The organism is Thermus thermamylovorans, assembly GCF_004307015.1.
GTDB classification, from domain to species: domain Bacteria; phylum Deinococcota; class Deinococci; order Deinococcales; family Thermaceae; genus Thermus; species Thermus thermamylovorans.
This window is the reverse complement of the sequence record NZ_SIJL01000002.1, coordinates 217944-272091: the sequence shown is the minus strand read 5'-3', so window position 1 is coordinate 272091 and position 54148 is coordinate 217944. Positions and strand designations below refer to the sequence as shown.

Annotated in this window: 55 protein-coding genes, 1 other RNA gene, 1 pseudogene and 1 riboswitch (1 of these 58 running past the window's edge); of the genes and pseudogenes, 46 read left to right on the top strand and 11 right to left on the bottom strand. The window is 71.6% G+C overall.

The genetic code is table 11. The features are described 5' to 3' along the window. The 12 genes from ETP66_RS02910 to ETP66_RS02855 all read left to right on the top strand — a co-directional run. Positions 1–1215 carry the 3' portion of a UDP-N-acetylmuramate--L-alanine ligase gene (locus ETP66_RS02910; RefSeq protein ID WP_130840439.1) on the top strand. Its footprint begins 126 nt before the window's first position, so the window shows 1215 of its 1341 coding nt (coding positions 127–1341); its start codon lies beyond the left edge, outside the window; its stop codon occupies positions 1213–1215. Then, a complete protein-coding gene (locus tag ETP66_RS02905) occupies positions 1205–2002 on the top strand; it encodes a UDP-N-acetylmuramate dehydrogenase (protein WP_130840437.1) in 798 nt (265 codons plus the stop codon). Before ETP66_RS02910 ends, ETP66_RS02905 begins: the two co-directional genes overlap by 11 nt. Positions 2003–2034: 32 nt before the next feature. Then, positions 2035–2616: an FtsQ-type POTRA domain-containing protein gene (locus ETP66_RS02900; protein WP_130840435.1), complete on the top strand. Its 582-nt coding sequence runs from the start codon at positions 2035–2037 to the stop codon at positions 2614–2616. Further along, a complete protein-coding gene (gene ftsA / locus ETP66_RS02895) occupies positions 2613–3854 on the top strand; it encodes a cell division protein FtsA (RefSeq protein ID WP_130840433.1) in 1242 nt (413 codons plus the stop codon). Before ETP66_RS02900 ends, ftsA begins: the two co-directional genes overlap by 4 nt. Positions 3855–3873: 19 nt before the next feature. Beyond that, positions 3874–4929 carry a cell division protein FtsZ gene (gene ftsZ, locus ETP66_RS02890; RefSeq protein ID WP_130840432.1) on the top strand — a complete coding sequence of 352 codons (1056 nt, stop codon included), beginning with the start codon at positions 3874–3876 and terminating at the stop codon, positions 4927–4929. A 13-nt stretch (positions 4930–4942) separates the two neighbouring features. Further along, positions 4943–5443, top strand: a complete 501-nt coding sequence (locus ETP66_RS02885; RefSeq protein WP_130840430.1) for a crossover junction endodeoxyribonuclease RuvC — start codon at positions 4943–4945, stop codon at positions 5441–5443. Between the two features lie 64 nt (positions 5444–5507). Then, positions 5508–6044 carry a hypothetical protein gene (locus ETP66_RS11895; RefSeq protein WP_161569061.1) on the top strand — a complete coding sequence of 179 codons (537 nt, stop codon included), beginning with the start codon at positions 5508–5510 and terminating at the stop codon, positions 6042–6044. Further along, complete coding sequence (locus ETP66_RS12105) at positions 6041–6397, top strand: DUF6992 family protein (RefSeq protein ID WP_130840428.1); 357 nt, start codon at positions 6041–6043, stop codon at positions 6395–6397. The genes ETP66_RS11895 and ETP66_RS12105 overlap by 4 nt, the downstream gene beginning before the upstream one ends. A 102-nt stretch (positions 6398–6499) precedes the next feature. Further along, positions 6500–7165, top strand: coding sequence for a DUF4397 domain-containing protein (locus ETP66_RS02870; RefSeq protein WP_130840426.1), 666 nt, complete (start codon positions 6500–6502; stop codon positions 7163–7165). Positions 7166–7217: 52 nt separating this feature from the next. Further along, positions 7218–7934: a class I SAM-dependent methyltransferase gene (locus ETP66_RS02865; RefSeq protein ID WP_130840424.1), complete on the top strand. Its 717-nt coding sequence runs from the start codon at positions 7218–7220 to the stop codon at positions 7932–7934. Between the two features lie 17 nt (positions 7935–7951). Next, positions 7952–8827 carry a R2-like ligand-binding oxidase gene (locus ETP66_RS02860; protein ID WP_130840422.1) on the top strand — a complete coding sequence of 292 codons (876 nt, stop codon included), beginning with the start codon at positions 7952–7954 and terminating at the stop codon, positions 8825–8827. 44 nt (positions 8828–8871) lie between these two features. Beyond that, positions 8872–10131 (top strand): alpha/beta hydrolase, encoded by a 1260-nt coding sequence (locus ETP66_RS02855; protein ID WP_130840420.1) that lies wholly within the window; start codon positions 8872–8874, stop codon positions 10129–10131. A gap of 154 nt (positions 10132–10285) precedes the next feature. Here ETP66_RS02855 and ETP66_RS02850 read toward each other — a convergent pair whose 3' ends face one another. Beyond that, positions 10286–11692 (bottom strand): phytoene desaturase family protein, encoded by a 1407-nt coding sequence (locus ETP66_RS02850; RefSeq protein ID WP_130840419.1) that lies wholly within the window; start codon positions 11690–11692, stop codon positions 10286–10288. 60 nt (positions 11693–11752) lie between these two features. On the opposite strand from ETP66_RS02850, the gene ETP66_RS02845 reads away from it, so the two are divergent. The 8 genes and pseudogenes from ETP66_RS02845 (at position 11753) to ETP66_RS02815 (ending at position 17138) form a co-directional block, all read left to right on the top strand. Beyond that, complete coding sequence (locus ETP66_RS02845; RefSeq protein WP_130840418.1) at positions 11753–12124, top strand: HEPN domain-containing protein; 372 nt, start codon at positions 11753–11755, stop codon at positions 12122–12124. Between the two features lie 8 nt (positions 12125–12132). Further along, positions 12133–12198, top strand: a pseudogene (locus tag ETP66_RS12370) (nucleotidyltransferase domain-containing protein); the annotation flags it as partial. A 24-nt stretch (positions 12199–12222) separates the two neighbouring features. Beyond that, on the top strand, positions 12223–12423 hold the full coding sequence (locus tag ETP66_RS02840) for a hypothetical protein (RefSeq protein WP_236630079.1): 201 nt from the start codon (positions 12223–12225) through the stop codon (positions 12421–12423). Between the two features lie 4 nt (positions 12424–12427). Then, on the top strand, positions 12428–13873 hold the full coding sequence (locus ETP66_RS02835; protein ID WP_130840417.1) for an SDR family oxidoreductase: 1446 nt from the start codon (positions 12428–12430) through the stop codon (positions 13871–13873). A gap of 122 nt (positions 13874–13995) precedes the next feature. Beyond that, complete coding sequence (locus ETP66_RS02830; protein ID WP_130840415.1) at positions 13996–14517, top strand: flavin reductase family protein; 522 nt, start codon at positions 13996–13998, stop codon at positions 14515–14517. After that, positions 14514–15023, top strand: a complete 510-nt coding sequence (locus ETP66_RS02825) for a YceI family protein (RefSeq protein WP_130840413.1) — start codon at positions 14514–14516, stop codon at positions 15021–15023. Before ETP66_RS02830 ends, ETP66_RS02825 begins: the two co-directional genes overlap by 4 nt. Next, on the top strand, positions 15020–15883 hold the full coding sequence (gene uvsE, locus ETP66_RS02820) for a UV DNA damage repair endonuclease UvsE (RefSeq protein WP_130840411.1): 864 nt from the start codon (positions 15020–15022) through the stop codon (positions 15881–15883). Before ETP66_RS02825 ends, uvsE begins: the two co-directional genes overlap by 4 nt. Before the next feature lie 49 nt (positions 15884–15932). Then, the gene (locus ETP66_RS02815) at positions 15933–17138 is read left to right on the top strand and encodes a YeeE/YedE family protein (protein WP_130840410.1); all 1206 of its coding nucleotides are present in this window, start codon (positions 15933–15935) and stop codon (positions 17136–17138) included. On the opposite strand, the gene ETP66_RS02810 is transcribed toward ETP66_RS02815, so the two are convergent. From ETP66_RS02810 to carH, 3 genes are read right to left on the bottom strand one after another with little or no spacing between them, the layout of a single operon-like run. After that, a complete protein-coding gene (locus ETP66_RS02810; RefSeq protein ID WP_130840408.1) occupies positions 17128–17991 on the bottom strand; it encodes a complex I NDUFA9 subunit family protein in 864 nt (287 codons plus the stop codon). The genes ETP66_RS02815 and ETP66_RS02810 overlap by 11 nt on opposite strands. 52 nt (positions 17992–18043) lie before the next feature. Then, complete coding sequence (gene ldrP / locus ETP66_RS02805) at positions 18044–18631, bottom strand: transcriptional regulator LdrP (RefSeq protein WP_130840406.1); 588 nt, start codon at positions 18629–18631, stop codon at positions 18044–18046. Beyond that, the gene (gene carH / locus ETP66_RS02800) at positions 18628–19464 is read right to left on the bottom strand and encodes an HTH-type transcriptional repressor CarH (RefSeq protein WP_130840404.1); all 837 of its coding nucleotides are present in this window, start codon (positions 19462–19464) and stop codon (positions 18628–18630) included. Before carH ends, ldrP begins: the two co-directional genes overlap by 4 nt. 109 nt (positions 19465–19573) lie before the next feature. On the opposite strand from carH, the gene ETP66_RS02795 reads away from it, so the two are divergent. From ETP66_RS02795 to fni, 9 genes are all read left to right on the top strand, one after another. Next, on the top strand, positions 19574–20422 hold the full coding sequence (locus ETP66_RS02795) for a phytoene/squalene synthase family protein (protein ID WP_130840402.1): 849 nt from the start codon (positions 19574–19576) through the stop codon (positions 20420–20422). Between the two features lie 25 nt (positions 20423–20447). Then, complete coding sequence (gene phr / locus ETP66_RS02790; protein ID WP_130840400.1) at positions 20448–21707, top strand: deoxyribodipyrimidine photo-lyase; 1260 nt, start codon at positions 20448–20450, stop codon at positions 21705–21707. Positions 21708–21752: 45 nt separating this feature from the next. Next, positions 21753–21932 carry a hypothetical protein gene (locus ETP66_RS02785; protein WP_130840398.1) on the top strand — a complete coding sequence of 60 codons (180 nt, stop codon included), beginning with the start codon at positions 21753–21755 and terminating at the stop codon, positions 21930–21932. A 9-nt stretch (positions 21933–21941) separates the two neighbouring features. Beyond that, positions 21942–23105, top strand: a complete 1164-nt coding sequence (locus ETP66_RS02780; RefSeq protein WP_130840396.1) for a cytochrome P450 — start codon at positions 21942–21944, stop codon at positions 23103–23105. Beyond that, on the top strand, positions 23102–23803 hold the full coding sequence (locus tag ETP66_RS02775; protein ID WP_130840394.1) for a lycopene cyclase domain-containing protein: 702 nt from the start codon (positions 23102–23104) through the stop codon (positions 23801–23803). Before ETP66_RS02780 ends, ETP66_RS02775 begins: the two co-directional genes overlap by 4 nt. Beyond that, positions 23800–24468: a lysophospholipid acyltransferase family protein gene (locus tag ETP66_RS02770; RefSeq protein ID WP_130840392.1), complete on the top strand. Its 669-nt coding sequence runs from the start codon at positions 23800–23802 to the stop codon at positions 24466–24468. The genes ETP66_RS02775 and ETP66_RS02770 overlap by 4 nt, the downstream gene beginning before the upstream one ends. Next, the gene (locus tag ETP66_RS02765; RefSeq protein WP_130840390.1) at positions 24465–25502 is read left to right on the top strand and encodes a glycosyltransferase family 2 protein; all 1038 of its coding nucleotides are present in this window, start codon (positions 24465–24467) and stop codon (positions 25500–25502) included. Before ETP66_RS02770 ends, ETP66_RS02765 begins: the two co-directional genes overlap by 4 nt. Positions 25503–25788: 286 nt before the next feature. Next, positions 25789–27357, top strand: coding sequence for a phytoene desaturase family protein (gene crtI, locus ETP66_RS02760; protein ID WP_130840388.1), 1569 nt, complete (start codon positions 25789–25791; stop codon positions 27355–27357). Further along, positions 27354–28358: a type 2 isopentenyl-diphosphate Delta-isomerase gene (gene fni / locus ETP66_RS02755; RefSeq protein WP_130840386.1), complete on the top strand. Its 1005-nt coding sequence runs from the start codon at positions 27354–27356 to the stop codon at positions 28356–28358. The genes crtI and fni overlap by 4 nt, the downstream gene beginning before the upstream one ends. A 3-nt stretch (positions 28359–28361) precedes the next feature. Here the strand turns inward: fni and ETP66_RS02750 are convergent, their stop codons facing one another. The 5 genes from ETP66_RS02750 to ssrA form a co-directional block, all read right to left on the bottom strand. Next, positions 28362–30485 (bottom strand): vWA domain-containing protein, encoded by a 2124-nt coding sequence (locus tag ETP66_RS02750; RefSeq protein WP_130840384.1) that lies wholly within the window; start codon positions 30483–30485, stop codon positions 28362–28364. An 85-nt stretch (positions 30486–30570) separates the two neighbouring features. Next, positions 30571–31770 (bottom strand): bifunctional 3,4-dihydroxy-2-butanone-4-phosphate synthase/GTP cyclohydrolase II, encoded by a 1200-nt coding sequence (locus ETP66_RS02745; RefSeq protein WP_130840382.1) that lies wholly within the window; start codon positions 31768–31770, stop codon positions 30571–30573. Beyond that, positions 31771–32355, bottom strand: coding sequence for a riboflavin synthase (locus ETP66_RS02740; protein ID WP_130840380.1), 585 nt, complete (start codon positions 32353–32355; stop codon positions 31771–31773). After that, positions 32356–33489 carry a bifunctional diaminohydroxyphosphoribosylaminopyrimidine deaminase/5-amino-6-(5-phosphoribosylamino)uracil reductase RibD gene (ribD, locus tag ETP66_RS02735; RefSeq protein WP_130840378.1) on the bottom strand — a complete coding sequence of 378 codons (1134 nt, stop codon included), beginning with the start codon at positions 33487–33489 and terminating at the stop codon, positions 32356–32358. Positions 33490–33491: 2 nt separating this feature from the next. Further along, a riboswitch (FMN riboswitch) is annotated at positions 33492–33613 on the bottom strand. Between the two features lie 180 nt (positions 33614–33793). Further along, positions 33794–34143: a transfer-messenger RNA gene (gene ssrA / locus ETP66_RS02730) on the bottom strand. Positions 34144–34303: 160 nt separating this feature from the next. On the opposite strand from ssrA, the gene rimP reads away from it, so the two are divergent. The 7 genes from rimP to ETP66_RS12365 all read left to right on the top strand — a co-directional run bounded on the left by rimP (position 34304) and on the right by ETP66_RS12365 (position 41581). After that, entirely contained in the window at positions 34304–34729 is a 426-nt protein-coding gene (rimP, locus tag ETP66_RS02725; protein WP_130840377.1) for a ribosome maturation factor RimP, read from the top strand. 14 nt (positions 34730–34743) lie between these two features. Next, positions 34744–35904 (top strand): transcription termination factor NusA, encoded by a 1161-nt coding sequence (nusA, locus tag ETP66_RS02720; RefSeq protein ID WP_130840375.1) that lies wholly within the window; start codon positions 34744–34746, stop codon positions 35902–35904. Next, positions 35904–36179, top strand: a complete 276-nt coding sequence (locus ETP66_RS02715) for a YlxR family protein (RefSeq protein ID WP_130840373.1) — start codon at positions 35904–35906, stop codon at positions 36177–36179. The genes nusA and ETP66_RS02715 overlap by 1 nt, the downstream gene beginning before the upstream one ends. Next, positions 36148–37863, top strand: coding sequence for a translation initiation factor IF-2 (gene infB / locus ETP66_RS02710; RefSeq protein WP_130840371.1), 1716 nt, complete (start codon positions 36148–36150; stop codon positions 37861–37863). The genes ETP66_RS02715 and infB overlap by 32 nt, the downstream gene beginning before the upstream one ends. A gap of 6 nt (positions 37864–37869) precedes the next feature. Beyond that, a complete protein-coding gene (locus ETP66_RS02705) occupies positions 37870–38169 on the top strand; it encodes a hypothetical protein (RefSeq protein ID WP_130840369.1) in 300 nt (99 codons plus the stop codon). A gap of 93 nt (positions 38170–38262) precedes the next feature. Next, complete coding sequence (secD, locus tag ETP66_RS02700) at positions 38263–40473, top strand: protein translocase subunit SecD (protein ID WP_130840367.1); 2211 nt, start codon at positions 38263–38265, stop codon at positions 40471–40473. A 172-nt stretch (positions 40474–40645) separates the two neighbouring features. Next, on the top strand, positions 40646–41581 hold the full coding sequence (locus tag ETP66_RS12365; RefSeq protein WP_130840365.1) for a hypothetical protein: 936 nt from the start codon (positions 40646–40648) through the stop codon (positions 41579–41581). Between the two features lie 18 nt (positions 41582–41599). On the opposite strand, the gene ETP66_RS02690 is transcribed toward ETP66_RS12365, so the two are convergent. Further along, the gene (locus ETP66_RS02690; RefSeq protein WP_130840363.1) at positions 41600–44182 is read right to left on the bottom strand and encodes a MalT transcriptional regulator family protein; all 2583 of its coding nucleotides are present in this window, start codon (positions 44180–44182) and stop codon (positions 41600–41602) included. Positions 44183–44262: 80 nt separating this feature from the next. Between ETP66_RS02690 and ETP66_RS02685 the strand changes: the two genes are divergently transcribed. The 10 genes from ETP66_RS02685 to ETP66_RS02640 are packed head-to-tail and all read left to right on the top strand — an operon-like array spanning position 44263 to position 53044. Continuing rightward, positions 44263–45270 carry a 3-oxoacyl-ACP synthase gene (locus ETP66_RS02685; RefSeq protein WP_130840361.1) on the top strand — a complete coding sequence of 336 codons (1008 nt, stop codon included), beginning with the start codon at positions 44263–44265 and terminating at the stop codon, positions 45268–45270. Beyond that, positions 45263–46741, top strand: coding sequence for a class I adenylate-forming enzyme family protein (locus tag ETP66_RS02680; RefSeq protein ID WP_130840359.1), 1479 nt, complete (start codon positions 45263–45265; stop codon positions 46739–46741). Before ETP66_RS02685 ends, ETP66_RS02680 begins: the two co-directional genes overlap by 8 nt. Next, positions 46728–47501, top strand: coding sequence for an alpha/beta fold hydrolase (locus tag ETP66_RS02675; protein ID WP_130840357.1), 774 nt, complete (start codon positions 46728–46730; stop codon positions 47499–47501). Before ETP66_RS02680 ends, ETP66_RS02675 begins: the two co-directional genes overlap by 14 nt. Beyond that, positions 47494–48231 carry an alpha/beta fold hydrolase gene (locus tag ETP66_RS02670; protein ID WP_130840355.1) on the top strand — a complete coding sequence of 246 codons (738 nt, stop codon included), beginning with the start codon at positions 47494–47496 and terminating at the stop codon, positions 48229–48231. Before ETP66_RS02675 ends, ETP66_RS02670 begins: the two co-directional genes overlap by 8 nt. Next, entirely contained in the window at positions 48221–48646 is a 426-nt protein-coding gene (locus ETP66_RS02665) for a MaoC family dehydratase (protein WP_130840353.1), read from the top strand. Before ETP66_RS02670 ends, ETP66_RS02665 begins: the two co-directional genes overlap by 11 nt. Before the next feature lie 19 nt (positions 48647–48665). After that, positions 48666–49844, top strand: a complete 1179-nt coding sequence (locus ETP66_RS02660; RefSeq protein ID WP_130840351.1) for an ABC transporter substrate-binding protein — start codon at positions 48666–48668, stop codon at positions 49842–49844. Positions 49845–49862: 18 nt separating this feature from the next. Next, entirely contained in the window at positions 49863–50720 is an 858-nt protein-coding gene (locus ETP66_RS02655; RefSeq protein WP_130840349.1) for a branched-chain amino acid ABC transporter permease, read from the top strand. Beyond that, entirely contained in the window at positions 50717–51625 is a 909-nt protein-coding gene (locus ETP66_RS02650) for a branched-chain amino acid ABC transporter permease (RefSeq protein ID WP_130840347.1), read from the top strand. Before ETP66_RS02655 ends, ETP66_RS02650 begins: the two co-directional genes overlap by 4 nt. Then, entirely contained in the window at positions 51618–52343 is a 726-nt protein-coding gene (locus ETP66_RS02645) for an ABC transporter ATP-binding protein (protein WP_130840346.1), read from the top strand. The genes ETP66_RS02650 and ETP66_RS02645 overlap by 8 nt, the downstream gene beginning before the upstream one ends. Continuing rightward, positions 52340–53044, top strand: coding sequence for an ABC transporter ATP-binding protein (locus ETP66_RS02640; protein WP_130840344.1), 705 nt, complete (start codon positions 52340–52342; stop codon positions 53042–53044). Before ETP66_RS02645 ends, ETP66_RS02640 begins: the two co-directional genes overlap by 4 nt. A 7-nt stretch (positions 53045–53051) precedes the next feature. Here ETP66_RS02640 and ETP66_RS02635 read toward each other — a convergent pair whose 3' ends face one another. Beyond that, a complete protein-coding gene (locus ETP66_RS02635; protein ID WP_130840342.1) occupies positions 53052–54044 on the bottom strand; it encodes a helix-turn-helix domain-containing protein in 993 nt (330 codons plus the stop codon). Positions 54045–54148: the final 104 nt, after the last annotated feature.

Here is a 54148-nt window from a genome sequence, read left to right as displayed (position 1 = left end):
GGGGTGCCGGTCCTCCGGGGGCACGACCCGGCCCACCTGGAGGGGGCGGACACCCTGGTGGTGCCCACCCCCATCCCCCCGGACCACCCGGAGGCGGCCGAGGCCCAAAGGCGGGGCCTGCGGGTGGTGCGGCGGATGGAGCTTCTGGCCCACCTCCTGGAGGGGAGGCCTTCCCTGGGGGTCACGGGCACCCACGGCAAGACCACCACCACGGGGATGCTGGCCAGCGTCCTCCTGGCCGCGGGCCTGGACCCCTGGGTCTTTCTGGGGGGGGACCTTAGCCTCCTCCCGGGGAACGCCCGCCCCGGGCGGGGCCCCCGGCTGGCGGAGGTGGACGAGTCCGACCCCCTCTTCCAGGGGGTGCGGGTGAGGGTGGCGGTGGCCACCAACCTGGAGGCCGACCACGTGGCCCCCCGGGGGCGGAGAGCCCCCAACTACCACGGGAGCTTGGAGGAGCTCCAGGCGGCCATGCGGGGTTTCCTCCTGGGGGCCGAGGTGGCCGTGGTCCCCGCCTCCGACCCCCTGCTCCTGGAGGCCTCCCGGGGGCTGCCCCGAAGGCTCTTCGGGGAGGGGGGGGAGGTTTGGGCCGAGGGGGTGGAGCTCGGGCCCTGGGGGAGCCGCTTCCTCCTCATCCACCGGGGGAGGCCCCTGGGAGAGGCCAGGCTGCAGGTCCCCGGGGCCCACAACGTGCAAAACGCCCTGGCCGCGGCCCTGGGGGCCCTGGCCTTCGGGGTGGAGGAGGGGGCGATCCTGGAAGGCCTGGCCCGCTTCCCCGGGGTGGGGCGGCGCTTCCAGCGGGTAGGGGAGGTGCGGGAGGCCCTGGTGGTGGACGACTACGCCCACCACCCCACGGAGGTGCGGGCTACCCTGGAGGCCGCCCGCCTCCTGGGGCGCAGGGTGCGGGTCCTCTTCCAGCCCCACCGCCTCCTCCGCACCCAGGAGCTTTGGGAGGCCTTCGCCCAAGCCCTGGCCCCCGCGGAGGAGGTGGTGGTCCTCCCCGTCTACACCGCCGGGGAACGGGGGGAGGTGAGCCCCGAAGGCCTGGCCCAAAGGATCGCCGAGCGCCTCCTGGCCCTGGGCACGGAGGCCCGCTTCCTGGAAAACGAAGAGGCCCTGGCCTACGCCCGGGCCACCGCCGCCCCCGGGGACCTGTGGCTGGCCCTGGGGGCGGGGGACGTAACCGAGCTGGCGCGGAGGCTCGTCCATGAGGGTTGAACGGGTGCTCCTCAAGGACCACACCACCCTGGGGGTGGGGGGCCCGGCGGAGCTTTGGACGGTGGAGACCCGGGAGGAGCTCCGGAGGGCCACCGAGGCCCCCTACCGGGTCCTGGGGAACGGCTCCAACCTCCTGGTCCGGGACGAGGGGGTGCCGGAGCGGGTGATCCGGCTGGCCGGGGAGTTCCAGGCCTACGACCTCAGGGGCTGGGTGGGGGCGGGGGCCCTCCTGCCCCTGCTGGTGCAGGAGGCCGCCCGGGCGGGGCTTTCCGGCCTGGAGGGCCTCCTGGGCATCCCCGCCCAGGTGGGAGGGGCGGTGCGGATGAACGCGGGCACCCGCTTCGGGGAGATGGCGGACGCCCTGGAGGCGGTGGAGGTCTACCACGAGGGCCGCTTCCAGGTCTACCTCCCCGAGGAGCTGGGCTTCGGCTACCGCACGAGCCGGCTTCCCCCGGGGGGCATCGTGACCCGGGTGCGCCTGCGGCTCCGGGAGCGCCCCCTGGAGGAGATCCAAAGGCGCCTGGCCGAGGTGGACGCTGCCCGCAAAGGCCAGCCCAAGCGGAAGAGCGCCGGCTGCGCCTTCAAAAACCCCCCGGGGCAGTCGGCGGGCAGGCTCATCGACGAGGGGGGCTTCAAGGGCCTCCGGGTGGGGGACGCCATGGTCTCCCCCGAGCACGGCAACTTCATCGTCAACCTGGGCCGGGCCACGGCCAAGGACGTTCTGGAGCTCCTCAGGCGCATCCAGGAGGAGCTTCCCCTGGAGCTGGAGTGGGAGGTCTGGCCGTGAGGTTAGGTGGGCCTGGGGAAGGGAGGGATAAGATGGGGAGCATGAAGGCCCTGCTGGCCCTCCTCCTGGCCACCCTTTACGTGGCCAGCCGGGTGGCCTTCCCCCTGGAGGAGGTGGAAGCGGTGGGGCTGGTCCACCTGGAAGCGGAGCCCCTCCTCCTCCAGGCCCGCCTCCTGCCGGGGGAGCCTTGGCTCTGGGTAGGGCCCGGGCGGCTTGCCCCCCTGGGGCAAAACCCCTGGATCGCCGAGGCCCGCCTGGAGAAGCCCCGGCCGGGGGCGGCGCGCCTTTGGGTGCGGGAGCGGAGGCCCTTCCTCCCCCTCCCTGACGGAAGCGCCCTGGCGGAGGACGGCACCCTGCTGCCGGGAGGAGGCCCCCTGGCCCCGGGACCCCGGGTGGAGGGCAAGGGGCCCCTCCCCAAGGAGGCCCTCCTGGCCCTGGCCCGGGCCTACCCGGAGGCCCAGCGGCTCCGCTACACCCCAGCGGGCCTCTGGGTGGACCTCCCGGAAGGGACCCTCTTCGCCCCGGAACCCGGGCTTCTGCTAGAGTATGCCCAAGCTGTGCGCCCGAAGGGCGAGGTCTACCTGTATGCTTGGGGGGTGAGCGTGCGCCCATGATCATCGCCGGACTGGACGTAGGCACCAGCAAGGTCACCACCGTGATCGGGGAGCTGGCCCCCGACGGCGTGCTGGACATCATCGGGGAAGGGACGGCCCCCTCCCAGGGCCTGAGGCGGGGGGTGGTGGTGAACCTGGAGCGCACCACCGAGGCCATCCGGCAAAGCGTCCACCAGGCGGAGCGGGTGGCGGGGGTGAAGGTGGAGCGGGCGGTGGTGGGGGTGGGAGGGTCCCACCTGAAGAGCGTGACCAGCCACGGCCTGGCGGCCATAAGGCGGGGCCAGAGCATCTCCGAGGCCGACGTGGAGCGGGCCATCGAGCAGGCCAAGGCCTACCCCTTCGACGGGGAGCTGGAGCTGCTCCACGCCCTGCCCCTGGAGTTCAAGGTGGACGGGCAGGAGGGGATCAAAGACCCCGTGGGCATGGCCGGGGTCCGCCTGGAGGTGGACGTGCACCTGGTGGCCGCGGGGCGCGGGCCTTTGGCCAACCTGCGCCGGGCGGTGGAGGAGGCGGGGCTGGAGATCGAGGCCCTGGTGGCCCAGACCCTGGCCAGCGGCCTGGGAACCCTGGGCCCGGAGGAGGAACACATGACGGTCCTCCTCCTGGACGTGGGCGGGGGCACCACCGAGGTGGCGGTTTTCCGGGAAAGCCGCCTGGCCCACTCCACCGTCCTGCCCCTGGGAGGGGACCACGTGACCCAGGACATCGCCCAGCTCCTGAAGATTCCCTTCGAGGAGGCCGAACGGGTGAAGCGCAAGTACGGGGCGGCCCTGCCCGAGTTGGCCGACCCCGAGCTGGTCCTGGAGATCAACCAGGAGGGGGGCTCCTTAGGGGAGGTGCCGGCCCCGGAGCTGGCCCGCATCATCCGGCCCCGCCTCAGGGAGATCCTGCACCTGGCCCGGCAGTCCGTGGACGAGGCCATGGGGCCCCTGGAGATCCGGGTGAACCGGGTGGTCCTCACGGGAGGGACGGCCCTCCTGCGGGGCTTCGACCTCCTGGCCCGCCAGCAGCTGGGCCTGCCCGTGCGCCTGGGCAGGCCTCAGGGCGTCTCCGGCCTCACCGACGTGGTGGCCACCCCCGCCCACGCCACCGCGGTGGGGCTCGTGCGCTTCGGCGCCGCCCTTCCGGCCCGCGCGGCAGAGCCCCGCCGCGGCCGGGAGCGCAAGGGGCGGGAGGAGCGGGAAAAGGGCGGAGGGCTTTGGGCCCGCATCAAGGAGATCTTCAACAACCTGTTCTAGGCCGGGAGGGGAGGAGGATATGGAGGGAGCCGTCATCAAGGTGATCGGTCTGGGAGGGGCGGGGAACAACGCGGTGAACCGCATGATCGAGGCGGGCCTGACGGGGGTGGAGTTCATCGCCGCCAACACCGACGCCCAGGTGCTGGCCAAGAGCCTGGCCGACACCCGCATCCAGCTGGGGGAAAGGCTCACCCGGGGCCTGGGGGCGGGGGCCAACCCCGAGATCGGGGAGAAGGCGGCCCTCGAGGCCGAGGACCTCATCGCCGAGGCCCTGGAGGGGGCCGACCTGGCCTTCCTCACCGCGGGCATGGGGGGCGGGACGGGGACGGGAAGCGCCCCCATCGTGGCGGAGATCGCCAAACGCGTGGGGGCCCTCACCGTGGCCGTGGTCACCCGCCCCTTCAGCTTCGAGGGCCCCAAGCGCCTCAAGGCGGCGGAGGAGGGCATAAGGCGGCTCAAGGAGCGGGTGGACGCCATGGTGGTGGTGCAGAACGACCGCCTCCTCCAGGCGGTGGACAAGAAGATGAGCCTCAAGGACGCCTTCCTCATCGCCGACCGGGTGCTCTACCACGGGGTAAAGGGCATCACCGACGTGATCAACCTCCCCGGGCTCATCAACGTGGACTTCGCCGACGTGAAGGCCCTCCTGGAAGGGGCGGGCCAGGTGCTCATGGGCATCGGGGCGGGCCGGGGGGAGAACCGGGTGGAGGAGGCGGCCAAGAGCGCCACGCAAAGCCCCCTTCTGGAGCGCTCCATCGAGGGGGCCAGGCGGCTTCTCCTCAACGTGGTGGGCTCCGAGGACCTCTCCCTCATGGAGGCCGCCGAGGTGGTGGAGCGGGTGCAGGCGGCCACGGGCCACGAGGAGGTGGACATCCTCTACGGGGTCACCTACGACGAGAGGGCCCAGGACGAGCTCCGGGTGATCCTGATCGCCGCCGGCTTCGGGGAGGCCACGGTGATGCCCCGGCCCACCCGCCCCCTGGACTTCCCCGCCCACCCCGACCCCTACAACTTCGACATCCCCGCCTTCATCCGCTACGGGGACGGGGACTACCCGCCCCGCCGGGGCAACTGAACCGCCCTTTGCCGTGGTGGTCCTGGGGGTGGACCCTGGCATCACCCACCTGGGCCTGGGGGTGGTGGCGGTGGAGGGGAAGGGTACCCTCAGGGCCCGCCTCCTCCACGGGGAGGTGGTCCGGACCTCTCACCGGGAGGCCGCCCAGGAACGGGTGGGACGGATCCACGCCCGGGTGAAGGAGGCCCTCCTCCGCTTCCAGCCCCAGGCCCTAGCGGTGGAGGAGCAGTACTTCTACCGGCAGAACGAGCTGGCCTACAAGGTGGGCTGGGCCCTGGGGGCGGTCCTGGTGGCGGCCTTCGAGGCGGGGGTGCCGGTCTACGCCTACGGCCCCATGCAGGTGAAGCGGGCCCTGGCCGGGCACGGCCACGCCACCAAGGAGGAGGTGGCCCTCATGGTCCGGGGGATGCTGGGCCTCAAGGAGCCCCCCGGGCCCAGCCACCTGGCGGACGCCCTGGCCATCGCCCTGACCCACGCCTTCCACGCCCGGCTCCAGGCGGCCAAGCCCCTCTAGGCCACCCCGTGCCAAGGAGGCCTGGGCCACCTTCCGCCCCCCAGGGGAGGGTTAGGATGCCCCCATGGGCAAGCGCCTCTGGGCCCTGGCCTTCCTGGGCCTTTTTGCCTCGGCCCACCAGCCCTTCTGGAACCCGGGCTCCCCGAGCCCTGAGGCCCCCTACCCGGTGGCCCGCCCCGAGGTGGCCCAGGCCCTCCTCGGCCGCCTGGAGCCCGGGGGGTGGGCCTTTTTCCGCCTGGAGGTGCCCGAGGGCTTCCCCTTAAGGGCCTCCCTCTTCGTGGGCGGAGGCTGTCCCGAAGGCTTCCGCCCCGTCCTCTGGCTCCTGGGACCGGGGCTTGGGGGGGAGGCCCCCCTCCCCCTGCCCCCGGGGTGGGGGGGCCTGAGGCGGGAGGCGGCGGCCTGGACCCCCTACCGGGGCCACGGCCTGGAGGCCCGGCGGGGCCCCCGCCTGGAGGCCCGCCTGGGGCAGGGGGCCTACCTCCTGGGGGTGGAGGCCGGGGAGGAGGGGGGCTACTTCCTCCTCTCCCTGGACGGGCGGGAGGTGCCCGGAGGGAGCCCCGAGGGGTTTGCCGCCATCCCCCGCTTCAACCGCTGCCGATGAGCGCCCTGGCCCAAGGCCTCCTCCTCTGGGGCCTCCTCTCCTTGGGGGCGGCCCTCTTCGGCCTCTGGTGGGCGCAAAGCCCCTTCTGGCGGGGCTTCTTCTTCATGAACGGGGCCTGGGGACTGGTGGACGGGGCCCTGGGCCTCTACGCCCTGGGACAGGAGGCCCCGGGGAACCTGCGGGAGATCCTCCTCCTGAACGCGGGGCTGGACGTCCTCTACCTCCTGGCCGGGGCCCTCCTCTTCCTCCGGGGCCGCAAGGCCCCCCACCGGGGCTTCGGCCTGGCCATCCTGGTCCAGGGGGGATTCCTCCTGGCCTTCGACCTGGGGCACGCCCTGCGGCTTGCCGGCTGAAGCCCGGCAGAGCCCCCCGGTCGGGAACGTTCCCGGTATCTGTGCGCTAGACAAAAGTTTTTCAGGAAACTACCCCCTAGCCTTGAGGTGGGAGGTGAGCGGATGAAGAGGTTGTTCGGCGTACTGCTGGTGCTGGCGGTAGGTGGCTTGGCCCTGGCCCAGGGGGCGATGGTGCGGGTGGCCCACCTCTCCCCCGACGCCCCGGCGGTGGACGTGCTGGTGAACGGCCAGCGGGCCATCACGGGCCTGGCCTTCAAGGAGGTCACCCCCTACATCCCCCTGCCCGCGGCGAGGGTGCGGGTCCAGGTGGTGCCCGCGGGGCAGGATGCCCCCGTGGTCATCGACGCCGAGCTGGACCTGCGGGAGGGGGTCTACTACACCGTGGCCGCCACCGGCTTCCTGGCCCAGATCCGGCCCCAGGTCTACACCGACCTCCTGGCGGGCTTCTTCCCCCGGGCCGGGTTCGCCCGGGTGCGGGTGGTGCACACCTCCCCCGACGCCCCGGCGGTGGACGTGGCGGTGCGGGGCGGCCCCGTGCTCTTCAGCAACCTGCCCTTCCCCCGGGCGAGCCAGTACCTGGTGGTGCCCGCGGGGCGGTACGACCTCGAGGTCCGGGTGGCGGGGACCACCACCGTGGCCCTGGAGCTTCCCGGGGTGAACCTGGAAAGCGGCAAGACCTACACCGTCTTCGCGGTGGGCAGCGTCCAGGCGGGCACCCTCACCGTGGTGCCCCTGGTGGACGCCGCCCCCCTGGGCGGGAACCGGTAAGGGGAAGGCGTAAGGCCCCCCGGCCCGCCCGGGGGGCGTTTCCCTTGGCGGCATGGAACCCCTCCCCCCCTGGCTCCCCCCCCTCCTGGCCTGCCCCCGGTGCCGGGGCGGGCTGGAGGTGGCGGGGGAGGCCCGCTGCCCCGCCTGCGGGGCCCGCTACCCCTTCCGGGGAGGGTTTTTGGACCTGCGGGCCGGGCGGGAGCGGCCCCTCCTCTGGCTCGTGAACCGCCTCCTCCCCGTCCCCCTCCTCTACGACGCCTGGCGGCGGCGCTCCGCGGGCCTCCTCTCCGGGGGCAGGCTTTCCTTCCGGGAGGAGCTCGCCCGCCTCCGGGACTGGCTCCTGCCCACGGGGGGCCCCTTCCTGGACGTGGGCGCGGGCACCGGGGTCTACCGGGAGGCCCTGGGGGAAAGGGCGGTGGGGCTGGACCCCTCCCCCGCCTTCCTGCGGGTGGCCCGGTGGCGGCGGCCCGGGGCCTACCTCCTGGGCCACGGGGAGCGGCTCCCCTTTCGGGAAGGGGTCTTCAGGGGGGTGGCCATCGGCCCCACCTGGAACGAGTTCCTAGACCCCCTGAGGGCGGCCCGGGAGGCCCGGCGGGTGCTCCGGCCGGGGGGAAGGCTTTTCGGGATGCTCCTCCTGGGGCCCGGGCCCTCCCCGGGGCTCTGGCGGCCCCGGGAGGAGGAGCTCCTAGCCCTTCTGGAAGGGGCGGGTTTCCGCCCCCGCCTGGAGCGGCGGGGGGCCCTGGCCCTCCTGCGGGCCGAGGTAAGCTGAGGCCAAGGGAGGCAAGCATGCGTACCGGCTTCCGCGCGGTGGAAAGGGGCCTCGAGGCGGGGCTTCCCCTGCGCCTCTACCACAAGGCCAAACGGCGCTTCTGGGACCCTGCCGCCTTGGACTTCCGGGAGGACCGGGAGGTCTTCCTGCGGCTCCCCCCTGAAGGCCAGGACCTCCTCTTGCGCCTGGCGAGCCTGTTCCTAGGGGGAGAAGAGGCGGTGACCCTGGACCTCCTGCCCCTGGTGGCCCGGGTGGCCCGGGAAGGGCGGCTGGAGGATGAGATGTACCTGACCACCTTCCTCCTGGAGGAGGCCAAGCACGTGGAGTTCTTCGCCCGCTTCCTGGAGGAGGTGGCGGGGCGCGAGGGGAGTCTGGCCCACTACCACAGCCCCCACTACCGCCGCCTCTTCGGCGAACTCCTCCCCGAGGCCATGGAGCGCCTCTGGAGGGACGGGAGCCCCAAGGCCCAGGTGGCGGCGGCCCTCACCTACAACGTGGTGGTGGAAGGGGTGCTGGCGGAAACCGGCTACCAGGGCTTCTTCCGCCTGGCGGAGCGGCTTCGGGAGTCGGGGCGGGCCATGCCCGGGACCCTGGAGGGTATCGCCCGGGTGAGGGAGGACGAAAGCCGGCACATCGCCTACGGCCTCTACCTCATCGCCCGCCACCTGGAGGCAGACCCCGGGCTTTGGGAGGTGGTGGAAGGCCGCCTGGGCCTCCTCCTCCCCGAGGCCATGGGGGTGGTGGGGGAGCTCTTCGCCGCCTACCCGGGGGGAGCCCCCCTGGGGCTTACCCCGGAGGAGTTCTTCGCCTACGCCTCGGGGCAGCTTCAGCACCGGCTGCGGATCCTGGAGCGGGCCAGGGCGCTGGGAGTCCGGGCCCTTTCGGGCCTGTAGGCCCCCCCGCAAACCCCTCCCGCCCCCTTTGGCAAGATGGGGGCATGCGGGCCCTTGCCCTCCTCCTCTCCCTGGGCCTGGTCCTGGCCCAGGAGTACCGGGCCCTCCCCGGGGCCCCCACGGGCTGGCCAGAGCTGGACCGGAGCTACGCCCTGGTCTACGAGGCGGAGGCCCCAAAGGCGGTGCTCCTCCTGGTGCCGGGCCTTTTGGGGGGAAGCACCAACTTCGCCCTCCTGGCCGAGCACCTGCGGCGGGAGGCCCCCTGGCTGGAGGTCTGGGCCTGGGAGCGGCGGGCCAACGGCCTCGAGGACCGCCGGGGCTTCCTGGCCCAAGACCCCCTGGCCTACTACCAAAGCCTCCCCGAGCCCGACCTCTCCCCCCTCCGGGAATGGGGCCTGGAGGTGCACCTGAAGGACCTGGACCTGGCGGTGGAGGCCGCCCGCAAGCGGGCTCCCGTGGTCCTGGCGGGGCACTCCCTGGGGGCGAGCCTCGCCACCCTCTACGCCTTCCGCCACGGGGAGAAGCTCCGGGGCCTCGTCCTCCTGGACGGGAGCTTGCGGCTCGCCGAGGGGGCCATCGGCCGGGAGGTGGACCGGGAGACCCTGGGGAGGGGGCTTTCCACCCCCTTTGGCCGCTTCCCCGGGCTGGAGGACCTCCTCCAGGGCCGGGCCGACCCCGTCTTTCGCCTTCCCTTCCTCGCCCCCAAGGACCTGGCCCTGGCGGAGGCCGAGGCCTTCCTGGCGGCAAAGCGCCCCCTGGAGCCCGTGCCCTACGGCCCCTACCGGGCCACCCGGGAGGCCCGGGCCCTCCTGCGGGTGGACGACCACTACAGCCTTTTCCCCATCTTCAGCGCAAGCGTGGGCCGGGCCTGGGCCCGGGAAGGGTTTAGCCTCCTGGGCCTCCTCCAGGGGCGCCTGGTCCTCACCGTGCGGGGGCCCCGGGGCAGGCTGGTGGAGTGGCGGGACACGGGGGAGGCCACGGACCCCAGGGCCTTCCTCTCGGCCTTCGCCCAGCCGGAGACCGGGTTTTCCGAGTGGTACTTCCCCTACCGGCTCCTCCTGGAGGTGGCGGGCTACCCCTTCGTGGCCGAAGACCTAAAGCCTAGGCCCCTCCCCTACCCTGTCCTGGCCCTGGGGGCGGGGCGAGGGCTCCTGACGCAGCCCGAGGACTTCCGCCTGGGGGCAACCTTCCCCAACACCCCCGCCCGGGCCCAGGTCCTCCCCGGCCTCACCCATCTGGACCTCCTCACGGAGCGGGAGGGGCGGACCGCCCGGGCCCTCCTGGACTACCTGGAAGGCCGCTAGGCCCGGGCCCCTCCCCGGAAAGGGCTGGCGAACCGGGAAAGGTCTCGAGCCTCCGCCCTGCGCACCCCTTGCCCGGACGCGGCACAACCCGTCCCCGGCTCCAGCCCCCGGGGCGGCCTCCGGTAGGGCGGCGTCGGCAGCCGGGTGGCCGTGCCTACCGGCAGATGGGTTCACCCCGGGGCGCCCCAGAGGCCAGGTCACCCCTATCCCCCAGGCCCAGGGCCCGGAGGAGGAGGCGCGCCGCCCGCAGAGCGGAAAGGGCCGCTGCGGGCACGCTCTGCCCCGGGAAGACCCCCTCCCCCACCCGCAGGACGTTGGCCAGGAGGCGCACCCGGGGGAAGGGGAAGGGGTGGGTCTGGGGGTAGCCCCCCACCCAGGCCCGCCCCGCGAAGCGGCGGTAGGTGCGGGGGGTGGCGGCGAAGAGGGGCTCCGCCTCCCTGAGGCCCGGGAGAAGTGCCTCCCCCAAGGCCAGGGCCCGCTCCTGCCAGCGGGCCTTGAGGGCCCGGTACGCCTCCCCCTCGAGGCCCTCCCAGAGGGCCAGGGGGGTGTGGAGGGAGAGGGAGAAAAGGGTCCTCTCCCCTTCCGGGAAGAGGGAGAGGAAGGCGAAGGGCCGCTCCCGGGCGTTTTGCCGGTAGTAGGGGGGCCCTGCCCGGAAGGGCAGGACCCCGTAGAGGGCAAAAGCCCCCCAGGCGTCCTTGGGAACGCGCTCGGGGAGGCCGAGGAGGGGCTCCGGGGGCACGTTGAGGAGGAAGAAGTCCCCCTGGAGCACCTCCTTCTCCCCCCGCCTCCTCCCCCCGTAGGCCACCTCCACCCCATGGGCCCGCCCTCCCCGGAGGAGGAGCCGGATGGCCCGGGCGCGGTAGCGCACCTCGAGGCCTTCCGCCAGGGCCCGGGCCAGGGCCCCCACCCCGCCCGGCACCCGCACGGGGCCCAGGTGGGGCAGGTCCAGGGCCAGGGCGGCGTAGAGGGCGTAGGGGTCCTCCGTCTGGGCGGCGATGAGGAGCTGGGCCTGGAGGAATAGGCGGAAATCGGGGTCCGGGGGGGCCAGGCGGGAGACCCGCCGGAAGAGGTCGGGAAGGAGAGGGAGCAGCCCGGGGAGGAGGCGCAAGAGGGCGGCGAGCTCCTCCCCCTCCGGGGGCCAGGGGAGGCGGGGGGCCAGGGCCTTGAGCCCTTCCGCCCGCTCCCCCTGCCAGCGCCAGAAGGGGAGGACCTGGGGCCCGAAGAAGTCCCCCTGGGCCTCCCGCTCCCTATCCCGCCCCACGGGGCGAAGGAGCCTCCCCCTGGGGAGGAGGACCTCCAGGAGGGGGAAGCCCTCGGGGTAGGGCTCCCCGGGAAAGCGCAGGCCCAGAAGGCCCTCCAGGAGGTCGAGGGGGCCCCCGGGGGCGAAGCCCGAGAGGAGGGTGGCCCCCGCGGGAAAGCGGAAGCCCCGGTGCCAGAAGTCCCCCGCCAGGCCCCCGGGGTAGGTGTGGGCCTCGAGGACCACCACCTCCAGGCCCGCCCTTTGCAGGAGCCTGGCCGCCACCAACCCCCCGATCCCCGCCCCCACCACCACCGCGCGCACGGAACCCAGGCTATCCGGAAGGGGGCAGGCCGACCTTGGCCCAGGCTAAGATGGGTAGGGATGCGGCTCGAGGCGGAAGGGCTCCTGGCGCAGGCCCGCAAGGATCCGACCCCAGCCCAGGTGCTCCTCCGAGGGGAGCGCCATTACGCCGTGGCCTTCTTTGCCCAGCAAGCGGTGGAGAAGGTCCTGAAGGCCCTCCATGTGGAACGCCTGCGCACCCTGCCCCGCACCCACGACCTGCTGGCCCTGGGGGCCCCCGAGGGAGGGGTGGAAGGGGCCCGTCTTCTCACCCCGGACTACACGGTGAGCCGCTACCCGGATGCCGCCGGCACCCTGCCCGCCCGGCTCTACGGCAGGGCCCGGGGGGAAGCCCGCCTGCAGGCGGCGGAGGAGGTCCTCACGGGGGTGGAAAGGTCCCCTGGGAAAAGCTAAAGGAGGCCCTGGCCCTCCTCTTCGGTTCCCGGTCCCGGGGGGAGGCCTTACTGGAAAGCGACTGGGACCTCCTGGTGGTTTTCCCGGCCTTTCGGGGCATGGACTACCTGGAAAGGCTTCTTCTCCTCCACCGCACCCTTCCCCTCCGCCACGTGGAGTACGTGGCCCTTACCCCCGAGGAAGGGGCGGCCCGGCAAGGGGAGATCGGGGGGGTGGGGGAGGCGGCCCGGGAGGGGGTGGTCCTGTTGGGAAACCCCCTCCCCGGCCACCCTCCCTCCGGGGGCAAGCCCCTAGGCTAGGGGCATGGAGGTCCTGGTCACCGGGGCCACGGGGTACGTGGGGGGAAGGCTCGTCCCCCGCCTCCTGGAGGCCGGGCACCGGGTGCGGGTTCTGGTGCGGGACCCGGCCCGCCTGGAAGGCCGCCCCTGGGCGGGGCAGGTGGAGGTGGTGCGGGGAAGCCTCGAGGACCCCGCCGCCCTGCGCCAGGCCCTTTCCGGGGTGGAGGCCGCCTACTACCTGGTCCACGCCATGCTCTCCGAGGGGGACTTCCCCCGGGCGGAAGAACGCCAGGCCCGCACCTTCGCCCAGGTGGCCCGGGAGGCGGGCCTGGGCCACGTGGTCTACCTGGGGGGACTCCTGCCCAGGGAGGGAAGGCCCTCCCCCCACCTGCAAAGCCGGGCCCGGGTGGGGGAGATCCTAAGGGCCCACCTCCCCACCACGGAGTTCCGCGCCGGGCCTATCGTGGGCTCGGGCTCGGCCAGCTTCGAGATGGTCCGCTACCTCACGGAGCGCCTGCCGGTCATGGTGGCCCCCCGTTGGGTGCTGAACCCGGTGTCCCCCATCGCCATCCGGGACGTGCTGGCCTACCTGCTCCTGGCCCTCTCCAAAGGGCCCGCCGGGGTGGTGGAGATCGGGGCCCCACCCCTCACCTTCCAGGGCATGATGGAGGCCTACGCCCGGGTGCGGGGGCTCAGGCGCCTCATCCTCCCCGTGCCGGTCCTGGCCCCCAGGCTGGCCGCCCTCTGGGTGGGCCTGGTGACCCCCATCCCCAACCGCCTGGCCCTGCCCCTGGTGGAGGGCATCCTCCACCCCCTGGTGGCGGACACGGGGAAGGCCCAGGCCCCCTTCCCCGAGGTGCGCCCCCTCCCCTACGAGGAGGCGGTGGCCCTGGCCCTGAGGCGCGTGGCCCTGGGGGAGGTGGAAACCCGCTGGTCGGGGGCCCTGTACGGGCGGGCCTACTTCCTGGAGGACCGGGAGGGGATCGTGCGCGAGGTGCGAAGCCTCCACGCGCGGACCACCCCCGAGGCCCTCTTTCGGGTCTTTTCCAGCCTTGGCGGGGAGCGGGGCTGGCTCGTCTGGGGCTGGGCCTGGGCCCTGCGGGGCTTCCTGGACCGGCTGGTGGGGGGCCCGGGCCTGAGGCGGGGGCGGCGCCACCCGCAGGAGCTCCTCCCGGGGGAGGCCCTGGACTTCTGGCGGGTGGAGCGGGTGGAGCCGGGAAGGCTCCTGCGCCTGCGGGCGGAGATGCGCCTGCCTGGGAAGGCCTGGTTGGAGTGGCAGGCCCTCCCCGAGGGGGAAGGGGCCCGGCTGGTGCAGACCGCCTACTTCGAGCCCGTGGGCCTCACCGGCTTCCTCTACTGGTGGCTCCTCTACCCCCTCCACCGGCGCATCTTCAGCGACCTGGCGCGGGCCATCGCCCGGGAGGCGGAAGCCGCAGCCAGGCTTCCATGGTCAGGGCGTGAGGGCGGGTGACGGGCGAAGGCTGCGGCCACGGGGTCCTCAAAAGGGGGGTAAAGGGCCTCTGGCCCCTTCTCTTTTTGGGCTACAGAAGTGGCTTTGGGGAAGGGATAGCCTGAGGCACTGGAGCTCTAGCCATGGCCGAAGCCCAAGCCGCCAAACCCACGGCCCGTTACCGGGCTTTCTTCTACCCCATGCGCCTGGCCCTCCTCTGCGTGGGGGAGAACTTCATGCCCCTGGCCTGGTGGACCCCCGTTTCCAAGGAGCCCTTCCGCCTCCTCTTCGCCATGGACCGGGGAAACCATACCCTAAGCCTTCTGCGAGAGCTGGGGGAAGGGGCCCTCGCCTTTCTCCCCTGGGAGGCCCGGGGGTGGGTGGTGCGCTCCGGCTACCTTTCGGGGCGGAAGGTGCGCAAAGCCGAGCGGCTGGGGGTGGCTCTGCGCCCGGCCAGGAAGCTGGGGCGCACCCAGGTGCCGGAAGGGGCCCTGGCGGTGTACGAGCTCAAGGTGAGCGAGCTTCCCCTGGAGGGCGACCACGTCCTCTTCCTGGGGGAGGTGGTGCACGTGGAAGGCTCCCCCGAGGCCAAGGAGCGGCCCATCCTCTTCCTGGGCTTCCGCGACTTCGCCACCCTGGGGGAGCGCTGGAGGTTCAGGCCGTGAGGCGGCTTCTCCCCTTCCTCCTCCCCCTTTTGGCCCTGGCCCAGGCCCCCTACCGGGTGGAGGGGGAGGTGCGCTACCGGGGCTTCTACCCCCTGGGAAGCTGGGAGGGCAGGAACCCCACCGCCCGGGGGGAGGTCTTTTGGAATGGCGAGCAGGCCTCGGGCCGGGTCTGCCTAGAGCAGGCCGCCTGGGACTCCGGGGTAGCCGAGCGGGACCGGAAGGCCCTGGAGATCCTGAAGGCCAGGGAACACCCCCAGGCCTGCCTCTACCCCCAAAGGGCCCGCTACGAGGGCAGCCGCTTCGTGGTGGAGGGGGAGCTGGAGATGGCGGGGCGGCGGCTGCCCGTGCGCCTTCAAGGGGAGCTTCTGGGCCCCCCGGAGCGGGGGCGCTTCCGGGGCGGTTTCCGCATCCGCTTCTCCGACTGGGGGCTGGAACGCCCCCGCTTCCTCTTCCTGGAGGTGCGGGACGAGGTGGAGGTCTTCCTGGAGGCGGAGGTAAGGCGGTGATCCGCCTGGGCTACCCCTGCGAGAACCTGACCCTGGGGGCCAGCACCAACCACACCCTCCGCCTGGCTTCCCTCGATGAGGAAAAGGTGCGGGCCAGGGTGGCGGAGAACCTGAGGGACCTGGAGCGCATCCTGCGCTGGAACGCCCAGGAGGGCTTTCGTCTTTTCCGCATCGGCCAGCACCTCATCCCCTTCGCCTCCCACCCCCGCTTCCCCTACGACTGGGCGAGGGCCCACGGGGAGGAGCTGGGGCGGCTCGGGGCCCTGGCCAAAGCCCTGGGCCAGCGGCTTTCCCTGCACCCCGGGCAATACGTGAACCCGGGAAGCCCAAGCCCAAAGGTGGTGGAGCGCTCCCTGGCCGAGCTCCGCTACTCCGCCCGGGTGCTGAGCCTCCTGGGGGCGGAGGACGGGGTCCTGGTCCTCCACCTGGGCGGGGTCTACGGGGACCGGGAGGGCACCCTCCGCCGCTTCGTGGAAAACCTGCGGGACGAAGGGGAGGTGCTCCGCTACCTGGCCCTGGAGAACGACGAGCGGCTTTGGCCGGTGGAGGACGTCCTGCGGGCGGCGGAGGCCCTGGGGGTGCCGGTGGTGGTGGACACCCTGCACCACGCCCTGAACCCGGGGCGGCTCTCCCTGGGGGAGGCCCTGAGGCTGGTCTTCCCCACCTGGCGGGGGAGGCCCAAGGTGCACCTGGCGAGCCAAGACCCCGGGAAGCGCCCCGGGGCCCACGCCTTGGCCGTGGCCGAGGCGGACTGGGAGGGGCTTCTCGCAGCCCTACCCGCCCCCGCGGACGTGATGGTGGAGGCCAAGGGGAAGGAGGGGGGGCTGCCCCGGGCGGCCCTGGGGTTCCTGCACCCTTAGGCGGAAACATACCCTTGACTTTTACAGGCTCATAGGTACTATGAGGGGCATGAACGGGACGGTGCGACCCCAAGCCTGGCCCCTCCTGGTCTTCGCCCTCCTGGCCCTGGCGCTCTCCTACGCGGTCCACCAGGCCTCAGGCACCCGGCTCCTCCTGGCCTTCTGGGTGGCCGTCCTCCTGGGCCTGGCCCTCTTCCACGCCAAGTTCGGCTTCGCCTCGGGTTTCCGCCGCTTCCTCCTCACCGGGGAAAGCCGCCTCATGCGGGCCCACTTCCTCCTCTTCGCCCTGGCGAGCCTCCTCTTCTTCCCCTTCCTGGTCCAGGGGGAGGCCTTCGGCCAGGCGGTGCAGGGTTTCGTGGTGCCCCTGGGGGTAGCCCTCCTGGTGGGGGCTTTCCTCTTCGGCATCGGCATGCAGCTCGGGGACGGCTGCGCCTCGGGCACCCTCTACCACACGGGGAGCGGGGACACCCGGGGGATCCTGGTCCTCCTGGGTTTCATGGTGGGCTCCCTCCTCGGGGTCTTCCACCTGCCCTTCTGGCAGGCCCTGCCCGCCTGGGCTCCGGGGAGCGCCCTCACCTGGTTCCCTTCCCCCTACCTGGGCCTGGCCCTCTGGCTGGGGCTTCTGGGCCTCCTCTACCTGGGGGTGGCGGGGGTGGAGCGGCGGCGCACCGGGAGGGTGGAGCCCCTTTTCCGCAAGGAGGCCACCCACCCCCTCTTCGGGCCCTGGGGCCTGGTGGGAGGGGCCGCCGTCTTGGCGGTGGGCAGCCTCCTTCTCCTCCTGCTCCAGGGAAGGCCCTGGGGGGTGACGGCGGCCTTCGCCCTCTGGGGGGGCAAGCTGGCGGAGGGCCTGGGCTTTCCCGTGGTGGAGTGGGCCCTCTTCCACAACCCCGCCTTCGCCGAAAGGCTTGGGGAGAGCGTCCTCAAGGACGCCACCAGCGTGACCAACTTCGGCCTCTTCCTGGGAGCCTTCCTGGGGGCGGGCCTAGGCGGGTCGCTGCGCTTCAAGGACCTGCGGCGCATCCCCTGGACCACCCACCTGGGGGTCTTCCTGGGCGGAGTCCTCATGGGCTACGGGGCCCGCCTGGCCGCGGGGTGCAACATCGGGGCCTACCTGGGGGGCACGGCCTCCTTCAGCCTCCACGGGCCCCTCTGGGGGGTCTGCGCCCTCCTGGGGACGGCCCTAGGGGTGCGCCTTCGCCCCGCCTGCCGCCTGGAGAACGAGGGGGCGAGGCGGGAAGGCCTCCCTAGCACCTGAGGTAGGTGGGGAGGACCTCCTCCAAGGCCCTGGGGGCCGGCAGGAGGTCCCTTAGGGCTTCGGGAGAGGGGGCGGTGTTCCCCCCCTTCAGCATGAGGTACTGGTCCCGGGTGATGGGGGCGAAGGGCAGGCGGGACACCCAGGGAACCAGGAGGTCCATGAGGGGGAGGGGGATGGGCAAAAAGGGCTTGCGGCGGCCCAGGACCCCCATGGTGAGCTCCAGAAGCTCCCGGAAGGTGTACTCCTTAGGCCCTACCAGGTCGTAGGTACCCTCGAGGCCCCTCTCCAGGGCCCTTGCGAAGGCCTCGGCCACGTCCCCCACGTGGACGGGGCGGAAGGGGAAGCGCCCATCCCCGATGAGGGGGACAAAGGGCAAGGGCTGGCAGACCAGGCCCCGGAGCACCTTCCCAAAGAACTCGTCTCCGGGGCCGAAGATGAGGCTCGGACGCAGAATGGTCCACTTCAGGCCGCTTTGGCGCACCAGCTCCTCCCCTTCCGCCTTGGTCTCGTAGTAGCGGCTCCCCGTCCCCCGCCTCGCCCCCAGGGCGGACATGTGGAGGAGGCGGCCCACCCCGGCGCGGCGCATCCCCCCCAGGAGGTTTTTAACCCCCTCCACGTGCACCGCCCGGAAGGTCTGGTCCCGTTCCCGGATGATCCCCGCCAGGTAGATGGCCGCCTCCACCCCCTCCAGGTCGGGGACCTCCCGGGTGATGTCTCCGGGAACGAGGACCGCCCCCTCAGGGAGGTCCCGGGGGGAGCGGGCGAGAACCAGGGGGGTGTGCCCCCCCTGGAGGAGGCGGCCCACCAGGTGCCGCCCCACGAAGCCCGTGCCCCCTACCACCAGGACCCACATGCTGCCCCCACCTTAGGGAAACAGGGCGCGGCCTTGGCGGGGCCTCCGTCCCCTAGGCCGCCTCCAGGACACCCTCGGCCTCCCGCTCCAGGGCCCTGAGGTCCAGGAGGTAGATCTTGCGGTAGGCGGTGGCGATGAAGCCCTCGTGGCGCAGGTCCGAGAGGATCTTGGACACCGACTCCCGGGTGGAGGCGGTGGCGTCGGCGATCTCCTCGTGGGAGACGGTCACGTAAAGCCCCCTGGCGTCCCGGAAGGAGGCCGGGGTGTCCGCCAGGAAGAGCAGGTACCGGGCGATCCGGGCCCGGAGCTCCCCCGTCTGCAGGTGGGTCTCATAGGCCTGCACCCGCCGCATCTGCCGGGCCAGGTTCCGGGCCACCTGGTGCAGCTCCTCGTGGCCCATGGCCCGGGGGTCAAAGCCCCGTACCACCGCCTCGGTCATGGCCTCGGCAGCGTAGCGGTGGCGCTTCCCCTCCAGGGCCTCCTCCCCAAAGTAGTCCCCGGGCAGCACGTGCCGCAGGGTGAGGGTGCGACCCTCGGGCAGAAGCTCCACGATGCGCACCAGGCCTGACTCCAGGCGGTAGAGGGTTTCGGCCCGGTCCCCAGCCAGGTAGACCGCCTCCTTGCGCGGGATCCTCTTCATGCTCCCTCCTCCAAAGCCTTGTGCAGAGCTTCCAGGTGCTGCGCGTATAGGGCTCCCAGCCGCCGGGCTTCCTCCGGGCTCCCCCCTGGGCCTCCCAGGAGCACCCTGGGGGCCAGCCCCGCCAGAGCCCCGTCGGGCAGGGCCCGGAGGGTTTCGGCCAGGAGGACAGAAAGCACCACGCCCCGGGCCTCCAGGCGCTCCGCCAGGGCCTTGAGGTCGGGGAGAGGGGTGTCGGGGCCCAAGTAGAGGGCGGGAAAGCCCCGGCGGCGCAGGTAGTAGGCCGCCAGCATGGCCCCGATCTCGTGGCGCTCCCCGGGGGGGGTGGTGACCAGGATGGGTGCCCCCCGGGGATAGCCCGCCAGGTCCAGGAGTTCCTGCAGCCGGGCCCGGAGAAACTGGGTGGCCAGGTGCTCCTGGGCCACGCTCACCCGGCCCTGGTGCCAGCCCTCCCCCACCTCCCGCAGCACGGGAACCAGGAGGCCCTGAACGGCGCCCTCCGGGCCCAAAAGCCGGACCGCCCGGCGGAAAAGGGCTTCCGCCCGGGAGAGGTCGGCCTCCAGCAGGGCCTCGATGAGTTCTCGGGGCAGCTCTTCCGGACGGCTTTCCTGGGCTAGGAAGCGCCGTATGGCCGCCTGGGGAGTGGCCCCCTCCTCCAGCCAGCGGCGGATGAGCCGCAGGGCCTCCACCTCCTCCTGGCGGTAGAGCCGGTGGCCCCCGGAGGTGCGCTCGGGGCGGGGGAAGCCGTAGCGCCGCTCCCACTGGCGGAGCACCTCCGCCGAAAGGCCGGTCATGGCCTCCACCTCGGCGATGGTGTACACCCCGGGCTGAGTCATGCCCTAAGGATACCCGGATGAAGAACTTTTGTCAATGTTTAGTATAGCCTAGCGGAGTGTGGTCGGGACAAAGGTCCCCACCCCGTGGTATCCTGAAACTGAAGAGCATATGGAACCCGACTGGAAAGCCCTCGCGGGCCTCATCCGCCACCACTCCGCCACCTTCTTCCTGGGAAGCCTTCTCTTCCCCAGGGAGGAGCGCAAGGGGGCCTGGGCGGTCTACGCGGCCTGCCGCCTGGGGGACGAGGCGGTGGATGGTCCTGGAGGAGGCGCGGAGGCCCTCGAGGCCTGGTGGCGGGGGGTGGAGCGGGCCTACGGGGGGCGTCCGCGGGAGGAATGGGAGAAGGGGCTGGCCTGGGCCCTGGGGCGCTGGCCCATCCCCATGGAGGTCTTTCTCCACATGCGGGAGGGCTTCCTCACCGACCTGAGCCCCGTGCGCCTAAGGACGGAAGAGGAGCTCATGGCCTACTGCTACCAGGTGGCGGGCACCGTGGGGCGGATGATGGCCCCCATCGCCGGGGGGGGGAAGGAGGTGGAGGAAAAGGCCGTGCGCCTGGGGCAGGCCATGCAGCTCACCAACATCCTGCGGGACGTGGGAGAGGACCTGGAAAGGGACCGGGTCTACCTGCCCCAGGACCTCCTGGAGCGCTTCGGGGTCTCCCTGGCGGACCTCCACCAGGGGCGCGTCACCCCCCAGTACCGGGCCCTCATGGCCCACCTGGAGGCCAAGGCCCGGGCCCTCTACCGGGAGGGCCTCTCCGGCCTGGGGGGTCTACGGGTGGGCCGGGCGGCCATCGCCCTGGCCGCCCTCCAATACCAGGGCATCCTGGACAAGCTCCGCCTCTTTGGCTACGACAACCTGCACCGCCGCGCCTACCTAGGAACCTGGGAACGGCTCCGGCTTCTGCCCAAAGCCCTCCTCCTTTCCCGAAACGGGGTGCCGGCTACGGAAGCCTAAGGCTAGGCCCCGGTACCTTAGCCCCATGTACCTGGTCTGGCACCGGGCCGACCTTCGGCTTGCCGACCACCCAGCCCTCCTGGAGGCCCTGCGCTCGGGACCCGTGGTGGGGCTGGTGGTCCTGGACCCCAACAACCTGGCCGCCGTCTCCCCCAGACGCCGGGCCTGGTTCCTGGAGAACGTGCGGGCCCTCCGGGAGGCCTACCGGGAGCGGGGCGGGGCCCTCTGGGTGCGCCAGGGCCTCCCTTGGGAGGAAGTCCCCCAAGCGGCGAGGGCGCTTGGGGCCAAGGCTGTCTACGCCCTGAAGGGCTACACCCCCTACGGCCGCCACCGGGACCAGAGGGTGCGGGAAGCCCTCCCCATCCCCCTCCACCTCCTCTCCGCCCCCCACCTCGTCCCCCCGGACCTCCCCCGGGCCTACCGGGTCTACACCCCCTTTAGCCGGAACTTCCAGGGGGTGGACCCCCCTCTCCCCGCCCCGGAGGCCCTCCCCCCTGGGCCGGAGGAGGGGGAAATCCCCAGAGAAAACCCCGGCATCCCCCTGCCTGAGCCCGGGGAGGGAGCGGCCCAGAAGAGGCTAAAGGCCTTCCTGGAAGGCAAGCTCCCCCGCTACCCCCTGGAGCGGGACCGGCTGGACGGGGAAGGGGGCTCGCGGCTTTCCCCCTACTTCACCCTAGGGGTCCTCTCCCCCCGGCAGGCGGCCTGGGAAGCCCTCAGGCGGGGAGGCGAGGGGGCCAGGAAATGGGTCAGCGAGCTCCTTTGGCGCGACTTCTCCTACCACCTCCTCTACCACTTCCCCTGGATGCGGGAACGGGCCCTGGACGCCCGCTATGAAGCCCTCCCCTGGCAGGAGGACGAGGAACTCTTCCTCGCCTGGTACCTGGGCAAGACCGGGGTGCCCCTGGTGGACGCGGCCATGCGGGAGCTTCACGCCACCGGCTTCCTCGCCAACCGGGCGCGGATGGCCGTGGCCCAGTTCGCGGTGAAGTACCTCCTCCTCCCCTGGCAGAAGGCGGAAGCCCGCTTCAAGGACCTCCTCCTGGACGGGGACACCCCGCAAAACCTCCAGGGCTGGCAGTGGGCGGGGGGCCTGGGGGTGGACGCCGCCCCCTACTTCCGGGTGTTCAACCTGGTGGAGCAGGGGCGGCGGCACGACCCCGAGGGAAGCTGGCTCCGGCGCTGGGCCCCCGAGTACCCCTCGTACGAACCCCAAGATCCCGTGGTGGACCTCCCTCAGGCCCGCAGGCGCTACCTGGAGCTAGCCCAGAGGCTAACCCAAGGGTAGGCGGGGCTACACCTCTTGGGAAGGCGGGTAGAGTAGGCTCAGTCCATGTTCCAGGTGCGCGATCCCCAGAAGGCCCTTCGGGCCATCGCCTTTGTGCGCTACGGCCTGGCGGCCCTTTTCCTCCTTCTGGCCCTTTTCCGGGAGGAAAAGCTCCTCTTCCTGGGCCTAGCCCTCCTGGCCTTCCTCATGGCCCGCACGGGCTACTGCCCCCTCATACGCCGCTAAGATGGCCCCATGACCGCCACCTTGGACCTCAAAGAGGCCCTGCCCGACCTGAGGCGGCTCCGGGAAGACCCCCTCGCCACCCTCTTGGCCTGGGGCCGGGCGCACCCCCGGCTGCGCCTACCCCTGCCGGGGATAGCCCTCCACCTGGTCTTCGACCCCCAAGGGGTGGAAAAGGTCCTCCACGCCACCGACCACAAGGCCACCTTCCAGTATCAGGAGCTTTCCCGGCTTACGGGGCGGGGCCTCCTCACCGATTGGGGAGAAGGGTATAAGGCCGCCCGCAAGGCCCTCAAGGACCCCTTCCTGCCCAAGGCGGTGGCCGCCTACCGCCCCCTTTGGGAGGAGGAGGCCGAGGCCTTCTTCGCCCCCTGGCGCCCCGGGGAGCGGCGGGACTTGGACCGGGAAATGCTCCACCTCTCCCTGCGCTTTCTGGGCCGGGCCCTTTGGGGGAAGACCCTCCCCGAGCGGATCGCCGAGCTGGCCCTCGCCGCCCTGGAGCGGATCGTGGAGAGGATGCAAAACCCCTTCTCGCGGCTGGACCTCCTGGCGGAGTGGCGCTTCCATCGGCAGCGGCGGGCCCTCGAGGCGGCCGCCCTGTCCCTCCTGGAAGAACCCCCCCTCTCCGCCCTCCCCCGGGAAAGGGCCCTGGCGGAGGCCAAGACCCTCCTGGTGGCGGGGCACGAAACCACGGCCAGCGCCCTCACCTGGAGCCTCTACCTCCTCTCCCACAGGCCGGACTGGCAGGAGAGGGTGGCGGAAAGCGAGGCCCACGCCCTGGCCGCCTTCCAGGAGGCCCTGAGGCTTTACCCCCCCGCCTGGATCCTCACCCGCAAGGCCGCGGCCCCTCTGGACCTGGGGGAGGAGCGGGTGCCCGCGGGGAGCACCGTGGTCCTCTCCCCCTACGTGACCCACCGCCTCCACTTCCCCGAGGGGGAGGCCTTCCGCCCGGAGCGCTTCCTGCAGGAAAGGGGCACCCCTTCCGGGCGCTACTTCCCCTTCGGCCTGGGGAGAAGGCTCTGCCTGGGGCGGGACTTCGCCCTCCTGGAAGGCCCCGTGGCCCTCATGGCCCTCTTCCGCCGCTTCCGCCTCGCCCCCCTTCCCGAGCCTCGGGCACACGCCGGGGTCACCCTGCGGCCCCAGGGGGGCCTGTGGGTTACCTTGGAGGCGGGATGACCTACCTGCAGTTCCACCTGGTCTTCCTCCTACCGCCGCTGATCCTGCTCCTCCTCTGGGCCCGGCCCAGGCCCCCGAGGCTATGGGCTTACCTCCTCATGCCCCTCATCGCCTTCCTCTACACCACCCCCTGGGACAACTACCTGGTCTGGCGGGAGGTCTGGGGCTACCCCGAGGGGCGGGTGCTCTTCCGCATCGGCTATGTGCCCTTTGAGGAGTACCTCTTCTTCCTCCTCCAGCCCCTCCTCACCGGGGCCCTCCTCCTCCGCCTCGCCGGGGAGCCCCCAAGCCCGGGCCCGGGCCTCGCCCGGGTGGTGGGTGGAGGGATCTGGCTCCTGGTGGACGCCCTCGGGGTCCTCCTCCTGGCCCTGGGGGGGCCCTACCTCTACCTGGGCCTCATCCTGGCCTACTTCGTCCCCATCTTCGTGCTGCAGTGGGCCTTCGGGGGGGATCTCCTTTGGGCCTGGCGCGGGCCCCTCCTCCTCGGGGTCCTCCTCCCCACCCTCTACCTCTGGTTCGCCGACTTCTGGGCCATCACCCGGGAGGGGATCTGGTGGATCTCCGAGGCCTACACCCTGGGGGTGAAGGCCTGGGGGCTTCCCCTAGAGGAGATGGCCTTCTTCCTCTTCACCAACCTGGCCATCGTCCAAGGCCTCCTCCTGGCCTGGCACCCCGAGGCCCTGAAGCGGCTGCGATGACCCTGGACCCCAGGCGTCCTTTCGCCCGCCTCCTGCGGGCCTTGGTGGAGGCCATGCTCCTCGGGAGCCTCAAGGGGGGCCTGCGGGGGGTGTACCTCAGGGGGGAGGTGCCGGGGGGCCCCCTGGTCCTGGCCATGAACCACCACAGCTTCTACGACGGGCACCTGGTCTGGTTTCTGGCCCGGTGGGCCAGGAGGCCCGCAAGCCTCCTGGTGGCGGAGGAAAACCTCAGGGCCTTCCCCGTCCTGGCCCTGGCAGGGGCCCTCGAGGCCAGGCGGGTGCGGGAGGCCCTGAGGCGCCTGCAGCGGGGAGAGTGGGCGGCGGTCTTCCCCGAGGGGGCCATGCGCTACCCCGGCCCCCTGGGCCCCTTGCGCCCCGGGGCGGCCTGGCTCTCCGCCAGGGCCAAGGTGCCCCTCCTTCCCGTGGCCTGCCGGGTGGTCCTGCGGGGCTTTGAGCACCCCGAGGCCTTCCTGTGGGTGGGGGAGCCCCTTCCCCCCGAGGGGGACCTGGAGGGGACCCTGGGGGGCCTCCTCGCCCGCCTGGACGCCCTCCTGGCCCGGACCCACCCCCGGGAGGTGCCCGAGGGCTTCCGGGAGGCCTTGCGGGGGCGGCGGAGCCTGGAGGAGCGGGTGAGGCCCCTGGTGGAGGCCGTGCGGCGGCTATGAGCCCCTTCCAGGCCTTTGACTTCTTCTTCGGGGTCTTCCTCTTCCTCCTCCTGCGCCTTCTCGCCCTCCTCTATAACCTCCTCCGTTTTCCCCGCCTGGCCCCTAAGCCCACGCCCCCTAGGCCCACCGCCTCCCTCCTGGTCCCGGCCCGGAACGAGGCGGAAAACCTGAGGCGCACCCTCCCCGCCCTCCTGGGGCAGGGGGCCCTGGAGGTCCTGGTCCTGGACGACGGCTCGGAGGACGGCACGGGGGAGGTGGCCCGGGCCCTGGGGGCGGGGCACCCGGGCTTCCGCCTCCTGAAGGGCAAGCCCCTGCCCTCGGGCTGGACGGGCAAGAACTGGGCCTGCTGGCAGCTGGCCCAGGAGGCCCGGGGGGAGGTTCTGGTCTTCACCGACGCCGACGTGCGCTGGGAGGAAGGGGCCCTGGGGGGGCTCTTGGAGGGGCTAAAGGGTGCGGACCTCCTCTCCGCCCTGCCCCGCCAGGAGGCCAGGGGGCCCTTTGCGGGAGCCCTGGTCCCCTTCGTGATGGGGGGGCTTTTCTCCTTCCTGCCCCACCCCCTATTGGAAGCCCTCCGGGTGGCCAACGGCCAGGTGCTGGCCTTCCGCCGGGAGGCCTACTTCGCCCAGGGGGGGCACCGGGCGGTGCGGGGGGAGGTGCTGGAGGACGTGGCCCTGGCCAGGCGGGCGCTCCGGTTCCGCCTGGCCCTGGGAGCGGCCCTCTTTTCCGTGGAGATGTACCGGGGCTACCGGGAGGCGGTAGAGGGCTTCGGCAAAAACTTCCTGGAGATCCACCTCAAAAACCCCGCGGTCCTCTTGGGAAGCGCCTTCTACCACCTCGCCCTCTACACCCTTCCCTGGGCCCTGGGCCGCTGGGAGCTGGGGCTTTTGGGGTTTGTGGAGAGGCTTCTGGTCCGGGCCGCCCTGGGGGGCTCCCTGGCGGCGGTCCTCCTCACCCCCCTGGCCCCGGTGCTCCTCCTGCCCGTCTACCTTCAGGCCCTCCTCCCCGGGAAGCGTTGGAAGGGGCGGGCCCTTTAGGGACCAAGTGCCTGTGCACCAAGGTTGCCTAAAGGCTCAGGTGGCTTTTCCCTGGGCTTTCCGGGGCCCCCGTCGTGGCGCAAGCCACGACGGGGTACTTAAAACCCCTGGGGGCCCGGCCTTGCCTCCCCCTGAGGCAGGGCCCCCCGCCCGTTCGCCGGGGACCAGGTGCCCCGGGAGGGGGCCGCGGCCCTGCCCCGTGCCCCGCCCGGGCCGAGGCCCCCCGAGGGGGCAGTGTGGGCAGGGCCTAACTCCTCGGGGAACGGCCCCTGGTAGACTGCTCCCCATGCGAGCCATCGTCATCGGAAGCGGCGTGGGCGGCCTTTCCGCCGCCATACGCCTGGCGGCCATGGGCCTCGAGGTCCTGGTCCTGGAGAAGCTGGAGGGCCCCGGGGGAAGGGCCCGGGTGCACCGGGCCGAGGGCTTTACCTTTGACATGGGGCCCACGGTGATCACCGTGCCCCAGTTCCTGGAAGACCTCTTCGCCACCCGCCCGGGGGAGCCCCGGCTCTACCCCGACTTTCCCCAAGAGGGGGGCCTCCGGCACACCCCCCGGTACGTGGAGATCGTCCCCTTAGACCCCTTCTACCGCATCCACTTCCCGGACGGCACCCACTTCGACTACAACGACGACCGGGAACACCTCCTCGGGGAGATCCGCCGCCTGGCCCCAGAGGACCTCGAGGGCTACCTCCGCTTCGAGAAGGACGCCCGGGCCATCTTCCAGCGGGGCTTCCTCGAGCTTGGCTTCACCCACTTCGGGAGCTTTTGGGACCTCCTCCGGGTGGCCCCGGACCTCCTCAGGCTGGACGCGGTCCGCCCCCTCTTCTCCTTCGTGAAGAAGTACTTCCAGAACCCCAAGATGCGCCGGGTCTTCTCCTTTGAAAGCCTCCTCATCGGGGGGAACCCCCTATCCGTCCCCGCCATCTACGCCATGATCCACTTCGTGGAGCGGAACTGGGGGGTGCACTTCGCCATGGGGGGGACGGGAGCCCTGGTGCGGGGGCTGGTGCGGAAGCTGGAGGAGCTGGGGGGCAGGATCCGCTACCGCGCCCCCGTGCGCCGCATCCTCACCCGGAAGGGCCGGGTGGTGGGGGTGGTGCTGGAAGACGGGGAGCGCCTGGACGCCGACCTGGTGGTCTCCAACGCGGACTACGTGCACACCTACGGGGAGCTCCTGGCCCCGGAGGACCGCCTTTGGCACGGGGACTGGCGGCTTGGGCGCACCCGGCTTTCCATGAGCCTCTTCGTGGCCTACTTCGGCTTCCGCGCCCGGGGGGACGAGGGGGAAAAGCTCCGCCACCACAACGTCCTCCTCTCCGAGCGCTACGAGGGGCTTCTAAGGGACATCTTCATCCGCAAGGTCCTCCCCGAGGACTTCGCCCACTACCTCCACCTCCCCACCCTCACCGACCCCTCCCTGGCCCCCCCGGGGCACCACGCCGCCTACACCCTGGTGCCCGTGCCCCACAACGGGAGCGGCCTGGACTGGCGGGAGCTCGGCCCCCGCTACCTGGAAAAGGCCCTGGGGTATCTGGACGAGGCGGGCTACCTCCCCGGGCTCAGGGACCGCCTGGTCTACACCCACTTCATCACCCCGGACTACTTCCAGTGGACCCTCAACAGCCACCTGGGGAACGCCTTTGGCCCCGAACCCGTGCTCTGGCAGACGGCCTCCTTCCGGCCCAGGAACCGCTCGGAAGACGTCAAGGGCCTCTACCTGGTGGGCCAGAGCTACCAGCCGGGGGCGGGCCTGCCCAGCGTGATGATGTCCGCCAAGATGACCGCCCGGCTCATCGCCCACGACCTGGGGCTGGAGCGGGCCCCCAAGGCCCTCCTGGAGGCCCGGGCTTGAACATCCAGGAGAGGAAGCGCAAGCACCTGGAGGCCTGCCTCCAGGGGGAGGTGGCCTACCAGAGGACCACCACGGGCTTTGAAGGGTACCGCCTCCGCTACCAGGCCCTGGCGGGCTTGGCCCTAGAGGAGGTGGACCTCACCACCCCCTTCTTGGGCAAGGTCCTGAAGGCCCCCTTCCTCATCGGGGCCATGACCGGGGGGGAGGAAAACGGGGAGCGGATCAACCTGGCCCTGGCGGAGGCGGCCGAGGCCCTGGGGGTGGGGATGATGCTGGGCTCGGGGCGCATCGTCCTGGAACGGCCCGAGGCCCTAAGGAGCTTCCGGGTGCGCAAGGTGGCCCCCAAAGTTCTCCTCATCGCCAACCTGGGCCTGGCCCAGCTCCGGCGCTACGGGCGGGAGGACCTCCTGCGGCTGGTGGAGATGCTGGAGGCGGACGCCCTGGCCCTCCACGTGAACCCCCTGCAGGAGGCGGTGCAGCGGGGGGACACGGACTTCCGGGGGCTTCTGGAGCGCCTGGCAGCGCTCCTTCCCCTCCCCTTCCCCGTCCTGGTGAAGGAGGTGGGGCACGGGCTTTCCCGGGAGGCGGCCTTGGCCCTCAAGGGCCTTCCCCTGGCGGCCTTGGACGTGGCCGGGGCCGGGGGGACCAGCTGGGCCCGGGTGGAGGAGTGGGTGCGCTATGGGGAGGTGCGCCACCCGGAGCTTTGCGAGATCGGCATCCCCACGGCCAGGGCCATAAGGGAGGTGCGGGAGGTCCTCCCCGAGATCCCCCTCATCGCCTCCGGGGGGGTCTACACGGGCACGGACGCGGTGAAGGCCCTGGCCCTGGGGGCCGACTTGGTGGCGGCGGCGAGGCCTCTTCTGCGGCCCGCCCTGGAGGGACCCGGAGCCGTCCAGGCCTTCCTCGGGGACTACCTTCAGGAGATGCGCACCGCCCTCTTCGCCATCGGGGCCAGGGCCCCGAAGGAGGCCCGGGGGCGGGTGGAGGCCGCCTGGGGCTAGGCGCTAAACCGCCCCCCGGGGCCGGGAGGCCCGGGCCTCCAGGAGGCGCTCCAGGAGGAAAAGGGCCAGGGCCAGGGCCAGGAGATAGGGGCGGAGGCCCAAGGGGGCGGCCACAGGCCCTCCCAGCTCCTCGGGGGTGAGGAGCCGACCCCCGCTCCCCTCCGCCAGGGCGCGGAGGACCGCGCGCCCGTCCACCGGGGCCCATTCCCCGGCGGGGGGCAGGGCGAGGGGCACCCGCCGCCCGCGGTCCAGGAGCACCCCCTCCCCCGGGAGCCGGGCCTCGAACCGCCCGGGGGCCACGGGCACCAGGGGGGTTTCCCGCCCGCCCGCCAGGGCCACCGGGGCCTCCAGATCCCCCAGGACCGCCACCTGCACTCCCCCTGCCTCAGGGTAGGCGTACAGGGCCAGGGCCCGTCGGCTGCCCATCAGGTACCGGGCCAGCCCCCCCAGAAACCCCGCCGCCGCCTCCCACTCCCCCCAGGAGCGGGAGAGGTCCGTGGCCAGGGCCGCCACCCGGCCCTCCCCCCGCTCCCCCACCGCCAGCACCGCCCGCTCCCCGCTCCAGAGGAGCACCTCCGCCCAGGGCTCGGCCCGGGCGGGGAGGAGGACCCGGGCGGGCGGGGGGAGGAAGCCCTCCGTGAGGGGGTGGGGGCGGGCCTCCAGGGGAAAGGCGCCTTCCACCTCCTCCCCCGCGAAGAGGCGCTCCCCTTCCTGAAGGAAGAGGCGGGGCAGGTCCTGGGGCACGGGGGCGAAGTAGTAGGTCCCGCCCCCGGCCCGGGCCAGGGTCTCCAGGAAGGCCTGGTCCGCCCCCGCCCCCAGGGCCAGGGTGCTGGTGCGCATCCCCGAGGTGCGGGCGAGCTCCAGGATGGGCTCGGGAGGGTCGTAGATGATGCCGTCGGAGAGGACCAGGATCTCCTTGCGCTCCACGGGGAGGTCCTGGAGGGCCAGGACCGCCTCCCGGTAGGCGGGGCCCAGGATCGTCCCCCCGCCCGGGCGGAGGGAGAGGAGGAGGCTTTCCGCTTCCCGCCGCCCCTGGGGGGTCATGGGCCGGGGGGGGAAGAGCCAGCGGGCCTCGCTGCTGAAGAGGACCACCCCCAGGTAGTCGTCCTCGGAGGCGGAGCGCACCAGGCTCAAGGCCCCCTGCACCGCCATCTCCAGGCGGCGCTCCTCCGCCATGCTCCCCGAAACGTCCAGGACCAGGACCAGGGCCGCCCCCCGGCGGTTTAGGGGCTTGAGGGGGAGGTCCTCGGCCAGGAAGCGGTCCCAACCGCCGAAGAAGAGGCCCTTGGGGGTGGCGGTGAAGAGGAGGCCCCCGCCCCGGTGGAGGTAGGCCCTGAGGGCCTCCACCGCCCCCTCCGGCAGGTCGGCCACCCCCAGGCCCACCGCCACCAGGTCGGCCTCCAGGGGCAGGCGGAAGGGGCCTTCCTCCACCTGGAAGCCCTGGGCCTCCAGGTAGCGGGCCAGGGCCGGATCCCCCAGGACCAGGGCCCGGCCCCGGTCCGCGGGGGCCAGGCGGACCTCCGCCTCCCTCACCCCCCACTCCCCCTCCACCCGGGCCCGCACCCGGGCCTCCCCGGTAAGGGAAAAGGCGTAGACCAGGCTCCGCCGGCCCTCCACCCGCAGGGAGCGCTCCAGGATGCCCCCCGGGCCCTCCACCCTTAGCCGGGCCTCGGCGGGCACGGGAGCCTCCAGGACCACCCCCACCCCCACGGTCTCCCCGTAGAGGGGGTAGGGCGGGGGGACGAGGCGCACCGCCACCTGGGGACTGGGGGGGACGTGGACCGCGTCCAGGGGAAAGGGCGGGGGCACGGGCTCCAGGAGCCCGTCGGAGACCAGGACCACCCGCTGGGCCCCCAGGGCCTCCGCCTCCCGGAAGGCGGCCCTCAGGTCCGTCCCCTCCCCCAGGTCCAGCCTGCGGGCGGTGGGGGCGGGCAGGCGCACCGCCCGCTCGGCAAAGGCCACGTAGATCCCGTCCCGGGGCAGGCTCCCCGCCACGGCGAAAACCCCCTCCCGAGCCGAGGGGGAGAAGTCCAGGAGGTAGACCACCCGGGCGGGCGCGGGCCACCTGGGGTCCAGGAAGGCCAGGAGCAGGAAGAGGAGCACCGCCCCCCGCAGGGCCCAGAGCATGCCCCCATGCTAGCCCAAGGCGGGGCCATCCCGCCGTAGCCGGGCTCCCCAAAGGGCCCCGCCCCCCGGTCCGCGCGGGGGGGCCTCAGTCCATCCAGTGCCCCAGCTTCTCCTTCTTGGCCTGAAGGTAGCGCTCGTTGAAGGGGTTGTCCCCGGCCCGCAAGGGGAGGCGCTCCACGATGGCGATGCCGAAGCCGGAAAGAGCCCGCACCTTGCGGGGGTTGTTGGTGAGGAGGCGCATCCGGCGCACCCCCAGGTCGTAGAGGATCTGGGCCCCCACCCCGTAGTCCCGGAGGTCCGGGGGAAAGCCCAGGGCCAGGTTGGCCTCCACGGTGTCCAGGCCCCCATCCTGCAGCGCGTAGGCGCGGATCTTGTTGACCAGGCCGATCCCCCGCCCCTCCTGGCGGAGGTAGACCAAGACCCCCTTCCCCTCCTGGGCGATCCGCTCCAGGGCCAGGTCCCGCTGGAAGCCGCAGTCGCAGCGCAAGGAGTGGAGGGCGTCCCCCGTGAGGCACTCGGAGTGCATGCGCACCAGGACGGGCTCCTCTGCCTCCCAACGGCCCATCACCAAGGCGGCGTGCTCCTCCCCGGTGAGGGCGTCCCGGTAGGCCAGGACCCGGAACTCCCCGAAGCGGGTGGGCAGGAGGGCCTCGGCCTCCCGGCGCACGTAACGGTCCCCCTTCTCCAGGCGGTAGCGGATGAGGTCGGCGATGGTGCCCACCTTGAGGCCGTGCTTCCGGGCGAAGTCCAGGAGATCCGGCAGGCGGGCCATGGTGCCGTCCTCCTTGAGGATCTCGATGAGGCTCCCCACCGGGGTGAGGCCGGCGAGGCGCAGGAGGTCCACGGTGGCCTCGGTGTGGCCGGCCCGCCGCAGGACCCCTCCGGGCCGGGCCATCAGGGGGAAGACGTGCCCCGGGCGGCGGAAGTCCTGGGGTCCCGCCTCGGGGTCCGCCAGGAGCCTTATGGTGGCCGCCCGCTCGAAGGCGGAGATCCCCGTGGTGGTGCCCCGGGCGTCCACGCTCACGGTGAAGCGGGTGCCCTGGGGGTCCTGGTTGCGCTCCACCATGAGGGGGAGGTCCAGGGCCTTAGCCCTTTCCTCGGGCAGGGCCACGCAGAGGAGGCCCCGGCACTCCCGGAGCATGAAGTTCACCCACTCCGGGGTGGCGTGCTCCGCGGCCATGATCAGGTCGCCCTCGTTCTCCCGGTCCTCGTCGTCCACCAGGATCACCGGGCGGCCCTGGCGCAGCTCCTCCAGAAGTTCCCCAACGCTGGCCAGATCCTCCATTCACCCCCCCTTAAGGAGCCTTTCCAGGTAGCGGGCGATGAGGTCCACCTCCAGGTTCACCCCGTCCCCAGGCCGCAGGCGGCCCAGGTTGGTGACCCTCAGGGTATGAGGGATGAGGGTGACGAAGAAGGCCTCCCCCTTAAGGCCCGCCACCGTGAGGGAGACCCCGTTCAGGGCCACGCTCCCCTTCTCGGCGAGGTAGCGGGCGTAGCCCTTGGGGGGACGAAAGAAGTAGTTCCGCGCCCCCGGGGCCTCCTCGATGGCCAGAAGCTCCGCCACCCCGTCCACGTGCCCGGTGACGAAGTGGCCCCCCAAACGGTCCCCTACCCGGAGGGCCCGCTCCAGGTTGGGGCGGTGCCCTACCCGCCAGGTGGGGGCGGTGCGGGCCAGGGTCTCCCGGGCCAGCTCCACCTCAAAACCCTCCCCGTCCACCGCCACCGCGGTGAGGCAGGCCCCGTCCACCGCCACCGAGTCCCCCACCTTCAGGTCCGCGAGCGCCTCCTTGGCGGCAATCCTGACCCTCAGGAAGGGACCCTCCTCCACCCTGACGATCTCGCCCGTTTCCTCTACCAAACCCGTGAACACCTAGACCTCCAGGTACCCCTCCAGCCAAAGGTCCTCTTCCAGCCACTCCCGGCGCGTCAGGCGGAGCTTCCGGGCCTCCGCCACCCGCTCCACCGCCAGGCCTTCCGCCAGCCCCCGGCCCTCCCCCAAAAGCTTCGGGGCCAGGAAGAGGGCCAGCTTGTCCACCAGGCCCCGGGCCAGGAAGGCCCCCGCCAGGGTGGGCCCTGCCTCCAGGAGCACCCCGTCCAGCCCCTCCTCCAGGAGGAAGCCCAGGGCCCCCTCCAGGCTCACCCTCCCCCCCTCCCGGGGGAGCTCCACCACCCGGGCCCCCGCCCGCTCCAAGGCGGCGAGCCGCTCCTTGGGGGCCCCTTTTCCCACCAGCAGGTAGACCCGGGCGGGCTCCCCCCGGGGACCGGGCCGGAAGAGGCGGGCGGTGGGGGGAGTGCGGGCCTCGGTGTCCAGGACCACCTTCGCCGGGTCCCGCAAGGGGGGGGGCTCCAGCATGAGGGGGAAGGGGCGGAAGTCGGGCTCCCGCACCGTGAGGGCGGGGTCGTCCTGGAGGACGGTCCCCACCCCCACGGCCACCGCGGGGAGCCCCTGGCGGTAGGCCTGGGCCACCCGGCGGCTCGCCTCCGAGGAGACCCAGCGGGCGTCCCCGCTCGGGGCAGCGGCCTTCCCGTCCAGGGTCAGGGCCGCCTTGAGGAGGACGAAGGGCCGGCCCGTCTTCTGGACGTGGAAGAACACCTCGTTCTGCGCCCGGGCCTCGGCCTCGAGGAGCCCGGCCTCCACCGCCACCCCCGCCGCCCGGAGCCGCTCCAAGCCCCCCTGGGCCAGGGGGTTCTCCTCCCGGGCCGCCACCACCACCCGGGCCACCCCCGCCTGCAGCAGGGCCAGGGAGCAGGGAGGGGTGCGGCCGAAGTGGGCGCAGGGCTCCAGGGAGACGTAGGCCGTGGCCCCCCGGGCCAGCTCCCCCGCCTGGCTCAGGGCGAGGACCTCCGCGTGGGCCTCCCCGGCCCGGGGGTGGTAGCCCTCCCCCACCACCCGGCCCTCCCGCACCAGGACCGCCCCCACCAGGGGGTTGGGGTGGGTGTGACCCCTGGCCCGTTCCGCCAGCTGCAGGGCTCTACGGAGGAAGCGCTCGTCCAGCTCTCGCAAAGGCCCTCCTTCTCCCATCCGGACTGTCACCGTCGGCCCCGGAGTTCCACCGGGTCGGGCCCCCTGGGGGGCTTCGCGGGCTTTCACCGCCGGTGGGGACTTCCACCCCGCCCCGAAGGAGGTGCCAGGCGGCACCAAGCCCACTTTAGCAGGTCTAAACGCCGATGCACAGCCCCGGTGAGGGCGAAAGGGAGGGCTCACGGCCCCCCCGGAGCCCCTACCGTGGGATGGGCCACGATGGATACCCGGCGAAGAGCCCCCCACCCCACGGAAAAGGGAAGGGGCGCCCTTGGGGGCGCCCTTCTGGTGGAGGTGGGGGGAGTCGAACCCCCGTCCGAGAGTCCCTACGGCGGCCTTCTACGCGCGTAGTCCGCGTTTGGGGTGTCCCCCTGGATTGGCCCGCGGACGGGCGGCCAGGGGCAAGCCCCGCTACGCTTCGCCGCAGGCTACGGGGCGTCGCCCACGGCTAGCCGGGTTTGGTGTCCCCGCGCCGACGAGCCCCCGGCAGGGCTTCCGGGCGAGGTCGCGGGCACTAGGCCGCGAGCGCGTAAGCAGGCTTGTTGGCCTTTGTTGGCTTGCGGGTTTTTCCGGGGCCACCCGCACCCCGGCGCGCCGGCCTGCCCTCGGCGACCCCCGTCGAGACCGTTCACCCCCGTGTGGCCAGGCCGGGATGGGACCGGCATCCTTGAGTCTACCCGGCTAAAGGGGTTGTGGTCAAGGGGGTCTTGGGTGTAGACTGGGGCCAGTGCTCCCAAGGGAGGGGGGTGGGTGTAAGCCCACCCTTCCTTTGTGAGGGGAGGCTCAGGAGGTGTCCGTGAAGCTTTGGCGGTTGGTGGAAGAGGCGGTGGCGCCTTTGGACCTCGAGGTCCTGGAGGTCAGGCAGGCCCCGGGGGAGGTCCTGGTGCGCCTGGAGCGCAAGGACGAGAGGCCCATCCGCGTGGCCGACCTGGAGCGGGCGAGCCGGGCCGTAGAGGCCGCCTTGGACCGGGAGGACCCCATCCCCGGCCCCTACCGCCTCCTGGTGGAGTCCCCCGGGCCCAGGCGCCCCCTCTTCACCCGCCGCCACTTCGAGCGCTTCCAGGGCCTCAAGGCCAAGGTGCCGGGGCCCGGGGGCTTCACCGGCCGCATCCTCCGCCTGGAGGGGGAGGAGGTGGTCTTCCTGGTGGGGGCCGAGGAGAAGCGCCTGGCCCTGGGCACCTTCCGCGCCTACCTGGCCGAATGGCCGGCGGAGCCCAGGTGAGAAGGGGGATAGGGATGAACCGGGAGTTTGTGGACGCCATGCAGCACCTGGCCCTGGAGCGAGGGGTGAGCAGCGAGGAGGTCCTGGAAGCCTTCAAGGAGGCCCTGCGCAAGGCCTACATCAAGCGGCAAAAGGGCTACCGCAAGGAGGAGGTGGAGGAGGGCAAGGGCCCGGTGGTGGACGTCTACATCGACCCCCAGACGGGCCGCATCGAGATGGTCGAGGTCCGCACCGTGGTGGAGAAGGTGGAGGACCCCGACAAGGAGATCGCCCTCGCCGAGGCCCTGCAGTACGACCCGGAGGTGCAGCTTGGGGACGAGATGGAGTTCCCCATCGACCCCGAGGGCCTTTCCCGCATGGCCATCCAGGACCTGAGGCAGATCCTCACCCAGCGCCTCAAGGAGTCGGAGCGCAACCGCATCTACAACGAGTACAAGGACAAGGAAGGCCAGGTCCTCACCGGGGTGGTGACCCGGGTGGACAACCGGGGGAACGTCTTCGTGGAGCTGGGCCGGGGGGAGGCCTACCTGCCCAAGGGGGAGCAGATCCCCACGGAGCGCTACTACCCCGGGCAGCGCCTCAAGGTCTACCTGAAAAAGGTGGACCGCTCGGCCAAAGGCCCCTCCCTCCTGGTGAGCCGGGCCCACGAGCGGCTCCTGGAGCACCTCCTGAGGCAGGAGGTGCCGGAGATCGCCGAGGGCATCGTGGAGATCAAGGCCATCGCCCGCGAGCCCGGCCGCCGCAGCAAGGTGGCGGTGACCAGCCACAACCCCAACGTGGACCCCATCGGGGCCTGCATCGGCCACAAGGGGCAGCGCATCCAGGCGGTCTCCGCCGAGCTGGGCCGGGAGAAGGTGGACATCATCCTCTGGGCCAAGGACCCCAGGGACTTCATCAAGAACGCCCTCTCCCCCGCCCAGGTGGGCTCCATCGAGCTGGACCCCGAGGGGAGGAAGGCCCGGGTCAAGGTCACCAAGGACCAGCACTCCCTGGCCATCGGCACCGGGGGGCAGAACGTGCGCCTGGCCTCCAAGCTCACCGGCTACGACATCCACTTCGAGGAGGCGGAGATCTCGGACCTGGACGAGGCCATCCGCAAGGCGGCTCAGGAGGAGGCGGAAGCGGCAAGCCGGGCCAAGGAAGAGTTCGAGCGGCTCTTCAAGGACGTCACCTGATGCGGCGCACCCCCATCCGCATGTGCGTGGCCTGCCGCAAAAGGCGGCCCAAGGGGGAGCTTTTGCGCTTCCTCCTCACCGCGGACGGGTTCCGGATCGATCCCACGGGCAAGCTTCCGGGCCGGGGGGCCTACGTCTGCCCCGACCGCCCGGAGTGCTGGCAAGAGAAGAAGCTGAGGCGCTTTGCCGGTAGCCGCGCCCGGGCTTTGGCGGAGGCCCTGGCGGCCCTTTTAGGAGGTAGGGATGGCCAAAATACGCATCTACCAGCTGGCTAAAGAGCTGGGCATGGGAAACGACGAGCTCCTGGAGCTCCTCTCCCAGATGGGGGTGGCCTACAAGTCCCACGCCTCCACCCTCTCCGAGGAGGACGCGGAGGCGGTGCGGGAACTCATAAAGGAGCAGCGGGGGCTACAGGAGAAGCAGGCGGAGGAGGAGCGCAGGAAAGCCCTGCCCCGGCGTCCGCCCGTGGTGGTCATCATGGGCCACGTGGACCACGGGAAGACCACCCTCCTGGACTACCTGCGCAAAAGCCGCATCGCCGAGAAGGAGGCCGGGGGGATCACCCAGCACGTGGGGGCCTTTGAGGTGAAGACCCCCCAGGGAACCGTGGTCTTCATCGACACCCCGGGCCACGAGGCCTTCACCACCATAAGGCAGCGGGGGGCCCGGGTGGCGGACATCGCCGTCATCGTCATCGCCGCCGACGACGGGGTCATGCCCCAGACGGAGGAGGCCATCGCCCACGCCCAGGCCGCGGGGGCCAAGCTGGTCTTCGCCCTCAACAAGATGGACCTGCCCCAGGCGGATCCCGAAAGGGTGAAGCGCCAGCTCATGGAGCGGGGCTTCGTGCCCGAGGAGTACGGCGGGGACGCTGTCCTCGTGCCCATCAGCGCCAAGACGGGCCAGGGGGTGCAGGACCTTTTGGAGATGATCCTCCTCCTCGCCGAGCTGGAGGACTACCGGGCGGACCCCCAGGCCGAGCCCCGGGGGGTGATCCTGGAGTCCCGGCTGGACAAGCAGGCGGGGATCATCGCCAACCTCCTGGTGCAGGAGGGCACCTTCCGCGTGGGGGACCACGTGGTGGCCGGGGAGGTCTTTGGCCGCATCCGGGCCATGATGGACGCGGACGGCAACCAGCGCAAGGAGGCGGGGCCGGGCAGCGCGGTGCAGGTTCTGGGCTTCAGCGAGCTTCCCCACGCGGGGGACGTGGTGGAGTGGGTGCCCGACCTCGAGGCCGCCAAGGAGATCGCCGAGGAGCGCAAGGAGGAGCGCAAGGCCCGGGAGGAAAGGGAGCTGGAGCACCGTCCCCGGACCATGGCCGACCTCCTCCGGGCCCTGCAGGAGGAGGGGAAGAAGGAGGTCCACCTCATCCTGCGGGCCGACACCCAGGGCTCCTTGGAGGCCATCCAGCACATCCTGGCCAGGGAGGGTACGGGGGAGGTGAAGATCAACGTCCTCCTGGCCCAGGTGGGGGCCCCCACCGAGTCCGACGTGCTCCTGGCCCAGACGGCGAACGCCGCCATCCTGGCCTTCGGGGTGAACCCCGCGGGCTCGGTGAGGAAGGCGGCGGAGCAGAAGGGGGTCCTCCTCAAGACCTTCCGCATCATCTACGACCTCATCGACGAGGTGCGGGCCATGGTGCGGGGGCAGAGGGAGCCACAGTACAAGGAGGAGGTCCTGGGCCGGGCCGAGGTGCGGGCCGTCTTCCGCCTGCCCACGGGCAAGCAGGTGGCGGGCTGCATGGTGACCCAAGGGAGGATCGCCCGGAGCGCCGAGGTGCGGGTGCTGCGCAAGGGGCAGGAGGTCTGGAAGGGCCGGATCGCTAGCCTCAAGCGCTTCAAGGAGGACGTGCGCGAGGTGGCCCAGGGCTACGAGTGCGGGATGGGCCTGGAGGGCTTCGACGACTTCCAGGAGGGGGACGTCCTCGAGGCCTTCCAGGTGGTGGAGGTACCCGCCTAGCGGGAGATGGCCTTGGGGCGGCTCCTCCTCCACCTCGGGACCCTCCTGGCCCTGGCCCTGCAGGGCGCCGCCTGGCCCCTCCCCCGGGAGGCGGAGGAGGCCCGCCTGCTGGCCGGGGGCCCGGTCCTGGCGATCAAGGAGGACCGCCTTGGCCCCCAGGCCCCCCTTCTGAACGCCACCCCTCCCAAGCCCCTCCCCGGGAAGGCCTCGGGGGCCACATCCCACCCCCTGCCCCGCCCACGCGAGGCCCCGCCCCACCCCCCCCTCTACCTCCTCTACGGGCGGCTGCAGCTGGAAGGGGGTTAGCCGCCCGCCTTCGGTCCACGGGGGGAAGCGGCCGTCTGTACCGGCTCTCTCGGCTTCAGGAAAGGGGTTTGCAAAGCGTCTGGGAGGCGTTCGGTGAACCGAAGGTTAGTCACGGGATTGCTGCTCTTGGCCGCCTTCATAGGGGCGGTTTTGGTGGTGTGGAAACCCTGGGCCCCCGAGGAGCCCAAGGTGCGGCTGGGCCTGGACCTCCAGGGGGGACTGAGGGTGGTGCTGGAGGCCGACGTGCCCGAGCCCACCCTGGACGACCTGGAGAAGGCCAGGATCGTCCTCTTGAACCGGATCGACGCCCTGGGGGTGGCCGAGCCCCTGGTCCAACTGGAGGGGCAGAAGCGCATCGTGGTGGAGCTCCCCGGCCTTTCCCAGGCCGACCAGGAGCGGGCCTTGAACCTCATCGGCCAGCGGGCGGTGCTGGAGTTCCGCATCCTGCGGGAGGGAGCCACGGGGGTCACCGTGGCCCAGATCAACCAGGCCCTCCGGGAAAACCCCCGCCTGCGGCGGGAGGATCTGGAGCGGGACCTGATCCGGCCCGAGGACCTGGGCCCCCCCCTCCTCACGGGGGCGGACCTGGCGGATGCCCGGGCGGTCTTCGACCCCTTCGGCCGCCCCCAGGTTTCCCTCACCTTCACCCCGGAGGGGGCGAGGCGCTTTGAGGAGGTCACCCGGGCCAACATCGGCCGGCAGCTGGCGGTGGTCCTGGACGGCAAGGTCTACACCGCCCCCGTCATTCGGCAGGCCATCACCGGCGGGCAGGCGGTGATCGAGGGGCTCGCCAGCCTGGAGGAGGCCAGCGAGATCGCCCTGGTCCTGCGCTCGGGGGCCCTGCCCGTCCCCCTCCAGGTGGCGGAGATCCGGGCCATCGGCCCCACCCTGGGCCAGGACGCCATCGAGGCGGGCCTCCGCGCCGCCCTCATCGGCACCCTGGCCATCTTCCTCCTCATCTTCGCCTACTACGGCCTGAGCCTGGGGATGGTGGTGGCCCTGGGCCTCCTCTACACCGGGGTCCTGATCCTGGGCCTGCTCTCCGGCCTCGGGGCCACCCTCACCCTCCCCGGGATCGCCGGCCTCATCCTCACCCTGGGGGCGGCGGTGGACGGCAACGTCCTCATCCAGGAGCGGATCAAGGAGGAGCTCAGGGCGGGGAAGCGGTTCCGCCAGGCGGTGGCCGAGGGCTTCCGGCACTCCACGGTCACCATCCTGGACGTGAACATCACCCACCTCCTGGCGGCGGCGGCCCTCTACCAGTACGCCACCGGACCCGTGCGGGGCTTCGCGGTGATCCTGGCCATCGGGGTGCTGGCCTCCATGTTCTCCAACCTGGTCTTCAGCCGTTTCCTCTTGGAGAGGATGGCCGAGCGGGGAACCCCCCGGTTCCCCACCTGGTTCCAGCGGCCCAACCTCAACTTCATGCGCCCCGCCCCCCTCATCACCACCCTGAGCCTCCTCCTGGCCCTCCTGGCGGGCGGGGTCATCGGGCTCAAGGGCTTCAACTACAGCATCGACTTCACGGGGGGGACCGCCTACCTGATCCGCACCGGGCCCGAGGTGGAGGTGGAGGGCATCCGGCGCTTCCTGGAGGCGGAAGGGGCCCCGGCGCGGGAGGCGGTGATCTCCCGGGTGGAGGCCCCCCTGGCGGACTACCGGGAGTTCATGGTGAAGCTGCCCCTCCAGGAGGACGCGGCCCGGACCGCCCTGGAGGCCGCCTTTGCCGAGCGGATGGGGGCCTTGGTGCTCCAGTCGGAGACCGTGGGGCCGGCGGTGGGGGCGGAGCTCCGGCGCAACGCCCTCATGGCGGTCCTGGTGGGGCTCGGGCTCATCTTCATCTACATGGCCTTCCGCTTTGACCTGGCCTTCGGGACCGCGGCCCTCATCGCCATCGCCCACGACGTGGCCATCGTGGCGGGGATGTACAGCCTCTTCGGGCTGGAGTTCTCCATCCCCACCATCGCCGCCCTGCTCACGGTGGTGGGCTATTCCATCAACGACTCCATCGTGGTCTCGGACCGCATCCGGGAGAACCTGCGCCTCATGCGGGGGGTGCCCTTCGTGGAGGTGGTGAACCGCTCGGTGAACCAGACCCTCTCCCGGACGGTGATGACCAGCCTCACCACCCTGCTCCCCGTGCTGGCCCTCCTCTTCCTGGGAGGGAGCGTCCTCAGGGACTTCGCCCTGGCCATCTTCGTGGGCATCCTGGTGGGCACCTACAGCTCCATCTACGTGGTGGGGGCCCTGGTGGTCTTCTGGCGGGCTTACCGGGGCCGGAGGGAAAAGGTGCCGAGCCGCTGAGGAGCCCCGGGGAGCCCCCGCCGCGGCCAGGGCCGCGGCGGGGCGTCTTTCGCCCCCTCTGGGACGGGCAAGGTGGCCGAGCCCCTGGCGCGGGAGGGAGGGGCGCCCCTACCATGGGGGCATCGGGAGGGGCCATGGGCCGGGCAGGTGGGGAGTCCCGAAGGGAGGGGGCATGAGGGCGGGCCTCCTGGCCTTCCTGCTGGCCCCGGCCCTAGGCCAGCCCCTCCTCCTCGCGGAGGAGGAGGCGGTGCGGCTCCTCTACGCCGCCGAGCTCCTGCGGGCGGGCCTCGAGGCCCTGGCCGAGGCCCCGTCCCCTAGGGGCCTGGGGGAGCTCCAGGCCGCCCACGACCTGTGGGCGGGAAGCCTGGCCGCCCATCCCCGCCTGGCCGCCGAGGTGGAGGGAACCCTGGCCCGGGCCCGGGAGCTGGCCCGCGCAGGGGACCAGAAGGCCCTAAAAGGCCTCCTGCCAGCCGCCCAGGCCCTCCTCACCCGGGCCCAGGCGGCCCTGGTGCCCGGGCCGGACCCCGCCCTAAAGGCGGCCCTGGCGGTCCAGATGGCCCTGGGGGAAGGAGGGGTGGCCGAGGGTTACCGGGCCGCCTTCCTGGGGGATGCCTTCGCCTACCGCCGGGGGTTTTTCCTCCTCTGGCAGCTCCACATCTACCTGGAGGACCTCAAGCCCCTCCTCTTCCCCGAGGCCCGGGAGCGGGCCGAGGAGGCCCTAAAGGCCCTCCGCGGCCTCTACCCCGCCTCCCAGCCCTCGGGGGCCTTCCGGCTTCCCGAGCTGGCCTTCGAGGCCGCCCAGGACCTGGTCCTGGCCCTGGAAGCGGGGCTCGGGGTGGAGCTTCTGCCCCGGGACCTCACCACCCTCCTCCTGGGGGCGCAGGCCCTCTTAAGACGGGCCTGCGAGGCCCAGGGCCACCCCTCCCGGGAGCGGGAGCTTTGGGCCGCGGCCAAGCTCTTCTCCCGCTCCCACCTCCTCCCCCTCCTCACGGCCCTGGAGCCCCGGCAGGCCGCCCTGCTTCTCCGGGCCCTGGAGGCCCCGCCCTCGGGCTGCCTCCAGGCCCTGATCCTCCTGGGGGAGGTGGCGGCCCGGCTGGGGGAGGAGTAGGGGCCCTCCCAGAGGGCCTCAGGACTCCAACCCCAGCTCCCGCAGGGCCCTTTGGTGGAGGCTCAAGGCCTCGGGAAAGTAGGGGGTGGCCTCTAGCCGCCTGAGGGCCTCCCGGTCCAGGGGCTCCAGGTGAAAGGCCCTAAGCCAGTCCTCGGGCCGAGGGCTTTGCAGGAGGGCGAGGCGCCTCTCCTCGGTCCAGGAGCGGGACCGGTCCTGCAAAAGGGGGTGGTCCAGCCCTTGGTAAGGGGGGGCCAGGGGGACCTCGGGGTCCAGGAGGTCCAGGTAGAGCTCGGGGGCCTCGAGGCAAAGGCCGTAAGGGCGGGTGCGCAGGAAATAGGGGGGCGCCCCTCGGGGACGGTCCGGCTCCAGGGCGCTCACCACCTCCCACCAGAGGACGCGGAACTCCCCGGGGGACACCTCGAGGGCCTCCCGAAGGTCTTCCTTATCCCAGTCCCCCAGGGTGAGGAGGGCGAGGAGGAGCCGGGCCTTCTCCCGGCGGAAGCGCACGGGGCGGCCCTCCACCCAGACCGCAAACCCCCCCAGGGCCCGGATCTCCACCCGCACGCCGGGGTGGTAGGGCAGGGCAAGGCGGCCCAACCGCCAAAGGGCCCGGCGCACCCGGGACAAGGGCGGGGCAAAGAGGGTGGGACCGGCCAGGAAGGGGTAACGCTCCAACAGACCCTCCCAGCCGTCCCCAAAGGGATAAGCTCCAGCCAGGGATCCCAAAAAGGGGTCCGGCAAGGGGAGGGCGGGAAGGGGAAAGACCTTCCCCTGCCGCAGCCAGGCCGTCGCCACCATGAGGGTGAGGAAGCCCTCCACCCAGAGGTCCCCGGAAGCCCGGGCCAGGCGGACCATCTCCCCGTAGGCCCCCTGGTCCCCCAAAGCGGCTAGGCCCCCCAGGGCCTCCACCCTAAGGCGGGCAGGCCCCCCTTCGGCCAGGGCCAGGGCCGTGCGGTAGGCGGCCTGGGCCTCCTCGAGGCGGCCTAGGGCCAGGAGGGCATGCCCCCTGCGGGCCTCGGCCAGGCTGAGGCCGAAGGGACTCCCTAGAACCTCGGCCTCCCAGCGGCCTCGTTCCGCCCACCTAAGCCCCTCCCCTGCGTCCCCGGCTACGCACTCCAAAAGGGCCCTGAGGAGGCTGCCCTCCCGGTGGTTCTGCGGAGGACGTTGCAAGCCGGGGTCTCTAGCCTCCCGGAGGAGAGCCAAGGCCTCTGCCGGCTTTCCCTGCCGCAGCAAGAGCCTGGACCCCGCAAAGCCCAGGGTCTCCGCCTCCGCCACCCGGCCCTCGTTGAGGAGGTTTTCCGCCAGGAAGGGCCTGGCCGTCTCGGGAAACCGCCTCAGGGCCTCCTCCAGGTAGGGCCGGGCCCGGGCGGGCTCCACCGTATCCAGGAAAAGGCGCACCAACCCCAGATAGGCCCGCCCCTCCCCTGCCGCCAGGGCTCTTTGGTAAGCAGCCTCCGCCTCCGGGTAACGCCCGGCCTGGCGCAAAGCCTCGGCCTCCAGGAGGAGAAGGCCCCTCCGACCCTGGCGGATTCCCTCAGGCAGGTGGGCCAGCAGGCGCAGCACGGTGTAGGTAAGGCCCCTTTCCAGCCAGGCGAACCCCTCCTGCAGGAGGAGATCGGCCGCGTGGCCCAGCCTGCCCGCTTCCAAGAGGAACTCCGCTGCCCGCACTCCCTCGCCGCGCCCGAGGGCTGCCTCCGCGGCTTGGGAAAGGGCGCTCCGCACCTCGGACCCGGGGAGAAGGGTCTTGAGGGCGTTGCGGATCAGGGGGTGGAAGAGAACCCGGCCCTCCCGCCGCTCCAGCAGGAGGTCTTCGGCGTAGGGCAGGAGGGCCTGGGCCTCCTCCTCGGCAACCTCACCCCAAAGGGCGATCCGGGCGGCCTCCCGCAGGAGGCCCTCGGGAAGGCCGTAGGCCAGGTAGGGGAGGAGCCCCTCGGCGCTCTCCAGGGCTACTTCCGGCCGGAGCCCCCGCCTCATGGCCAGGAGGACCGCCCTGAGGCCCAGGGGCCATCCCCGCACCAGGGAGAGGGCCCGCTCCACTTCGAAGGCGGGAAGCTCCGGGGCCAGGGCCTTGGCCAGGAGGCAGGCCTCCTCGGGGTCAAAGGCCAGCTCTCGCTCGGAGAAGACCGTGAGGAAGGCAAAGGGAGTGGCCCGGCGGGAAAGGAGAAGAAGCCTTAGGGAAGGCAGGCGCAAAAGGCCCTGGAGGGCCTTGACCACCCCCGGGCTTTCCGCCCGGTGGGCCTCGTCCAAGACCAGGAAGTGGGGGCCAAAGGGCTCCAAGCCCCTGAGCAAAGCCTCCAGGGCCCGGGGCCAGGCCCCGGTTTCCAAGAGGGCCGCAGCCTCATCCAGCTCCCCGCGCCCCCGGTAAGCGGCCAGGAGATGCCAAAGGAGGACCACGGGATCCTTGGCCTCCGCGTCCAAGGAGAGGTAGACCCCGGCCAGCTCGGTGCCCAGGCTGGTTTTCCCGTACCCAGCCCCTGCGGCCAGGACCACCCCGGGGCTCCTCTGGAAGGCTTCTTCCACCAGACGCAGGGGGCGGACCCGGCGCACCTCCTTGGCGGTGCGGGGAGGGAGGAGCCTCGCGGGGGGCACCGGGTAGGGCATGGTTCTCCCATTTTGCCCCAAGGGAAACCCCTTGGGGAGTGTAACGGGAGTGTAACGCCCGCCCCCTACCCTGAGGGCAGATGTACGCGCGTAGCCTCGGCGTCTACCTGCCGGAAGGCCGCTTGAGGGCGGAGGAGCTTGCGGCCCTCTCCAACCTTCCCGCGGAGGTGGTGCGGGAGAAGCTGGGCCTCCTGGAGAAACCCGTACCGGGACCAGAAGACCATCCCGCAGAAATGGCAGCCTGGGCGGCGGAAAGGGCCCTGGAAGCGGCGGGCCTAAGGGGGGAACGGGTGGACTGGGTGCTCTCCATTGTGGAGGAGCACAAGGAGTATCCCGTCTGGGCCACCGCCCCCTATCTGGCCCTCAGGGTGGGGGCCCACCGGGCCAAGGGCCTGGACCTCAACCAGAAGTGCGCCTCCCTCATGGGGGCCCTAGAGGTGGCCCGCGGCCTCTTCGCCACCCGCAAGGAGGTAAGGGTAGTCCTGGTGGCGGGGGGCTACCGCAACGGCGACCTGGTGGACTACCAGGACCCCCACACCCGCTTCCTCTACGACCTGGCGGCGGGGGGTGGGGCCATGGTCCTCACCCGGGAAGGGCCGGGGCTCAGGCTTTTGGGCCTCGCCCACCGCATGGACCCCAGCCTGGCCCTGGCGGTCAAGGTGCCCGTGGGGGGCACCCGCCACCCCTTTACCCCGGAGAACCTGGACGGGTACCGCCTACGGGTGGAGGACCCCGAGGCCATGAAGGTGCGGCTGGACGCCACCTCCATCCCCACCTTCCTGGCGGTGGTGCGGGAGGCCCTGGAGGAGGCAGGCTACACGGAGGCCGACCTGGACTACCTGGCCCTCCTGCACATGAAGCGCTCCGCCCACCGAGCGGTGCTAGAAGGCCTGGGCCTGCGGGAGGAACAGTCCGTGTACCTGGAGCGCTTCGGCCACCTGGGCCAGCTGGACCCCGTCCTCTCCCTGAAGCTGGCTTGGGAAAGGGGGCTCCTGCGGGAAGGAGGCCTGGTGGCCTTGGCGGCGGCAGGGGTGGGGTACTTCTACGCCGCGGCGGTCCTCCGCCTGGAAGGGAGGCTCTATGCTTGAGCCCAACTGGCTGGGCCGGCTTGCCGCCTACCATCCGGAACGCCGGGCCCTCTGGTTCCGGGGCCGCTGGCTCACCTACGCCGAGGTCTACCGGAGAGCCCGAAGGGCGGCGGGCTTCCTGGCAGACCGAGGCGTGGTCCGGGGGGACCGGGTGGGCCTCCTCGCCTGGAACCACCCCGCTTACCTGGACCTCCTCTTCGCCGGGCCCCTCCTGGGCCACGTCCTCACCCCCTTCAACCACCGGCTGAGCCTGGGCGAGCTAAAGGCCCTCCACGCCTACACCGAGCCTAGGCTCCTCTTCTACGGGGAGGGCTTCCAGGAGACGGCCCAGGCCTTGGACCGGGAGGCCCTTCCCCTCGAAGCCCTCCAGGAAGGCGGGGAGGCCCCGGAGGCCACACGGGTGGGCCTGGAGGACCCCGTCCTCCTCCTCTTCACCGGGGGCACCACCGGCCTGCCCAAGGGGGCCCTCCTCCCCTACCGCCAGCTCCTGGTGAACGCGGTCCAGACCGCCTTCGCTTGGGGCCTTTCCCGGGAGGACTGCTACATCCTGGCCACCCCCATGTTCCACGCCGCCCTGAACGCCCTGGCCACCCCCCTCCTCTACCTGGGCGGAAGCGTGGTGATCCAGGAGCGCTTCCGCCCCGAGGAGTACCTGGACCTCGCCCTGGCCCACCGCCCTACCCTCCTCTTCCTGGTGCCCACCATGTTCCAGATGCTCCTGGAAACCCCGGGCTTCCTCGAGGCCGACCTCTCCTCCGTGCGCTTCGCCATCTCCGGGGGAGCCCCCTGCCCGGCCCCGGTCAGGGAAGCGTTCCAAAGGAAGGGCGTGCGCTTCAAGCAGGGCTACGGCCTCACGGAATGCGGGGTGAACTGCTTCACCTTGGAGCTGGAGGAAGCGGAGGCGTACCCCGAGAGCGTGGGCCGGCCCATGCCCCACCTGAAGGCCCGCCTGGTGCGGGAGGATGGTGAAGAAGCCCGCGTGGGCGAGGCCGGGGAGCTTTGGCTCTCGGGTAGCGCGGTCATGCAGGGCTACTTCCGCCGCCCTGAGGAAAACGAAAAGGTCTTCGCCTACGACGGGGAGAGGCTCTGGCTCAAGACGGGAGACCTAGCCTACCGGGACGCGGGGGGAAGGTTCTACATCGTGGGCCGGAGGAAGGAGATGTTCATCTCCGGGGGGGAAAACGTCTACCCCGTGGAGGTGGAGCGGGCCCTCTACGACCACCCGGCGGTGCGGGAGGCGGCGGTGGTGGGGGTGCCGGACCCCCGGTGGGGCGAGGTAGGGGTGGCCTTTGTGGCCCTTAGGGAACCCCTGGAGGCCGAAGCCCTCCGCGCCTTTCTCCGGCAGCGGCTGGCCGGATACAAGGTGCCGAAGCACATCGTCCTCTTGCCGGAACTTCCCAAGTCCGGGCCCGGGAAGGTGCAAAAGGAGGCCCTGAAAAAGATGTGGGAGGCGGAACATGGCCAGGCTTAGGTTCCGCGTGGAGGGAGAGGGACCAAAGGTGGTGCTTCTCAACGGAATTTTTCAACGCCTGGAAAGCTGGGATCCCGTGGTGCCCCTGCTTGGGGACTACACCCTTCTTCGCTACGACATGCGGGGCCAGGGGGAAAGCGAGGCCCCCGAGGGCCCCTACACCCCGGAGGCGCACGCCCAGGACCTCCTCAGCCTCCTTGGGGAGCTGGGCTGGGAAGAGGCCGCCTTGGTGGGCCTCTCCAATGGGGGCATCGTGGGCTTACAAGCAGCCCTTATGGCTCCCAAACGCTTCCGGGGCTTGGTCCTCTGCTGCACCACCCCTTACCTGGACGCCGCCCTCAGGGCCAAGGTGCAGAGCTGGCTGCACGCCCTAAAGGCCGGGGGCACTCCCTTGCGCCTTAGGGTAGCCCTGCCCTGGGTTTTCGGGGCCCGCTTCCTCAACGCCCACCCTGAGCTTTTGCGGGAGGAGGGCCTTGGCCCCCTAATGGCCCAGGCTCCGGACGAGAAGGCTCAGGAAAGGCTGCTTTTCGGGTTTCTCAGCCTCGAGGACCTCAGGCCCTACCTCCGCGGCCTGACCCTGCCCGCCCTGGTGCTTTACGGGGAGGAGGACGTGCTATTCCCCAAGCCCTACGCCCAGGCCCTGGCCGAGGCCCTGGGGGCCCGGCTACAGGCCCTCCCCACAGGGCACGCGGCCCCCTTGGAGGCCCCCTCGGCCTTCGCCCAGGCCGTGAGGGGGTTTTTGGAGGAAGTGTATGCTTAGCCACTTGGAAAGCGGCAGCGGAACCCCGGTGGCCCTGGTCCACGGCAACTTCGCCTGCAAGGAGTGGTGGCGGGAGCTCCTGGAAGACCCTCCCGAGGGAGCCTGGCTCCTGGCCCCCGACCTTCCCGGCTTCGGGGAAAGCCCCGCCCCCGAGGAGTTCGTCCCCTCCATCCCCGCCTACGCCCGGGCCCTGAGGGACTTCCTGCGGGAAAAAGGGGCTGAAGAAGCCGTCCTGGTGGGCCACTCCCTGGGGGGCGCAGTGGCCATGGAGGCGGCCACGGAAAAGACCCCGGCCCTGGTCCTCCTTAACTCCGCCCCGCCCTCGGGGCTGCAGACCCCGGAGGCCTACTACCCCATCCTGGAAGGCTACCGCCACAACCGGGAGGCCCTGGCCCAGGCCCTGGCCGCCATGGCCCCCACCCGCAGGCCCCCGTGGTTCCCCGAGCTGGTGGTCAAGGCACAAGGCATGCACCCCGCCCACTTCCAGGGCAACGCCCGGGCCCTGGCAGCCTGGCGGCTGGAAAGGGCCTACCCCGGGCCGGTCCTGGTGGTCTATGGCACCCTGGATCCCCTCGTCACCCGGGCCATGGCGGAGGCCACGGCAGCTTTCTTTCCCAGGGGGAGGCTCCTTGCCCTCGAGGGGGTGGGCCACTCGCTGAACCTGGAAAACCCAGGACTCTTGAACACCATCCTGGGAGAGTTTCTAAAGGAGGTGCGCGGTGAGGTTTAAGGTGGGGGATAGGGCCAGCTACACCCAGACCCTCTCCGAGGCCCATGTGGCCCTTTTCGTGGGGGCGGTGGGGGATACCAACCCCCTGCACGTGGACGAGGCCTACGCCCAAAGGAGCCGCTTTGGCCGGCGCATCGCCCAGGGTATCCTGGTGGCCGGCCTCATCTCCACGGTGATCGGCACCCGGCTACCCGGGGTGGGGGCCATCTACCTCTCCCAGAGCCTGCGCTTCCTCAAGCCCACCTACCTGGGGGACACCATCACCGCCACCGCCGTGGTCAAGGCGGTGCGGGAACGGGAAAAGGGAGGCCTTGTCCTTACCCTGGACACCTTCTGCGAGAACCAGCGGGGGGAGAGGGTCATCGAGGGCGAGGCCGTGGTGCTCTACGAGGAACCTGAGGGCGGGAAGCCCTAGGGAACACAGGAGGTGAATGATGCGAAAGGCGTTCGGGATTCTCCTGCTGGCCATGGCGGCCACCGCCTTGGCCCAGACCCAGGTCCGCGTGGGGGTCCTCCTCCCCCTCTCGGGCCCGGCCTCCGTCTCCGGACGGGCAGCCCTCAACGGCATCCAGCTGGCGGTCGAGGAGGTCAACGCCCAGGGCCGGGTGCGCCTGGAACTCGTGGTGGAGGACGACGGGGCCGACCCCGCCAGGGCCATCCCTACCTTCACCAAGCTCATGACCGTGGACCGCGTGGACATCGTCATCGGCGGCCTCTCGAGCAGCGTGGGCTTCGCCCTCTCCGGGCCCGTGCGCCAGCACGGGGCTCTCTTCCTGGTCATCGGCTCCGCCAGCTCCGTGGTGGAGCAGGCCTTTGAGGGCTATCCCCTCATGTTCCACTACCACCCTTGGGACTACCACAACGTGGCCGCAGCCCTGGACTTCTTCCGCCACCTTTACCAGGCCCACGGGGCGCGGCGGGTGGCCATGCTTTACGAGGACGGGCCCTTCGGCTCCGCGGGGATCCAGGTCTATCGTCAGCAGCTGGAGCAAATGGGCTACCAGGCCCGGGTGGAGCCCTTTAAGACGGGAAGCGGAGCCTTCACCCCCATCCTCACCCGGCTTAGGGCCTTCCAGCCGGACATCCTTTACTGGATCGGCTACGATGTGGACGCCCTACCCATCGCCACCCAGACCCGGCAGGTGGGCCTCCGTCCCAAGCTCATCTACGGGGCCCCGCCCTCCTGGCCCTTGGGCTTTGAGCGGAACCCCCTCTCGCAAGACATGGTGGGCATGACCGCCTGGCTGTCCACGGTGACCAACCCGGAGTCCCGCCGCTTCGTGGAGGCCTACCGGCGCAGGTTCGGGGAGGTGACGGAGGAGTACATGGCTCCCATGGGCTACGTGATCGCCCGCAGCCTGGCCCTGGCGGTGGAAAGGGCAGGAGGTGCCGACAAAAACCGCATCGCCGAGGCCCTGGCCGCCCTCCGGATGAACACCCCCTTCGGCCCCCTGGCCTTCCGGCCCTCGGAGACCGGGCGTACCCGGTACCAGGGGTTTGGGGCGGAGATCTGGTTCCAGTTCCAGTACATCCAAGGCACCCGCCGCCCCGTCTTCCCTCGGGAACGGGCCGCCGTACCCCTCCGCTACCCCGGGGAGTACTACCTGCGGTAAGGGGCCAAGGAGAAGGCCGTGGAGCTCTTCCTGCAGACCCTCCTCAACGGCCTCCTCATCGGCGGGGTCTACGCTCTGGTGGCCACGGGGCTGGCCCTCTCCCTGGGGGTGGTGGGCATCGTCAACTTCGCCCACGGGGAGTTCCTCATGCTGGGGGCCTTCCTTTCCTACCTCCTCTTCGCCTTCCGGGGGATGGACCCCCTCCTCTCCCTGGGCCTGGCCTTCCTCGCCGCCTTCCTGGTGGGGGCCCTGGCCTACCAGGGCCTTATCCGCCCGGTGCTAAAGGCCCCCGAGCTCAACCAGATGCTCCTCACCTTCGGGCTATCCATCGTCTTGCAGAACCTGGCCCTCCTCCTCTTCGGCGCCGACACCCGGGTGGTGGCCCCCCCCTACCAGGCCGCGGCCCTCTCCCTAGGCCCCTTCTTCCTGGGGGCCGTGCCCCTGGGGGCCTTCCTGCTCTCCTTGGTCTTCCTCCTGGCCCTCCAGGCCTTCCTCACCCGGACCCGCCTGGGCCTGGCGGTGCGGGCGGTGGCCCAGAACCGCCTGGCTCCCGGGCTTCTCGGCATCGAGGCGGAAAGGGTCTACCTCCTGGCCTTTGGCCTCGCCGCCGCGTTAGCCGGGGTGGCCGGGGTGATGCTTTCCGTGATGCTCTACGCCAGCCCCACCGTGGGCTTCCTTTTCACCCTAAAGTCTTTCGCCATCGTGGCCCTGGCCGGCCTAGGCAACCTCAAGGGGGTGGTGCCCGCCGCTTTGGTCTTAGCCCTGGCGGAGGCCCTGGTGAGCACCTACGTGCCCGGAGGCGGGGGCTGGGTAGAGGCGGTCTTCTTCCTGGTGCTCTTTCTGGCCCTGGTGGGCCGGGCCTGGAGGGCGGCGTGAGAGGTCTCCCCTGGGTAGCCCTTTTCCTCCTCCTCTTCGCCTTCCTCCCCTTTCTGCCCCTGGGGGTCTGGCGGGCTTTCCTCCTGGATGTGGGCTTTTTCGTCCTCCTTTTCACCGCCTTAGCCCTCTCCTGGGACCTGGTGGCCCGCACGGGGCAGCTCTCCCTGGCCCACGCCGCCTTCTTCGGCCTGGGCGCCTATGGGACCGGGCTCGCCGTACCCCACCTGGGCACCCTGCCCGCCCTCCTCCTGGGCGCCCTTCTGGCCGGGGCCGGGGCCCTGCTTTTGGGTTCGGTCACCCTCAGGCTTCACGGCCTCTACTTCGCCATCGCCAGCCTGGCCTTCAGCGAGGTCCTGCGCACCCTGGCCTTGAAACTCCCCTTCACTGGAGGGCCCATCGGCTTGCCGGTGCCTCCACCCTTCGCGGGGGAATGGCCCCTGGCCGCCTACTACCTGGGCTTCGGCATCCTCCTCCTGGCCGTGGCCTTAAGCCTCTGGGCGGAGCGGAGCCCCTTTCGCTTGGCCCAGGCAGCCACCCGGCAGTCGGAGGCCGTGGCCCGGGTCCTGGGGGTAAGGGTGGTGCGGGTCAAGCTCCTCTCCCTCTTCCTGGGGAGCCTGGTGGCGGGCCTGGCCGGGGGGGTCTATGGGATGAAGGCCCTCTTCCTCACCCCCTACGAGGCCTTCGGCCTCCGGCTGGCGGTGGAGGCCCTGGTCATCGCCATCTTCGGCGGGCTCTACACCACCTTAGGCCCCCTCCTGGGCGGGGTGGTGGTGGTGGGCTTGGAGCAGGCCCTGAGGCTTTGGATCAAGGAAGGCTACCTGGTGGTCTACGGGGCCATCCTCATCCTGGTCATCCTCTTCCTGCCCCGGGGCCTGGTGGGTCTCTTGGGAGGGCGGCGTGGCTAAGGTTTTGGAGGTCAAGGAGATCAGCAAGCGCTTCCTGGGCCTCCTGGCCCTCCACCGCGTGAGCCTGCACCTGGAGGAGGGAGAGATCCTGGCGGTCATCGGCCCCAACGGGGCGGGCAAGAGCACCCTCCTCAACGTGATCTCAGGCCTGCTGCGTCCCGATAGCGGGGAGATTCTCCTTCTGGGAGAAAACATCTCCCACCTACCCCCAGAGGCCCGCACCCACCGGGGTTTGGGCCGGGCTTTCCAGATCGTCCAGCCCCTGCCCGAGCTCACCGTGCGGGAGAACCTGCTGGTGGGAGCCCTCTTCGGCAAGCCGGGCCTTAAGAGGAAGGAGGCGGAGGCCTGGGTGGCGGAGGTGCTGGACCTCACCGGGCTTTCCCCCAGAGCCGAGGCCCTGGCGGGGGAGCTCACCCTCTTGGAGGACAAGCGCCTGGAGCTGGCCCGGGCCCTGGCCACCCGGCCCAGGGTCCTCCTCCTGGACGAGGTCATGGCCGGCCTCCGCCCCAAGGAGGCGGAGGAAGCCGTGGCCCTGGTGCGGCGCATCCGGGATAGCGGGGTTTCCGTGCTCTTCATCGAGCACGTGATGCCCGTGGTGCGGGCCCTGGCCGACCGGGTGGTGGTCCTGGACTACGGGGAGGTGATCGCCGAAGGCGCCTACGAGGAAGTGGCCCAGGACGAACGCGTGAAGGAGGCCTATCTGGGGAGGCGGGCATGAGGCTTGGGGTAGAGGGTCTGGAAACAGGCTACGGCAAAGCCCAGGTGCTTTTCGGGGTGGACTTGGAGGTGCGGGAGGGGGAGCTTGTAGCCCTTCTGGGGACCAACGGGGCGGGGAAGACCACCCTTTTGCGCACCCTCTCCGGCCTCCTCCGCCCCTGGCGGGGCAGGGTGCTTTGGGAGGAACGGGACCTCTCGGGCCTCTCCCCGGCCCAAAGGGCCCGCCTGGGCCTGGGCCACGTCCCCGAGGGCCGCCAGCTCTTCCCCCTCATGACGGTGGAGGAGAACCTGCGCCTGGGGGCCGCCTTCCTGGCCCCAGGGAGGGAGGAGGAAGGATTCGCCCGGGCCTACACCCTCTTCCCCAGGCTGGCGGAAAGGAGGCGGCAGCTCGCCGGCACCCTCTCCGGAGGGGAGCAGCAGATGCTGGCCATCGGCCGGGCCCTCATGGGCTTCCCCAAGATCCTCCTGGTGGACGAACCCTCCTTGGGCCTCGCCCCCCGGCTGGCCGAGGAGGTCCTCCTGGCCCTCAAACGGGTGGTGGAGGAGGGGGTGGGGGTCTTGCTGGTGGAGCAGAACGTGGCCCTAAGCCTCGAGGTGGCCGGGAGAGCCTACGTGATGGAACACGGGAGGGTCGTGCTCCAAGGCCAGGCCGCACGCCTCCTGGAGGACCCCCGGGTGCGGGAGGCCTACCTGAGCCTGTAGCCCTGGCTCAAGCCAGGGACGGCCCCTCCATTGCCTGGCGCAACTGCAGGGCCATGCCCAGGAGGGACAGGTCCTCCACCCGGTCCAGCCTAAGCCCCGTGAGTTCTTCCACCTTGTGGAGGCGGTAGAGGATGGTGTTGGGATGGAGCTCCAGACGGCGGGCCGCTCCCTTCAGGGAAAGCCGGGCCTGGAGGTAGGCCTCCAGGGTGCGGAGGAGCTCCGGGTGGGCCTCGAGGGGGGCGAGGAGGCGCAAAAGCCGGTCCCGTCCTTTGGGGGACTCCAAAGCCATGGCCAAAGGCCACAGGAAGCGGGTGGGGTAAAGCCCTGGGGGCAGGCTAAGGAGGTGGCCCAGGCCCAGGGCCTCCTCCAGATCCGCTTGGAGTTCGGAGAGTTTCGTCCCTTCCTCTACCCAAAGCACGGCCCTGCTCTGACGGGCCAAGGACCTCAGCGCCTCCTCCACCTCGACCAAGGGTGCGGCTAGGAACAGCAGGGGGCCCAGAGGGGCCTGGGCATAGGCCATCCCCTCCGGGGGCAACCGGAGGTAGCGGGGAGCCAGAACCAGACTTCCGGCATCGGCAAGCTGGGCCGCCACTCCCGTCAGGGGCCCGCGGGGAAGGGCCCCTTCCAAGGCCAGCTGGTACCCTCGGGCTGAGGCCTCGCTCACCCGGTCAAGGAGCTCCAGCACCCGGGGAGCCAGCTCTACCACCCGGCTTGGCGCCGAGGTCTTTAAGGCCTCGAGGGTATCCTTCGCCCATAAACGGTAAGCCCGGAGCAAGGCCGGGAGGGACACGCCTTGGCTCCGTCGGCGCTGGCCCACCGCCAAGGCCAGGTTCTCCACGTCGCCACCCTCCTCGAGAGCTCGCAAGTACTCAAAGGAAACCACGACCACATCCCGCTCGAGGACGCGTGTGTCTAGCCGGGCATAGTCAGGAATCTCCCGGGCATAGTGCCAGGCCATGGTCTCGGCCCAAGACCAAAAGGTCCGCTGAAGGGCACCCATGCCTTTCCCTCCTCGGCGTTTCTCCAGTATAGCAAGGGTCGGCACCTTGGGGTCTAGCACAAAATCCCAGGGCCTCGCTTGGGGGGGATCACAGTGGACAGCCG

Coding starts and splice junctions, on each gene's coding strand:
- ETP66_RS02905 (WP_130840437.1), top strand. CDS start 1,205: ATGAGGGTTGAACGGGTGCTCCTCAAGGACCACACCACCCTGGGGGTG.
- ETP66_RS02900 (WP_130840435.1), top strand. CDS start 2,035: ATGGGGAGCATGAAGGCCCTGCTGGCCCTCCTCCTGGCCACCCTTTAC.
- ftsA (WP_130840433.1), top strand. CDS start 2,613: ATGATCATCGCCGGACTGGACGTAGGCACCAGCAAGGTCACCACCGTG.
- ftsZ (WP_130840432.1), top strand. CDS start 3,874: ATGGAGGGAGCCGTCATCAAGGTGATCGGTCTGGGAGGGGCGGGGAAC.
- ETP66_RS11895 (WP_161569061.1), top strand. CDS start 5,508: ATGGGCAAGCGCCTCTGGGCCCTGGCCTTCCTGGGCCTTTTTGCCTCG.
- ETP66_RS12105 (WP_130840428.1), top strand. CDS start 6,041: ATGAGCGCCCTGGCCCAAGGCCTCCTCCTCTGGGGCCTCCTCTCCTTG.
- ETP66_RS02870 (WP_130840426.1), top strand. CDS start 6,500: ATGAAGAGGTTGTTCGGCGTACTGCTGGTGCTGGCGGTAGGTGGCTTG.
- ETP66_RS02865 (WP_130840424.1), top strand. CDS start 7,218: ATGGAACCCCTCCCCCCCTGGCTCCCCCCCCTCCTGGCCTGCCCCCGG.
- ETP66_RS02860 (WP_130840422.1), top strand. CDS start 7,952: ATGCGTACCGGCTTCCGCGCGGTGGAAAGGGGCCTCGAGGCGGGGCTT.
- ETP66_RS02855 (WP_130840420.1), top strand. CDS start 8,872: ATGCGGGCCCTTGCCCTCCTCCTCTCCCTGGGCCTGGTCCTGGCCCAG.
- ETP66_RS02845 (WP_130840418.1), top strand. CDS start 11,753: ATGCGGCTCGAGGCGGAAGGGCTCCTGGCGCAGGCCCGCAAGGATCCG.
- ETP66_RS02840 (WP_236630079.1), top strand. CDS start 12,223: ATGGACTACCTGGAAAGGCTTCTTCTCCTCCACCGCACCCTTCCCCTC.
- ETP66_RS02835 (WP_130840417.1), top strand. CDS start 12,428: ATGGAGGTCCTGGTCACCGGGGCCACGGGGTACGTGGGGGGAAGGCTC.
- ETP66_RS02830 (WP_130840415.1), top strand. CDS start 13,996: ATGGCCGAAGCCCAAGCCGCCAAACCCACGGCCCGTTACCGGGCTTTC.
- ETP66_RS02815 (WP_130840410.1), top strand. CDS start 15,933: ATGAACGGGACGGTGCGACCCCAAGCCTGGCCCCTCCTGGTCTTCGCC.
- ETP66_RS02810 (WP_130840408.1), bottom strand. CDS start 17,991: ATGTGGGTCCTGGTGGTAGGGGGCACGGGCTTCGTGGGGCGGCACCTG.
- ldrP (WP_130840406.1), bottom strand. CDS start 18,631: ATGAAGAGGATCCCGCGCAAGGAGGCGGTCTACCTGGCTGGGGACCGG.
- carH (WP_130840404.1), bottom strand. CDS start 19,464: ATGACTCAGCCCGGGGTGTACACCATCGCCGAGGTGGAGGCCATGACC.
- ETP66_RS02795 (WP_130840402.1), top strand. CDS start 19,574: ATGGAACCCGACTGGAAAGCCCTCGCGGGCCTCATCCGCCACCACTCC.
- phr (WP_130840400.1), top strand. CDS start 20,448: ATGTACCTGGTCTGGCACCGGGCCGACCTTCGGCTTGCCGACCACCCA.
- ETP66_RS02785 (WP_130840398.1), top strand. CDS start 21,753: ATGTTCCAGGTGCGCGATCCCCAGAAGGCCCTTCGGGCCATCGCCTTT.
- ETP66_RS02780 (WP_130840396.1), top strand. CDS start 21,942: ATGACCGCCACCTTGGACCTCAAAGAGGCCCTGCCCGACCTGAGGCGG.
- ETP66_RS02775 (WP_130840394.1), top strand. CDS start 23,102: ATGACCTACCTGCAGTTCCACCTGGTCTTCCTCCTACCGCCGCTGATC.
- ETP66_RS02770 (WP_130840392.1), top strand. CDS start 23,800: ATGACCCTGGACCCCAGGCGTCCTTTCGCCCGCCTCCTGCGGGCCTTG.
- ETP66_RS02765 (WP_130840390.1), top strand. CDS start 24,465: ATGAGCCCCTTCCAGGCCTTTGACTTCTTCTTCGGGGTCTTCCTCTTC.
- crtI (WP_130840388.1), top strand. CDS start 25,789: ATGCGAGCCATCGTCATCGGAAGCGGCGTGGGCGGCCTTTCCGCCGCC.
- ETP66_RS02750 (WP_130840384.1), bottom strand. CDS start 30,485: ATGCTCTGGGCCCTGCGGGGGGCGGTGCTCCTCTTCCTGCTCCTGGCC.
- ETP66_RS02745 (WP_130840382.1), bottom strand. CDS start 31,770: ATGGAGGATCTGGCCAGCGTTGGGGAACTTCTGGAGGAGCTGCGCCAG.
- nusA (WP_130840375.1), top strand. CDS start 34,744: ATGAACCGGGAGTTTGTGGACGCCATGCAGCACCTGGCCCTGGAGCGA.
- ETP66_RS02715 (WP_130840373.1), top strand. CDS start 35,904: ATGCGGCGCACCCCCATCCGCATGTGCGTGGCCTGCCGCAAAAGGCGG.
- infB (WP_130840371.1), top strand. CDS start 36,148: ATGGCCAAAATACGCATCTACCAGCTGGCTAAAGAGCTGGGCATGGGA.
- ETP66_RS02705 (WP_130840369.1), top strand. CDS start 37,870: ATGGCCTTGGGGCGGCTCCTCCTCCACCTCGGGACCCTCCTGGCCCTG.
- ETP66_RS12365 (WP_130840365.1), top strand. CDS start 40,646: ATGAGGGCGGGCCTCCTGGCCTTCCTGCTGGCCCCGGCCCTAGGCCAG.
- ETP66_RS02690 (WP_130840363.1), bottom strand. CDS start 44,182: ATGCCCTACCCGGTGCCCCCCGCGAGGCTCCTCCCTCCCCGCACCGCC.
- ETP66_RS02685 (WP_130840361.1), top strand. CDS start 44,263: ATGTACGCGCGTAGCCTCGGCGTCTACCTGCCGGAAGGCCGCTTGAGG.
- ETP66_RS02680 (WP_130840359.1), top strand. CDS start 45,263: ATGCTTGAGCCCAACTGGCTGGGCCGGCTTGCCGCCTACCATCCGGAA.
- ETP66_RS02675 (WP_130840357.1), top strand. CDS start 46,728: ATGGCCAGGCTTAGGTTCCGCGTGGAGGGAGAGGGACCAAAGGTGGTG.
- ETP66_RS02670 (WP_130840355.1), top strand. CDS start 47,494: ATGCTTAGCCACTTGGAAAGCGGCAGCGGAACCCCGGTGGCCCTGGTC.
- ETP66_RS02660 (WP_130840351.1), top strand. CDS start 48,666: ATGCGAAAGGCGTTCGGGATTCTCCTGCTGGCCATGGCGGCCACCGCC.
- ETP66_RS02640 (WP_130840344.1), top strand. CDS start 52,340: ATGAGGCTTGGGGTAGAGGGTCTGGAAACAGGCTACGGCAAAGCCCAG.
- ETP66_RS02635 (WP_130840342.1), bottom strand. CDS start 54,044: ATGGGTGCCCTTCAGCGGACCTTTTGGTCTTGGGCCGAGACCATGGCC.